Genomic DNA, 55,438 nt, shown 5'->3' with positions numbered 1-55,438 from the left:
AAACAGATCTGAGGGAATGCCAGTGCCAGTGGCCGCGCTCGTAGCCGAGCTTGCAACCCCGGCGTTTGGCATCGAGGCTTTGCCAGCGAGCGTTTGTGCACCCGCCTTTGCTCGCGAATACATGGCGGCACCACCGAGTCCGGCCATGATTCCGCCAGCAGTCTTTGCTGCTCGCGACCCCAGCAGCATCCAGAGGGTGGCAACCAGCGCGGCCAGCTGCGTCACGAATGTGACGGCGGCGAATGCGAGTGTGCCAGCCACCTCAGCGAACCCCCCGATTGCGACGGCGTTCTCGACGAAACCCATCGTTCCCGTGGCGACGTAGGTTCCCGAGCCCAAGACGAGCGCTGCCGGGAGTGGGAAGAACGCAGCGCGGATGAAGATGTCCCAGCCCTTCTGTCCGAACTGGCCAATCGTTCGTAGGACGCCGCCGGTGTCGAACAGCATGAGTGCCGAGAACACCGGGAGGAACACCATGAACGTGAGACAGAGCACGTACGCCAGCAGCGTCGTGATGAGGAGAATGGTCACGATGGCAGCGGTAGCGACCCACAGCAACCCGGCGAGTAGACCGGTCCCGAGGAGCGTTCCAATGCCGGACTGCGGGCCCATCACGAGCTGGTCGCCACGTGGAGCGACGGCAAGGATGAGGCCGTTCGCGAGGTGGAGAATGAACGCACCGACCCACCACGACCCGAGGGTGAGCAAGAGGTTTCGACCGAGCTTCTGCTCGATCTGGAAGCCCTGCGTGGCGAATGATGCGTCGGGACGGAATCGACTGGCGAGGGCGATTCCGACGCCGAGTATCCACGTGAGGAACCCGAGTGGTAGCCCGACCGATGTCCAGCCATCATATGCGCCAGCCAAGGGTTGGTTCGTTGGGGGCCGGAAGACGACGATTTCGTCGCCTTGCTTGGGTGCTGGACGTCGGAGTATTAGCTCGAGTGTGCTCCGAGCGATGTCCTGCGTTGCGTCGAGTGCACCACCGAGGACGCTTCGCTTGGTGTGCTCGATGACGTTGCAGATGGCACCTCTGATGGGTCCCTTTCCGGCACACGCGGTGTACGAAGTTGCGTTCTCGGACGCGTTATCCGAATTTGGCGTGGATGTGGACGGGCTCTGGAATAGCCCCGTAGCACTCGACGTCGACGATGTGGACGCGTTCGCGGTCGGGGTACTGTTTGAACCATTCGGAGAGGCGGTCGCTGGTGAGGCGAGAATCGGTGTGACGAAACCCGTCGTGATGAGTGCAACCGCGATGAGGACGAGCGTGCACCGTCGCACCCGCACGTCGAAGCCGGCGTCAGCATCTGTAGTCGGTGGCATGAGATTGAGTTGTGAAAATGTGGGTCGTGGCGCGGCTGAAGGCATCCAGAGGGCTGTCTGGCCGGGTCAGAACCACGGTGTGAGTTGCGCACACTGGGCGACGTTGAACCCAGCAGCCCCAGCGGCCTGCTCACCGAGGACGATGATGAGGCCGAAGATGGGACCGGAAATCATCGCCATGGTGCCTGTCTGCCGGTGTTCGCTTGACCGCTCAGGGTTGCGCGACATCCCGGCGCGGGCGTGCTTGAAACCGCCGTAGAGAAGGCCACCGAGGAACAGAACGCCGGCTCCAGTCTGGGCTGCCCACTCGAACAAGTCGATAGCTGGGGTCCCACACAATCCACCGTCGCCTTGGGCAGCGGCCACGCTAGTCATCGCGACAAGTCCAAGCATGACCGTCAGGGTGGGCGTCAAGATTCGGGTCTCTGGGGTAAGCCGACGAATTGTGTACTTCCAGCCGCGGTGAAAGGCAGCCACCCAGCGAGTGCTCATGGACAGCCTCCATTGAGCTGCTGTGACACCGGTTCAGTGCTCTGGGTTGTTGTCGCTGGAACAGTCTGCTGTGTGAGGCCGGCCAGTTCAGGACATAGATTCCTATCCATCATGATTTCTACTACGAATCATAGTACGAATCATAGTAACTTATATCCCCTGTATCGTTTTACGGTTTTTCCTAGACAGAGGAGTTTGGATTTTGACCACGATGGTCTCGAAGCATGTAGAATGATATGGGAGGCGTACTCAGACACAAAAGAATGGAACTCACGGCCCTCGACGAAGCGATTCTGGATGAGCTACGCGAGGGGGCACGTACCCAGGGCTTTCTCGTCGATGCGACAGAGGAACCGCGATACAAGGTTCACGAGCGGCTGAAACTCCTCACTGCGGTCGGCTACATCGAGAATATTCATGAGAACACGGCGCTCTACGAGCTACGAACTGATCCACGGAACTGAGAAAGGGAGCCCCTTTAACAGAGGTTGAGGGAACAGCGTCACGATTCGACCAACCCTGTCTTGACCAGGACGTTCTTCTACACGAGCCCATAATGCATGAGCAATCAAGACCCTTGCAATCAGGTCGACGTTGAGACAAAGAAAATAAACCTAATAGAGGACAAGCGAATTCGTTCCCGTTGAAATTCTCGGCGCTCTTGAAACGCTTAAACGATGATAGATTTGAGAGCCCGTGCAAGATACAGAGGCTAAGTTCAGCACGGACTCATGGTGTGATACTCGTTCAGATTTCGGTATCTACGTATGGCGTAGTGACCAAACTAGACGACACACGTCCGTTACTACTCGATTGCTGCGGCAGTCTCGTACAGGTCTCGCAAGGCGTTTGGTGTATCCGTGGGGAGTTCGACTGGGCTCCAGTCGATTTCGTAGACCGCTGTAGGGACGTACTCATTTTCGACGCGGATGTCCATCCCGCGGTGGCGGGCGAGCACGAGATACGCGCTCGTGTAGTGGTCCAGCACGTCCTCGGACGCATAGGGGTCGTCGGGAACCTGAACACGATGAGACTGGTCGAGCGCGTCGAGTCCACGTTGAGCGGCTGTCGCGTTATCGGCGAGAAGCCCGTCGAGGATGTCAGAAAGTGCTTCCCCGAGTGGGTCTACGGAGACCTCTTCGGACTCGGAAGCGAACGTCTCGCTGACAGTCTCCAGCGCCGCGTGGGCGTGTTCCGTATCTCCGAGGAGGAACGCGGCGAGGCCGGTGAGCCGCCAGTAGCGCGTCATCTCGTGTGGATACTGGTCGAGGTACGACTCCTCAAGCGCGAGGATTTCGGTGGCGGTCGCGCCCACGACGCGAGGGTCGGCAGCGAGCAACGCCGTCCGAATCGCCTCTTCGAACATACCGGAGAGGGCACCTAAATAGCCTCCATCAGTTATCTCGTGTTGTCGGATGAGCGAACAGCTCATCGTTCTTCCCAACGCCCCCTCCGCGAACCACTGTTGTGCAGTTTTTGTGTTGCCGAGCAGTAGTTCGGTAGTGCCCAAATCTCGCCCAGTGAGATAGAATTTATTAAATGCAGACACCGGAACACGGCCCTCTTCGGTCATCCGATTGACCGCGAAGAAGCCAACCTGTCTGCTATCGAGCAGCCGCCCACGGCGTTCCTGGAGCTCGTTCTCGTTGAGCCTCATTAGTGAGATGTCATCGTATTCATCTATATACATTTCTGTCATGCACGGTCCTCTCGTGAAGATGTCGTGTTGAATAGATGCACTGTATCAATCGACTCGGTTGGGACCATCGCTGGTGACCGATGCGCGCCGTGAGTTCAGCACGACTGCTGGAACCTGTCACAAGTGAAGGATACCCATCGGATTTGTTCGATAATGATAGCGCTGTCGCTCAGGACGACAAGCAAACATCGTTGATATTGCACCTACCTTGGCGGTGGTCCCTCCTGGAACGCCGCCAACGACACCGCGCGTAGCGTAGCCGGCTTGTCACCACGCCGAGTAGGAGTGACCTGTGGCAACTCGACGTCTGTAATCGCGAACGACCAGGTACTAGAGTCCCATACGGGACTGTTAGCGATATCTTCCGGCGTCAAGTCAACCACACCACTTGACGCTCCATCTCCAGCACGAAACACGTCAGCACCATGCGCTCCAACGCCCTGCTGGCAGGTTACGAGGCCGTCGTCGAGGTATCGCGACAGTGTCTTCGCCACGTGTCGCTTTGAAGCGCCGGTCTCTTCGGCCAGCTCACGAGCGGTTGCAGACTGTCGGTTGCGAAGCGTCTCGATGATGGTGCGTTGAACGTCCGTGGCGACCCACTGAACGCCAGCGACTTTGCAATCGGCGAATCCAGTCGGAACAGCACTCGTGTGGACGAATACGGTTGCCTGGTTCGTTGGGTCATCTGCGTTCCGCGCGTACCGACCAGCGGCTTGGGCGACGTGATTCTCACGAACCGATGCCAGTATCTCGCTGGCGACGTCTGCATCCGGGCCGACGAACCCGCGTCCATGGGCACGCCGTTCGCCCCCATCGTCTGTCTCGACAGTCTCAGGTTGCGCGTGGAGTCCGCACTCGGCCAGAAGATCGAGGACGTAATCGTCACCCGGGTCGATCGACCCGTGGACCAGGCCGACGTCACGCGTGGCGAAGTCGTTACGGGAGCGTTCTTCTCCGTAGTGCATCGTTTCGGGATTCGAGATGCCGACCTCGCGCATTAGGAGTTGGACGTCGCGTTCGACACTCGAAGCAGTGATGCAGGTGTCGAATCGGCCCTTATAGTGCTGATGGAGGTGTTCAAGGAGAACGCGGGTTGCGTCTTCGTTAAAGTACTCGCCACTCGCGAGCGGCCGGACTGCGTCACCGACCTGAACGACTCTAAGGCCGCGTTCGTAGCGCCGCCAGAGGCGGCGTTCGTCGACATCGAGCACGCGGTCAGGGAGGATGTCGGTGGTTGTGTTGCGTTGCCAGAGGGGGAGACTCGGATGAGCATCAAGCCCAACCACTGCGCGTGCACCAGAGAGGTCGGGGACGCTACGGATGGTGCAGACGCGATTGTTCGAATCGACGACGACTGACACCCAGGTGCGCGACCAGTTGTCGTCGTCACGGGCGCTGGCATCGAGTCGCGGTGGCGTGTGGGAGACGGTGCCGACGCTGCGGCCGTTCGCGTCGAAGCCGCTGGTGAGGGCGGCCCAGACGGCCTTCGCGAGCGCGGGGGCGAGCGTGTGGGCGTCAGGGTGTTCGAGATACCACTCGCGGCTCGGTTCGTGGTCGAATCTCGCACTGGTTGCGTGTGCTTCACGGAGCACGTCGCCTTGAACGGGTCTTCCGTAGGCGGTACGGGCGAGTGTGACGAACGACTCCCACGTCGTGACCGGCGCACCGGCTTCCTGGAGGAACGCGGTGACGGCCCGTTGGATGCGGTCGTTGGTGAGGAAGTCGCCGTCGACGGCGAAGTCGGGGCGCTCGTCGAAGATGACGTTACACGACTGGGTGAGGCCGGGGACGTACGCGAACTGGTGGGTGGCGTGAATCACGTCGACTGCGGGATCGCCATCCTGGGTTCGCGGGAGGTCATCCCATTGGCTAACGGCGGGGCAGGGGTCGTCGCCGTGTTCGCAGGGGAGCTCGATGTCCTGGTCGTTGTGTTCGGCGAGGTACGCGTGGGCGGTGGAGAATGGAACGCCGCGGCCATCGCAGACGGCGTCAAACCACTGGGAGACTGGCGTTCCGTTCATGGTCATGTTTGCGGTGTCGTCGTCTTTCTCCGATGGGTCGTGGGTGCCGTGGGCGACTGGGCAGGCTTCTTTGCGTCCGCGGAGCACGCGGTAGGTCACGCCACTCGCTTGCCGGCTGTGTTCGACAGCGCTCTTTCGTGAGTCGCGCGTAGGGCTGAGGTGAATGACGGGCTGGTTGCCGGTGGCGTCTGCGTGATTCAGCCAGGGTTCAGTCGAGACGGCGTAGCTCTTTCCGAGACCTGTTGGCGCGTCGATGACGACTTCTTCCTGGTGGCGAACGGCGTCAAGGAGGCGATTTCGGAGGCGGTCGCGTGCTTCGCCTGTTGAGGGCCACTCGATATCGCGAGAGGCTGCCGCGCGTTCGCGCTGGTCGCCGTCGAGAGCGTCGAGCTTGCCGAGTGGGAGGGCACTCACTTCTTCATTCGCGTTGGATTCGTACTTCGGGATGTGTGCGCCGCGTTCGCGGAGCGCGTCGACGGCCTTCCAGAAGGATTCGCCACTGGGATAGTCGGTGACGGCGGTGATGAGGTGTTCTTCGAGCGCGACGACTTGGAGTGCATCCAAGCCCTGCATGCCTTTGCGGTACACCCAACCATCACTAACCTCAGCAAGGCGAGTTCCGCTCTTCGATTGCGCCCAGCTTGGGTCGAGGTCTTTGCTGCCATCGCATCGTTCGCGGGTGACGGTGGACCGGAGATGGATGTCTCCGGGGCCGGTGTGTTGGATGGCATCGAAGACGTCCTGAATGTCGGAGGTGGTCTCGATGTCGGCGAGCGCTTCCTTGGACGTGGACGGTTCTGTGGTGAATTGGTCTGGGCGGCCAGCGGGTGGTGCTGCGCGTGCGGCCTCGAGAGCGCCGGGGTTGGTCGCGAGGAGTTCTTCGACGATACCGTGGATGTCTCTGGTGCTCGTTGCGGTGCCAGGGATGTGGTTTCCGGTGATGGTGGTGTAGCGGCGGCCGGGATAGATTTCGAGTTCCGCGTCTGGCCATTCGGGTGTGGAGAGGTCGATGGTGAGGGCGTTCACGCCATCTGGGAGGCAGAAGCCGCCGAGGGCGTGTGCGCCGGTACCTGAGGGTGACCACTCACAGAAGGTGCCGGCGAGTTTCTCGAGGAGGTTTGCTGCGGCAGGGGCGACGTCTCCCGTGTCTGGATTGCGGATATCGTCGAAGTCGAGAAGCCCGACGTGGGGCTCTTCGGGAACATCTTCAGCTGGGTTGATGTGGGCGTATTTGTCGTCGCCTTCCCAGTCGTTGCGGTCGGGGCTGGTGAGGTAGTAGGCGAGTCCAAGGTCGTCGTCGTGATCGACCCAGTTTGCTGCGTCGTCAAAATCGAACCATGCGTCGGGGTTTTTCGCTCCGACGAAGGCGTAGCCGCTCCCGTGGCTTGAGTAGCCCCACACAGGATTGCGTGGGACTTTCCTGTCGTCGCTGTACTGCCAGAGCAGCCAGCGGGAACCGTTTTCGACGAGGTCAGTTGGGTAGGTATCAGTTTCGGCCCCGCTGAGGTCGATATCCGATGGTTTGCTCTCGTCGGGCTTCTGGGCGCTCGTTTCTGGTTTAGTGGTGGGTTTTGTCTGGTTGCTGACGGGGGTGTCGTCGGTGTGTTGTGTGGTGGTTTTGAGTTGGTGGTGGTGGGTTTCGCAGAGGCTGGCGGCGTGCGTGGTGTCGAGAGCGGGGTTTGTGCACGCGGGGAGTGTGCACTCCTGTTTGGAGGGGAGTCCGCTCATGCCCGGTCACCTCGGTTGTGGGCGTCGTTATATGAATGTGAGAGGAGGAGAGACCCGTTGGTAGGGGGGTTTATTACTTGGCTTGTCAGGAAATTGGTAGAAGCCAAAGGAGGGATTTGAACCCCCGACCTAATCCTTACGAAGGATTCGCTCTGCCAGCTGAGCTACTTTGGCGCGTTCTACGCATTCTAATGTGGTCGGATAACCGCAATAAGGGTTGCGAATCAGTCCGCCCCACGCTCCGTCGTATCACGCTCTCGTCAGGCGAACGTCGAGGCAGACGTTGAGTTCGTGAGGGGCGTACGAGCGCACCGTATGGAGGGTTTCGACGGTGACGTCGTACTCGGGTGTAGCAGCGTCCCGAATTGCTCGTTCGCCCGGTCCGAAGGGGTCCTCATCCGACTGGAAGTCGTAGTAGTGGAGGACGCACTCGTCTCCGGCGAGCGAGACGGCGGTGTCCAGAAATTCGTTCGCCGTGTGCGGGAGGTTCATCACGATGCGGTCGGCCCAGCCCTCGTAGTCAGCCGCCACGTCGCGAACGTCACCGTGAATCGCGGTCACGCGGTCTTCGACCCCGTTCTGGCGAGCGTTTTCACGCATGTATTTGACCGCGATTTCGTTCAGGTCACAGCCGACCACGTCACAGCCGCGTTTTGCGAAGGGAATCACGAACGGGCCGACGCCGGCGAACATATCGAACACTCGCTCGCCGGGGGCGGCCTGCTCGGTGACGCGGTGGCGTTCGGTGGCGAGTCGCGGCGAGAAGTACACTTTCGAGAGGTCGAGGTGAAACTCACAGCCATACTCTCGGTGAACCGCTTCGGTGCTCTCGCCGACGAGGATGTCCCAGTCACGCACACGGAGTTCGCCCTGAATCTTCGAGGCGCGATTGATGACTGTGTCGAGTGGGAGGTCCGAGGCCGCGATGGCGTCTGCGATTTTCTGGGCTCGGTCTGCGTCGTCCTCGTCGATGATGGCGATGGTGCCGATGCGTTCGTAGGCGGGTTCGAAGCCGAGGATGTCGCCCGGCATGGTGAGCGTCTCCCGTGCTGGGACGTCGTGGCTCACCAGGTCGTAGCCGTCTACCTTTTCCGTGACGGGGATGAAGAGGAATCCCGCTTCGACGGTAATCTCGTAGTCGTCGTCGATGACCCCGGCGTCGGCGAGGGCTCGTCGAGTCGCCTCGCCGTCTGCCACGGGCACGCGAACACACGTCACCTCCATGGATATTCGACCTCACCCGCCTGCGGGCGTAAGGGCTTCGGTCCCCGGGAGACGAGGGCAGTGCGGTTCGCTTAACTCGGCGCGTGGCCGAGAGGGCGTATGCTCACCTTCATCGGCCTCGGTCTCTACGACGAACGCTCGATTACCGTCGAAGGGAAGGAGGCGCTCGGCGAGGTAGACCGCGCGTTCGCCGAGTTCTACACCAGCAAACTCGTCGGGACGACCATCGAAGCCGTCTCCGACTACCACGGCATCGACATCGAAGTTCGCGACCGGGAGGGCGTAGAGCAACACCCCGAACCGATTCTCGACGCCGCAGAAGAGGAGTCCGTGGCCTTCCTCACCGCGGGTGACACGATGATTTCGACGACGCACGTCGACCTCCGCCTTCGGGCGGCAGAACGTGGCATCGAGACGCGAATCATCCACGGGACGACAGCCGAAGCGGCTGCCAGTTCGCTCACCGGCCTCCAGAACTATCGTTTCGGGAAGGCGACCACCCTGCCGTTTCCCTACACCGAGTCGATGGGCGTCCCCCAGAGCGTCATCGACACCATCGAGGACAACCGCGAGCGCGGCCTCCACACACTCTGCTATCTCGACATCAAAGTCGGGGAAACCCCGACAGGCAATCGGAATTTCGTAAATTCCGCCGACAAATCCGACCGCGGCGACTACATGACCGCCGACGTCGCCGCCTCGTTGCTGGCCGAAGATTGGAACCCAGATATGCTCGCCGTCGTCGTTGCTCGGGCGGGGAGTCAGAATCCAGTCGTCGCCGCAGACCGCCTCGCGGCGCTCGCGAAACGAGACTTCGGCGAGCCGCTCCACCTGCTCGTCATTCCGGGCGACCTCCACCACATGGAGGGCGAGGCACTCGCCGAGCTGGCTGGTGCGCCACGCGACGCTGTCTCCGAACTGAGTCCGAACTGAATCGCTGTTGACCGCGTTTTCTACCTGCCGTCGCCGTCCGCTCGCACCGGCTGGTCCAGATTGAACGCCGCCCGGAGGTCGTACTCGTCGCCCGTCACGAGGAAGATGAGGTCCTCGATGACGACGAGTACCTCGGGGAGTTCACGCACAACGAACCAGGTGATGAACACGAGCGCCACGACCGCGAGGCTCTGGCTGATGATGCGGTCTGCGATGATGTAAGACACCCGATATGGGTCCGAAAGCGCGAACGCTGACATGACGAGGTCCGGGGCAATGTGGAACTTCTGTTTCCCAAAGCCGATACCGATGAAGATGTTGCGCACGAGATTGAGCGCGTAGATAATCGGAATCGATACCGCGAGCGCCCGGAGTTTGTTCCGAAGCGGTGCCCGAACCGCCCCAATCAAGCCGACGAAGATGGCCATGCTCCCGATGCCCGTACACGCGATGAGAATAGTGTACGTGAGCGAGTGGTTCGGGTCGTCGGCCGCGGTGAAGTAGAACGTAGAGCGAAACGGCGCGTGGCCGTACTCCGCACCAGAGACGACAGTCGGGTCCACGCCGAGCAACGTCATCAGGAACTCCGTCTGGCGGGTGACCGTCTCGATGAGCACCCGCTTCAGTGGCGTAATCGTCTCGAACGGCATGAAGACGAGGCCCATGAGCGCGACGGCACGCGTCAACACGAACAGCGAATCGCGCCCCTTCCAGAGCAAGTAGCCCACGTAGAGGCTTAGCGGCACGGCGGCGGCGCTCCCGATGCCCTCGATGATGCTCTTTGCCTCGAACGCGAAGTGGTGGACGAGCGAGAGCCAGAACGCGGCGAACAGCACCCACGCCGCGACGGTTATCGGGCGTGCGAGTTCGCGGTCGCGCAGCTCGACGAGCGCACCCGCCGCGAACGACGCGACGACCAGCCACGCCAGTGGGTCAGAAAATTGCGATACCCACGCCAGCGCCGCCAGTAGCTCTCCGAGCATTTCCAGTGGGAGAGAGTAAGCGAATCTGAACTAAATGCTTTGTCCTTGGTCGGGTTTGTGCGGTGAAAGTACCAGACTGCTCGCCCATGGTTGAGCACACGAGAGCTGTCGCTCATCGGGTGAGCGCGAAAGAAAAGTGGAAATTAAAGTCGGGACGAAGTCCCGGAGTTACGCTTAGTTGCTGCGGCGCACTGCGAGGAGTGCGGCTGCAATGAGCGCGATGACGGCTGCGAGTGCACCGAAGCCAGGACCGGTTTCCTCGGTCGTGGTTGGCTCGTCGGTGGAGTCAGACGTCGTGGTTGGCGACGACGTTGCCGTGCCGGTCTCGGTTGCCGTGGCCGTGCCCGTTGCCGTGCCAGTTGCCGTACCGGTCGTGGTCGTACCGTCGCCGATAGTGATCTGAGCGGAGTCAGTCACTGCGGACCCGTCGTCACCAGCGTACGGACCGTCGTCCTCGCCTTCGGAGGTGACGAAGTCGTACTCCTGGTTACCGTTGGTGTCCATGTGAGGCATGGCGATGAGCTCCTGGTCCTCTTCGAGGGTTGCGTTGAGGGAGACCTCAACGTCGGAGTGCTCGCCTGCTTCGAGGTATTCGGAGGTGCCAACGACGCTACCGAGTGCGTCGCCGTCGAGGAGCGTGGAGTCGTGAATGGTCACGAAGCCGCCCTCGGACATGTTGACGGAGGAGACGACGACCGAGTCACCAGAGGTGGACTGGTCGTCGAAGGTGACGGAGGCCGTTGGGCCTGCGCCGACCGTCCCGTCAACGCTCTCGAGCTCCATGCCGCCCTTGCGGATGGAAGCGTCGAATTCGGCACCGGATGCAACGTTGGACATGTCGAACTCAGCAGACCACGTACCGTCGGTCTGGACTTCAACGGTGTCCGACTTCAGGAATGGCGAGTCACTGTTCGAAGAGCGGAGACGGATGGTCAGCTCCGTACCTGGTGCGAGGTTGCTCGTACCGGTGACGGATGCTGCGGAGCTCTTCGGGATGACGAGGTCGCCGTCCTGAAGGTTGTCGAATTCAGCAGTTGCGTCTTCGACGGAGAATTCCGTGGAGACGGACTGCTCTTCTTCTTCTTCAACGTACGGGTTGAAGTTACCGAGGTCGTCAGCGAGTTCGCTGTCTTCGCCAGCGACGCTGAAGGATGCCTCGTAGTTCTGGCCGTCCTCGAGCTGCGAGAACGCGCCGGTGTCAATCACGACGAAGAACGTGTTGTTGTCCTCGTCGGTGTAAAGCTGTGCGGCGGATGCGCCCTCTGCGTCGAGTTGGTCAGCCGTCAGCGTGACTGGCTGCTGGTTTGCCTTCTCGTTGGTCTGTTCGAGCTGGAACTCGAGACCGTTGCCGGAGAGGGTGCTGAGGTCTTCGTCCTCAACGTAGCCGTAGAGGCCGGATGCTTCGACCTGGACGACCAGGCGGTCGCCCTTCACGACGGTGTCGCTCTCGCTGACCTCACCGAGGAGGTCTTCGAGGTCGTCTGCGTTAGCTGCTGCGTCGGTTGCGACCCACGTCTGGATGGAGTCGGTGGAACGGTCGCGGAGTGCGAGCGTACCGACGTCCTTCTCGTCCTCGACATCGCCGTCTGAGTCGATGTCGCCGGAGGAGGCAACGCGGAGGTCGTAGTCACCAGCTGCGAGTGGTTCGCTGAGGCTGGATGAAATTTCGAGGTCATCGAAGTCGGAGCTGTCGTACCGGGTGACACCGTCGTCACCGAGCACGTCGTCGCCTTCAACGTCGTAGGCGTCGGTCGAGGCGCCGCTGCCCTGACCGGCGAGGAACGTGTTCATCGAGATGGTGACCTCACCGTCCTCGTCGTCGTCGACGACGTGGACGCTCTCGAGGTAGTTGACGTCTTCACCACCGATGAAGACCCACGCCTCGGTGGAGTCTTCCATGTTGAGGGTGATCTGTGCGTTGTCACCGACTTCCTCGGTCGTGACGGACTGAGCGAAGGCGATGTCCGTGTCCATCTCGTTGACGGTCACGGATGCAGAGTCGGACGCCGTGGTGTCGTTGACTTGGAAGTCGAACGTGTAGTCACCAGTGGTGTCGAACTCGGAGAAGTTCGCGAAGATCTCGTCGTCTCCAGAGACCTGGAGCGTGACTTCGTCGTCATCTTCGTTCTCGGAGACGAAGTCGTTGTCTCCCTGGTTGAAGATTTCTTCGAGGTCGTCGCTGTCGAGACCATCTGCGGTAACATCGAGCTGGAACGAGCCACGGTTGGACGTGACGTCGATCTGTGCGTTGCTACCCTGGAGGACTTCCGTGTCGTCCTCGTCGGTCTCGGTCGTCAGCGACTGCACTGCGACTTCCCACGAAGCGGAGTCGACCTGTGCTTCGGACGGGCTGGACGTACCAGTCTGGAGCTGACCGTCGCTGTTGACCTGGTGGATGGTGTTACTGTTCGAGGTGATGACGTACTCGCCGTCGAGGTTGTCAGTGTCAACGAGCGCTGCCTGGTCCTCGTCGAGCGTGAATTCGGTGACGAGGCCACCGATTTCGCCGTCATCGTTCTCGCGGATCTGGAGGGTCGTTCCCTCGGAGAGTCCTAAGTCGCTACCACTTACGAACAACTCCTGACCCTGCCAATACGTCTGGGCAGAGGTGAGAGTTTCATCGGCGTCGTCCTGGTTCACTGCAGCCGCAGAGCCTGCAAAGGCTACTGTGCCAGCAAACACGGACAGGACCATAAGGCCTGCCAGGAACAAACTCCGAATCTTGGTGTTTGTGTCTGTCATGGTTGATTTATGTGTTGTACACACCGGCAACAGCACTTTCACGTCGTCCGCGTTTGGGAGTCGCAATACCCGGGAGAGCCCGGGCCCGGAGAGCGTTACTCCGTACTGTCACCATGGGTAGGGGTACACCACAAAAGATAGCCTGTCATTATAAATGCTTTGTGGTACTCTGCAAATAATGATAACTCGTATCATCCAACGATTCGCCTGTCACCCCGGGGTTTTACAGGCCCCATAATCTGCGTCTGACGAAAGTCAGACAATAGTTCAATTCATTCACAGAATGTGGTTTCTCAGACACAGTGACAGGTCTCTGGTCTGGCGTTCACGCACGAGGGCGGGCGTAAACAAGATGTATTAGCGAGAGAATGTCGAGTTCCTAGACACTCAACCGGAATCGACTATTTTCACGACAAAATCGCAAAAAACAACTATTACCGGCAGTATTGGTCGGTTTTCTGGTTCAGAGGTCGGCTGCCGTTTCAGGATTCAGAATCTCGACTTCGTGGCCGTTCGCCGTGTGCGTGAACGCATAGCGGAAGTCACAGCTCTCTGGATCGCGGTACTCCTCTACGTCGCGGGTCACGAGCGTCTCCCAGTACGATTCTAAGTCGTCCGTCCGGACGGCGATGTGGCCCCACGCGTCGCCTGTGTCGTAGCTGCGCCCGTCGTAGTTGTAGGTCAGTTCGACGGACATCTCCTCTTTGGCGGCCCCGCGCGGCTTCATGAAGTAGAGCGCGAAGCTGTCGTGTTCGGAGCGCCGGAACAGCTCGTAGTCGAGTTTGTGCGTGTACCAGCCAATCGCCTTCTCTATGTCCTCGACGCGGACCATCGTGTGGTCGAGCGACCAGCGCGCGCCGTGGTCGCGTTCGACGATTTCGATTTCGTGGCCGTCGGGGTCTTTGACGAAGGCGTAGGAGCCACCGCAGGAGTCCGGGTCGCGGTAGTCCTCGACGCCCGCGTCCATGAGTTCGTCGTACGCTTCGTACACGTCTTCGACGCGGACGGCGATGTGGCCCCACGCGTCGCCGAAGTCGTAGCTTCGTCCGTCGTGGTTGTAGGTGAGTTCGATGGTTGCGCCGTCCTCGTGCATGTCCTCCGGCCCGAGGTAGACGTTCGTGAAGGTGTCCGCCTCCCAGCGGCCTTTCTCCTCGTAGTTGAGGTGCGTCTTGTACCAGTCGAGCGATTCGTCTAAATCTTCGACGCGCATCATCACGTGGTCGAGTGTCCCTTCCATACCCCCGAATGCGGACTGCGGCCCAAAAAGAACACCGGAGCCCTACGTTTCGTGCCGGAAGATGTGACGTAAATCCGGCCCGTAGAACCACCACGCGACGGTCCAGAGGGCGACCATGCCGAGCGGAAAGACGCGGTTGCCAAGCGAAGCGATGAGGCCGATGGTGAGGTAGAACTGCGCCCCGCCCGCGAACACGAGCAGGCCACCGGTGAGACGGCGGTCCTCACGGCCGAGGAAGCCGGTCGCGGCACTCACCAGCGCGCCGAGGTAAAGCAGGGTGCTCGCGGGCCACGCCTGCAACGACCGGGGTAGCCCGAGGGTAAATCGCGTGAGGTAATCGTAGAGATTCGTGAGGTGCAACGGGTTCGTGTTCACGAGACCAAAGGAGAACACGAGCGTGAACTGCCCGTTCAGCAGGATGACGGTCCAGGGCAACAGGCCAACTGCGAGAAGGGCAAGCAGGCGACCGATTGTGGCGCGATTCGAAGGGGCGTCTGCACCCATCTACTTGCGGGCGATGATTCGCAGAATGTCTTCGTCTTCGAGTTTGTGGTCCAGCCCGACCTGTTGTTCGTCGTGTTTCGCACTCGGGCCCGTCACGCGGGCGAAGCGAAACCGGTCGAGCAGGTTCGCGCCGAGTTTCTTACACGCGTCTTCGATGGTGTCCCCGCGCTGGATGATGAGCGGCTCCTCGAAGTCCGTCCCTCGACCGGGCTTGTCCATGTAGACGCGGATGAGACCGAGGCGCTCCCAGATTTCCTCTTTGAGTGCGTCGAGTCCTCGTTCGGCTTCGGCGCTGATGAACACGACGTCGTCGGGGTCGAGCCCCTGCTCGCGGAGGTCCTCGTGGACCGTCTCCAGGTAGTCGCGGTCGATGAGGTCTGCCTTGTTGGCGATGACCATCGACGGCAGGTACACCCGATTTTTCATCAGGCCGTCGATGAGGCGGTCGACGGTGATGTTCTCGCGGATGACCACGTCTGCATTCACGAACCCTTTCTCGCGGAGGATTTCTTTGATGACCTCCTCAGAGAGGTCGAGGTCCACGCTCGACGTGATGTTGATGCCGCCTTTCCCTTTCTTGGTAATCTTGATGGAGGGCGGTTCGGTGTCGAGACGGACCTTGTTGTTATACAGTTCCTCGCGTAGGCGAGCGTAACGGTCGATTTCGAACACCGACAGCATGAAGATGATGAGGTCCGCCGTCCGGACGACGGAGAGTACTTCTCGACCACCACCACGGCCCCCCGCTGCACCCTCGATGAGCCCGGGCACGTCGAGCAGCTGGATGTTCGCACCGTTGTACTGCAACATGCCGGGGTGGACGTTGAGCGTCGTGAACTCGTACGACCCCACTTCGCTTTCTGCGTTCGTGAGGGCGTTGAGGAGCGTGGATTTGCCAACGCTCGGGAACCCCACGAGCGCAACCGTCGCATCGCCGGTCTTCTCGACGGCGTATCCTTCGCCACCGCCCGCGGAGGCTTGCGACTCCAGTTTCTCTTTTTTGTCCGCGAGCTTTGCCTTCAGCCGCCCGATGTGTGCCTCGGTTGACTTGTTGTAGGGCGTGTTGGCAATCTCCTCGCGGATAGATTCAATCTCCTCTTCGAGCCCCATTACATGGCTATCGGCGGTGCCCGTCGAAAAACCCTTTCCATTGGGACGGTTGTCAAGTCGATACGTTAATACGGGGGTGCCGAGTGGGCCTACCTAGTTGATGTCCGATTCAGCTCGCTTCCGCGATAGCACGCAAATCGTGCTTCCGGCAGACGTGTACGCAAACGTCCGCGACTCGCTGGAGGCAGAGTTTACGCTAACCGCCACCGAGGAGCGACCGGGTTCGGTTCGCCTCATCGGGAGTCCAATCGACATTAAAGCCGCGAGCGACTACCTCGTACGGCAGGGCATCCCGGTTCGCTGAGTGCCCGGCGCTGTGGTCAAAAGACAATTCTTAAAACCAACCGAGCGGTTGTGTCGGATATGGCTGGAACTATCGAAGCACTCGTACCCGGCGGTAAGGCCAACCCTGGCCCACCGCTCGGTCCCGAGCTCGGTCCGACCCCCGTCGACGTGCAGGCGGTCGTTAACGAGATTAACGACCTGACCGCCGCCTTCGACGGCATGGAAGTGCCCGTCACCATCACGTACGAAGACGACGGTTCGTTTGACATCGACGTCGGTGTGCCGCCAACGGCAGCACTTATCAAAGACGAGGTCGGATTCGAGACCGGCAGCGGCCGCCCACAGGCCGACTTCGTCGCCGACATCACGGTCGAACAGGTAAAGAAAATCGCAAAGCAGAAACAGACCGACCTCCTCGCCTACGACGTGAAGAACGCGGCGAAGGAAGTCGGCGGCACCTGCGCCTCGCTCGGCGTCACCATCGACGGTGAGGACGCCCGAACCTTCAAACAGCGCGTCGACTCGGGCAAGTACGACGACATCCTCGTCGAATAAACCGACACAACTGTTCTCACGGTCACGCGCCGTTCGACGCTTTTAAGTTAGTCTTGGGCGTGAAATCGGGTGAGGCAGGCACGCAGCCTGTTTCATCCCGTAGAAGCTACGAAAGCGTACTACGGAGGTGAATGATGGCAGAATATGATATAGTGCAAGCAGTCTCTCGCGCACTCGAGGAGGCACCTGAGCGGAAGTTCCGCGAAACGGTGGACCTCGCGATTAACCTGCGCGACCTCGACTTAAACGAACCGTCGAAACGTGTTGATGAGAGTGTCGTCCTCCCAGCGGGGACCGGTCAGGAGACCCAGATTGTGGTCTTCGCCGATGGTGAAACCGCACTCCGAGCAGAAGACGTCGCTACCGTCATGGGTAAGGACGATATCGAAGACCTCGGAGATGACACGAACGCAGCCAAGGACCTGGCAGACGAGACCGACTTCTTCGTTGCAGAAGTCTCGAAGATGCAGGACATCGGTCGCCACCTTGGTACCGTTCTCGGACCACGCGGTAAGATGCCAACACCACTCCAACCCGACGACGACGTCGTCGAGGTAGTGAATCGTATGAAGAACACCGTCCAGCTCCGGAGCCGTGACCGGCGGACCTTCCACACCCGCGTTGGTGCAGAAGACATGTCCCCAGAGGACATCGCCGAGAACGTCGACGTTATCCTCCGGCGTCTGGAAGCGAACCTGGAAAAAGGGCCGCTCAACATCGACAGCGTCTACGTCAAGACGACGATGGGCCCGAGTGTGAGGGTGGCATAATGTCTGCAGAATCCGAGCGCAAAACAGAGGTCATTCCCCAGTGGAAGCGTGAGGAAGTCGACGCACTCGTCGACATCTTCGATGACTACCAGAGTGTCGGTGTCGTCCGTATCTCCGGCATCCCATCGAAGCAACTGCAGGCGATGCGCAGCGAACTCCACGGCAGCGCAGAACTGCGCGTCAGCCGTAACACGCTGATGACGCGTGCGCTGGAAGAAATCAACGACGGGCTCGAGCAGCTCGTAGAGCACGTAGACGGGCAGGTCGGCCTTATCGGCACCAACGACAACCCGTTCGGCCTCTTCAAGAAGCTCGAAGCCTCGAAAACGCCAGCCCCAATCAACGCTGGCGAAGTCGCACCCAACGACATCGTCATCCCAGCAGGTGACACCGGCGCGGACCCCGGTCCGTTCGTGGGTGAACTCCAGCAAGTTGGCGCAAACGCCCGCATCCAGGATGGCTCCATCCACGTCTTGGAGGACTCGAAGGTTCTCGAAGAGGGTGAGGAAGTCACCCAGCAGCTCGCGTCCGTCCTCGCGGAACTCGGCATCGAGCCGAAAGAGGTCGGTCTCGACCTGCGCAGTGTGTACTCCGAGGGCGTGCTGTTCGACCCAGCCGACCTCGCAATCGACGTGGACGAGTACCGCAGCGATATCGAGCGTGCCGTGGCCCAGGCCCGGAACCTCTCTATCAACTCGGTCTACCCGACGGCCCAGACGGCCCCCGACCTCATCGCCAAGGCATCCGCCGAGGCAAAGAGTGTGGGTCTCCAGGCCGCCATCGCGAGCCCGGACCTCGCCGACGATCTCATCAGCCGTGCCGACGCGCAGATGCGCGCACTCGCGGCCCTGATCGACGACGAGGAGGCCCTGCCCGAGGAGCTTCGCGGCATCGAAGCCGCCGCTCCCGCGCAGTCGGCTGAAGCTGAAGAAGACGCAGCAGACGAATCGACCGACGACCAAGCCGCTGAGACCGACGCCGCGGACGACGACGACGATGACGACGAAGACGACGCAGGTGAGGGTCTCGGCAACCTATTCGGATAAGCAACAATGGAATACATCTACGCAGCGCTCATCCTGAACGAGACGGACGCAGAGATCAACGAAGAAAACCTCACCGCAGTGCTCGACGCAGCAGGCGTCGACGTCGAAGAGTCCCGTGTGAAGGCGCTCGTCGCCGCACTCGAGGACGTCGACATCGAGGACGCAATCGAGCAGGCCGCAGCAGTTCCTGCCGCCGGCGCCGCCGCAGCCCCAGCAGAGGGTAGCAGTGACGACGGAGACGACGACGAAGCCGACGAAGCCGATGCTGCAGCCGAAGCGGACGACGACGACGAGGAAGACGAAGAGGCCAGCGGCGAAGGTCTCGGCTCCCTCTTCGGTTAAACGTCGATTCGACCAACCTTCTCCATTTTTTTAGTTCCCCGAGCGACAGCGCCCGTCGCCGGCCGACGAGTTACGCAATCGGCACACCCGCGAGTTTATACCAGAAGCCGGGACCAGTCCGTCTTGAATGTCGCTCCCGAGCGTGAGTGTCCCCGTCGCCCCCGAAGCCACCTTGACCACCCTCGGGTTCGTCGCCGGCGGGATTTACCTCGGGACGATAAGCGGCCCCATCCCCGGCCTCCACGCGAACAACTTCGCCCTTTTACTCGCGGCTGGCGTGTCGTTCGTCCCCGGCCCGCCGGCCCTAGTTGGCGTCGCGATGCTCGCCGCCATCGCAATCGCTGCCGCCGTCGCCTTCGTGCTCGTGAGGGTGGTCGGCGACTGGTATCTCGAAGCGGGTCGCTCGACTACGCGACACTCTCCGTCGTCGTCCTTTGCCTGCTCTGCCTGCTGGCGTGGTTGTTCGCCGGGGGAGTCGGCGTCGTGGTGCTCTGCGTCGCCACGCTGGTCGGACTCGTCCCCGTCCGCCTCGGCACGCGACGTGTCCATCTCATGGGCGTGTTGCTTGGCCCGATAATTCTCGGTGACGTGTGTGCGAAATTCCTCCTCTTCTGCCAGTTGTGAGGCATCCACATGCGGATACACCGATGTGTTTAAAAGCATTCCATACAGGATTGTGGATAGATGTTCGAGTTGGCAAAACCGTGGCAGGAGGGCACCGATGGCAGATAACGAGCCGCCGCAAGAGGCCGGGTTCGTCGAGTACGGAATCGAGGACAAACCGCCGCTCGGTGAATCGGCACTCCTCGGTATGCAACACTACCTCACGATGGTCGGAGCGAACATCGCAGTGCCACTCATCCTGGCCGGAGCAATGGGTATGCCCCCGGAGATTACCGCCAGACTCGTCGGGACGTTCTTCGTCGTTTCCGGGATTGCAACGCTCGCCCAGACCACGTTCGGCAACCGCTATCCAATCGTCCAGGGTGCGCCGTTCTCGATGCTCGCACCAGCGCTCGCCATCATCGGCGTCGTCGGCAGCTTCCCCGGGGACCCCGGCTGGGAAGTGATGATCGTCCACTTACAGGGCGCTATCATCGCGGCCGCGCTCGCAGAGGTGGCAATCGGTTACTTCGGCGTCGTTGGCAAACTCAAGCAGTTCCTCTCGCCTGTCGTGGTCGCGCCGACCATCGCACTCATTGGCCTTTCACTCTTCTCCGTCCCACAGGTTACCCGAGCAGACCAGAACTGGTGGCTTCTTGGACTGACGTTGTTCCTTATCGTCCTGTTCAGCCAGTACATGAAAGACAATAACAAAGTGTTCAAACTGTTCCCCGTTCTGCTGGCAATCGTTGTCGCATATCTCGTTGCGGTCGTTCTCTCGGTGACGGGCGTCTACACGTCGAGTACGCTTGGATACGTGGACCTTGCCACCGTGACCGAGGCTCCCCCACTGCTCCCAATCTACCCACTCCAGTTCGGCATGCCCGTCTTCGAAACGTCGTTCATCGTCGGCATGTTCGCGGGCGTCGTCGCTTCCATCGTCGAATCCTTTGGCGACTATCACGCCGTTGCTCGCCTCTCAGGCGTCGGTGCGCCGAGTGAAAAGCGCATCAACCACGGCATCGGGATGGAGGGGCTGATGAACGTCTTCGCGGGCATCATGGGTGCTGGCGGTTCGACCTCCTACTCCGAGAATATCGGCGCAATCGGCCTCACGGGTGTGGCCTCCCGCTACGTCGTGCAGGTTGGCGCGGCTGTCATGCTGGTGATGGGCTTCATCGGCTACTTCGGACAGCTCATCGCCACCATCCCCGACCCGATTATCGGCGGCCTGTTCATCGCCATGTTCGGGCAAATCGTCGCCGTTGGTCTCTCGAACCTGAAGTACGTCGATTTGGATTCCTCGCGCAACATCTTCGTCCTCGGGACGGCGATGTTCGCGGGCCTCGCGATTCCGGCCTACATGAGCAATGTCGCCGCAGTAGACCCGAACACCTCCGGGCCGGAGATGCTGCGCATGGGTCTCGAAGGAATCCCACTCCTCGGTGCGGTTCTCGGCAACCAAATCGTCGCGGACACGCTGTTCGTCTTCGGCGGCACGGGCATGGCAGTCGGCGGCCTCGTCGCGCTCGTCCTCGACAACACCATTCCCGGGTCTGACGACGAACGCGGCCTCACCGTCTGGCAGGCAATCGCCGAGGACGACGAGGACTTCCAGACCTTCTTCGAGCGCCGCGGAAGCGACAACGGGTCGCCCGAAAGCGCAGACTGACTCGCGGACACGGCGGTTCGTCGTACCTTCTCGCCCGCTGTTTGTTTCAACTCTCCTACGTCAATCGTAAATCATTATATACGGGGCGTCGCATGGTAACACGGTTCAGTCGAAACTCGCAGATAAACGCGTTGGCCGGTGTGACGAGGAGGGCCGGAGGAATCCGATGCCAGACGACGAATCAGACACACAACACGGGACGGATGCCGAGTCTGTCGGTGATGTCGACCACGACATCTACACGACCGAAGACGTCGGCAAACAGTATCGAGAGACAGTCTATCGCGACCTCGACTACGAATCGCTCGATGTCGCACCCGCGACGGCCGACTATCCAGACAGCAGCGAAGGGGGTTACCGATTGGCCGACCTCCCGAAGGTGCCGAAGGTGCGCCACATCGTCGGACCGAGCGCCATCATGCTCGGGGCGTCGCTCGGCAGCGGCGAGACGATGTTCTGGCCGACTATCGTCGCCGATTACGGTTGGGCGCTCTACTGGGCGTTCTGGATCGGTGTCATCACGCAGTTTTTCATCAACACCGAACTCCAGCGGTGGACGATGGCCACCGGGGAGAGCATCTTCCGCGCATTCGAGCGGTTGAACGGCATCTGGCCGTGGTTCTTCCTCGCCGCCGGCTTCTTCCACCTCGGGTGGCCGGGGTGGGCCGCAGGTGGTGCTGAAGTGCTCGCGGCGTGGACCGGCATCGTCCCTCGCGGGGATTGGTGGATGATTGGCGTCGTCACGATGTTGCTCATCTGGGCGTCCTACATGGCTGGACCAGTCATGTACAATGTCATCGAGAACATTCAGCTCGCTCTGATGGCTGTCGCCATCTTCGGTGCGGTCGTCCTCGTGTTCGCCGTCGGGACGGTCGGACAACTGGCGAACGTGCCAGCGGGTGCGGTCAACTTCGGCGCACTTCCCCCGCAAAACGAGATGAACATCGCCGTGTTCCTCGGCGGCCTCGCCTACGCCGGGGCGGGCGGCTACATCAACCTCTCACAGGGCGTGTGGGCTCGCGAGAAGGGGTACGGGATGGGGACCTACCAGGGCCGAATCAAGAATCCGCTTCGGGGCGCGACCCCGGAGACCGTCCACGACGGCTTCGCATTCGAACCGACCGACAAGAACCTCAAACGCTGGCGCGGATGGTGGAAGGTCACCCAGCGCGAACACTTCCTCACCTTCGTGATTGGGCTACTCGTCGTCGCGACGGTCGCGATGACCATCGCAGCCGAGTTCGCCACCTCGGTTCCAGGCGGCGATGGTATCGCCATGTGGGTGGACGTCGTCATTCCGAACCTGCCGGGCGGCGCGCTCGTCGGGAACCTGATGTACGCCGTCATCTTCATTGCGCTATTCAGCACGCAGTACGCCATCGTCGAATCGTTCGTCCGCAACAGTGTCGACATCCTCTACGAGGGCTACGGGCGAGATGCGGGCTGGGACCTCTCACGGACGTTCCTCGGCCTCCTTACCCTGTTCACGGCGTGGGGTATCCTCATCATCGTCGGGACCGGCCTCCTCAACTGGGGTCAACCGTGGATTCTCCTCGTCATCGGCGCGGCCATCGCGGGCGTGATGATGTGGCCGTACAACGCACTGACCATCATCCTCAACACGACGCGACTGCCGGAACACACCCAACCGGGATGGGGCCGCGTCGTCGCGATGTGGTGGGCAACCGGCTTCTTCGGCTACTTCAGCGTCCTGCTCATCGGGAGCCAACTCGTGTCCGTCACCGGGAGCGCGACGTTCGAAACGACACTCGGCGTCGTCGGCAGCGGCGTCGGCGGCTACGCCCTCTGGGCGATTGCCCTCATCGTGCAGGTGTACACGATGTATCGCAGCGCCACGGCGAAACTCGAAGCCAGTGGCACCGTTGAGGACGCAGAGAAGGCGAGCAGCCTCCTCTCCTGACTCCACATCATCTTTCAGATGACCAGTACACAGACCGCACCTCTCTCGAAGTCGATGTTCGCCCTGTTCGTGAGATACCGGTACGCGATTTACGCGGCGGGACTCGTCGCCATCGCCCTGCCCGCGGTCCTCGCACGAGGCGTCGGCTACACCGTCGCCCCTACGATTCGGACGGCGCTCGTCGTCGGCAGTCTCACGGCAATGGCCGTCACCTACCTCGCAGAGCGGAGTGCAGGCGACGAACGCGACGCAGTCGGAACCGAATCCACAGGCTATTCGCTGCGCCGTCGCGCGAGCGCCGCGGGTGCGGTCGCCGGCATCGCTCTCGGCGCGTATCTCGCCGTCACCGGCGAACTCGTCGTCGGCCTGCTGTTCATCGGTGGTGCGCTGCTGTTCGGACAACTGGCGTTCGGCGGAGGACGACGCGATGAGTGACGCACCACCAGCGTCGGCGAACCCGGACGACGACCTGCCAAGCACAAACGTCACCGTCGAGTGCCACGTCCACTTCGGGATGACCGGGTCGTTCCCGCTTCGACTCGCGGAACTGTTCTTCGCGGACGACGGCCTCTACGTCGCCGAATACGCCTACATCACGCCGATGTTCGGCCTCGGCACGAAGAAACACCACCGCGAGGCGGGCGCGATGCAGGCCATCTACGACCATCACGGCTTAGACGAGGTACTGTTGCAGGCGGACGCGGTGACGTGGCACAACTACGAGAACGTCGTCTCGATAACCGTCTACGACGGCGGGCGCGTCGGGCGACCAAAACTCACGATCGAAACCGCGAGCGGAAAGGGACACGCCTACCGCCTTCACGACGTGTCGAACCTGCCGAGCCTCGTCGCCGACCTCCAGTCAGTGGGCGACCATCACGGCTTTACGGTCACAGAAAAAGACGGCGTGGGCTACTCGCTGCGCGAGAGCGTCTCGCGCGTCTTCGAGTGAACGTCTCGACCCAGCGCGCCCGCTCCTCGCCAATTCTCGCTCGCCTCGATGAACGCGTGCCCAAAGAGCGCGACAAGCATCCCAATCGCGTACAGCACCGTGAGCGTCACTGCGAGGCCGCGCCGAACGGCCGGACTGTTCGCCGTCGTTCGTCTGCATTCGAGATTCGCACACCGGAAGACGAGCCTTCGGACTGCCCGCGCGGTGGGTGAGTCTGGATGTGCCGCAAGCGTCGCTGCGACTGGGGGACTGGTACGGTAGTAGAATCCGACGAGCGTGCGACCCACTCGATTCTCCGCGAGCACCTCGTCTCTGAACTGCCGGAGTGCATCGAGCGTCTCGCCCTCCCCTGCGACGGCGGTGGTGAGAAAGCACGACGAATGGTGTTGGATTACGTCGAGGCGGCGGATGTCGTCTTTCTCGTAGCGCCTGGCCTGCTCGCCCTCGAAGTCCCACTCTGGCGAGACGACGAATCCGTCGTCGGTGTGGCGAAGATAGACGTCAGCATGCTCGATTTCCTCGCCGTCGTGCGTGACGACAGTGACGTGCTTTCGCCGTCCGTCACCGACGCCGACCGGGGAGGACTCCTCATCGGACATTAGGACGGTGGTTCGCGGAGGACCGTGAAAAACGTTCGCCGGGTCAGGATTCAGTTGCGCCACTTAATCGAACAGCCACGCGACGGCAGGAATCCCTTGTCTACCTCTTCGCCCGCGCGGACGCCCTCGATTGCCTCGCGCATGTCGTGCTGGGTCGGTTCCTGGTCCGGCGAGAGGGCGTCGTCTAAGCGACCCTGCCACGCGAGTTCGAACGACCCATTCTGTCGACGGAACAGGAACGGGTCGGGCGTGCACACCGCACCGTAGTCTCGCGCCACGTCCTGGGATTCGTCGAACAGGTAGGCGTCGTACTTGACCGTGCCGTCGGCGACGAGTTCTTGCATTCGCTCGAAGGAATCGTCCGGGTACTGCGCCGGGTCGTTCGGGTTGATGCCGACCACAGCCACGTCGTCGTACTCGGCGGCGAGGGCGTTCAGCACGCCGATTTTCGCCTTCGCGTAGGGGCAGTGATTGCACGTGAACACGACGAGCAGGGCCTCGTTGTCGGCGAACGAGTCGAGCGAGTAGGTTTCGCCGTCGGTTCCCGGCAGCGAGAACGCGGGTGCGTCGTCGCCAATCGAGAGTTTTGCTTCGGATTCGAGCGCCATGTGCTGAGAATGGCGCTCCGAGAAAAAGTGTGTTCTGTCAGGTACAGTATTCTTCTTCTCGCGCCCGGACATAGCGAAGTGAAGATTCAGCGTTCCGTTACAGGTCAGGTACACGGCCACGACCGAAGAGAAGCGTCGAGACGTGGTTCCACACCCTCAAGAGGGCCACCGCACCAAAGAATGGGACGAATACCAGCAGCATGTTCCCGGTGAATCCCGCCGGTGAGGAGGTGGAGGCCGCCGTCACGAAGGTCCACAGCCAATAGAACGCGACCACGCCGACCAGAAACAGGGTCAGTCGAATCGCGGATTCGAGAACCATGTTGAGCGAGGAATTCTCCGTGAAGGATGGTGGCGGGCGGTTCCACGTCGAAAAGAGGACGGCACCGCCAGCGAGGGAGAGGACGAGGGCGTACGGACCGCCCGTGCCTGCGTCGTGGGACATCCCCACGGACGCGGCGAGGTTCGCCCACACGAGGAAGGTGAAGATGGCACCGACCACGAGCTGGAAGCCCCGCTTGAACGAGAGGAAGGTAAAGTCCTCGGAGTACACCTCCGCGTAATGTGAGTCCATTGCTCAAACTGCGCTGTACCGTGACAAAAGCGTTCTGCCGCTACTCGACGGTCACGAGGTAGACGGCGACGCCCGCGAGTACGATGCCGAGGGCCTTCCGCGCGGTCAGCGACTCGCCGAGGAAGGCGATGCCGACGACGGAACTCGTGACGAGGAACATCCCGAAGATGGGGACGACGACGCTCACCGGGCCGAGGGCGAGCGCGCGGTAGTAGGCGATGATGCCGACGGTGAGGCAGATGCCCGCCCCGAGCAGGTAGGGTGCGTTCGCGGGCGTGACCGCGTCGATGACCGATTCGTCGTTGTAGACGACGAGGCCGAGCGCGACAACGACGAGCATCCCGTTCGTAATCGTCGCGACCACGTCGCTCGAAAGGTCTTGCGTCGCAACCTTCGTGAGGGGGGCGACGAGGGTGTAGGAACCGAGCGCGAGAAGGGCGTACCAGACGTAGTTCATCGTCACTCTCTCAGAACTGGTCGTTTAGATGTGTGTCTACTCGCTCGTGGTTGGGGCCGTGGTGTCGTGTGCCGCACTCACAGAGCGGATGGCGAGCGCGAGTGCGACGGCGACGGCGGCGAGCGCGGCAACGAGGTAGAAAGCGAGGCCGACACCCGCCACGTCGATGACGTACCCGAACACGGGTGGGCCGATGGCCCCGCCTGCCGAGATGCCGATGGTCATGAGCGCGAAGTTCTTGCCCACGTCTTTCCGGGCCGAGGCGCGGTCGGTCAGCTTCGCCCGGGCGGGACGACTTACGTCGATGGTACTCGCGAGGACGAGGACCAGTGCGAGCGCGAGCAGAACGGGAACCGACCCGGAGGCGAGCACCGCCGCGAGCACGGCAAGCGCACCGTACCCGGCGAGCAGGACGTTATCCGCGAGGGTGCGGTCTGTGACCCACCCGCCGAGCAGGATGAAGCCGGCCCCGACGGCGAGCATGGCCGAGGAGGCGAGGCTGGCGTCTGCGGGGGCGAAGCCGTACCCGGCGGCGAGAAGCGTCTGGGAGTAGGTCCGAACCCCCCACGCCGCGAGCGAACTCACGAACCAGAGCGTCGTGAGCAGGAGGATGATCGGCGTCGTGATGAGCGTCCGCAGTTCGCTCGCGAAACTCGGGGCGATGGCGTCGGGTTTCGACGCCTCAGCCGGCGGATGGGTCACGTCGCGCCCGACGTACCGGGCGAACGCGCCGAGGCAGACGACGGCATAGAGGCCGCCGAACAGAGCGATGGCGAGGAACGCCTCGCGCCAGCCAAACCCAAGCACCAGCGCGAGCGGGACGAGAGCGAACGGCGCGGCGAGGCCGAGCGCGCCGGTGAAGCCGTGGACGCTGTACGCCCGGCCGCGTTTGCCCTCTGTCGTCGCAGCGGCGAGCAGCGGGTAGTGGGCAGGGTGGTGGCCCGCGACGCCGATGCCGAGGACCACCTGCGAGACGAGCAACCACTCGTAGGTCGGGGCGATCGCGGCGAGAAACGCGCCAAGTGCGCCAAAGCCGAGCGACAGCGAGAGGACGAGTGTCCGACTGTGCGCGTCAGAGAGGTAGCCGTAGGGCAGTTGCAACAGGGTGACAACGGCCCCGAGGACGCCCACGGCGAGTCCTAACTGGGCCGTGGAGACGGAAAAGACAGGCCCGAGCAGCGCGAAGGCTGGCGGCAAGAGCATGAGATACATGTGATTCACGAAGTGTGAACCGCCGACGAGTGAGACGACGAGCGACGACTCGTCTGTGCCGAGGGGTGCGCGAGGAGGTGACACGAGTAGGTGGATACAGGTCGTAGTTCAGGGGGCTTAGCCCTCTCGACTGTGACAAACCCACTCGTGAAGGCTAGTGATTTTACGCTCCGCTGCGAACCTCCGAATATGAGTCAGTTCACCGTCGCCGCCTGCCAGCTCGACTCCCGAGACGACAAGGAGGACAACGTCCGCCGGGCGCTCTCGTTCGTCGACGAAGCCGCGAGCAAAGACGCAGACATCGTCGCGTTTCCCGAGATGTTCCCGTACATCGGGCCGAAAGACGCCTTCTCCGACGTCGCAGAGGAGATTCCCGGGTCGCTCACCGAACGCCTCGCCGCTCGCGCCGAGGACTACGGGATGTACATCCACGCCGGGAGTATGTTCGAACCAGCGGACGACGGGCGAGTGTACAACACCACGGCCCTCATCAACCCCGACGGCGACATCGCCGCGACCTACCGCAAGGTCCACCTGTTCGACATCGACGTGCCCGGGGGCGTCACCTACCAGGAATCAGAGCGCGTCGCCGCCGGGAACGAGGCCGTCGTCGCGGAGACCGCCCTTGCGAACTTCGGGCTCTCTATCTGCTACGACCTGCGCTTCCCCGAACTGTTCACCACGCTCGCGCGAAACGGCGCAGAAGTCATCTTCCTCCCGGCCGCGTTCACGCTCTTTACCGGGAAAGACCACTGGGAACCGCTGCTTCGCGCACGCGCCATCGAGAGCCAATGCTACGTCGTCGCGCCAGCACAGATTGGTGAGAAACCAAAATCCGCCCAGACGTACGGCAAGACGATGGTCATCGACCCGTGGGGCAACGTGATTCGCCAGGCAAGCGACCGGGAGGAACTCATCACCGCGCCGATAGACCTCGATTACGTCGCAGACGTTCGCCGGGATTTACCGTCGCTTCAGCACAAACGCGACGACGTGTACTTCTGAGTCAGGTCGTCTGCGCCTCGTAGGCAGCCGGGTCGAGGAGCGCTTCGAGTTCTGCGTCGTCCGCGAGGTCGAGGGTGACGAACCAGCCGTCGCCGTACGGGTCGTCGTTTACGAGTTCTGGTGCGTCGGTCAGGTCGTCGTTTACCGCCTCGACCGTGCCCGAAACCGGCGCGTACACGTCGGAGACGGCTTTGATGGACTCGACCACGCCGAACTCGGTCGTCCGGGCGTCTCGCTCGGCGTGTCGCTCTCGGAGTGGTGGTTCGCGAAGAGTCATCACTCGAGTGCTGTTTCGTACTCGAACACGCCGTCGAAGGCGCGTTCGAGGATGCCTTCTAAGTCCTCGCACGTCGTGACGCGCGGGTTGCCGGTGAGACTCCCGTCTTCGAGGGCTTGCTCTGCGAGTTCGGGAATCGCCTCACGCTCTGCGTCCGTCTCGGAAAGCGTTCGAGGAATGCGAACGTCGTCGCCGAGTTGCCGCGTGGCGCGGACGGCCTTGTACCCCTCATGGCGAGCTGGGGCCTCCTCGTCGACTGATTCTCCGAGTGCAGCCGCGATGTCGGTCAGTTTCTCTGGGACCTGCGGGAGGTTGAACTCCATCACGTAGGGCAGGATAATCGCGTTCGCGAGACCGTGTGGGACGCCGAATTTTCCGCCGACCTGGTGAGAGAGGGCGTGGACCGCGCCGAGGCCAGCACCGTTGAACGCCATTCCCGCCTGCGTACTCGCACGGGCCAGTTTCGCGAGCGCCTCGTCGTCACCGCCGCGGTACTCGACGGCCCTCGTCAAGTGGGTTCCGACCTTCTCGATAGAATCGAGAGCGAGCGCCGAGGTCTGACTCTGGGCGTTGATGGAAACGTAGGCTTCGACGGCGTGCGTGAGCACGTCCATCCCCGTCGCGGCTTTCACCAGCGGCGGGGCGCTCTTGGTCAACTCGGGATCGACGAGCGCGAGGTCCGCGAGGAGCGTCACGTCGCCGATTTCTTCTTTGACGCTAGTCTCCGCGTCCTTGACGATACACCAGTGGCCGACTTCGCTTCCGGTCCCCGAGGTGGTGGGAATGTAAATGCTCGGCGGCGTGGGGTTCGGCACGTTGCCAGAGCCCTTGAAGTCGAGAATGTGGCCGTCATTAGTCGTGAGGATGCTCGCGGCTTTCGCGGTGTCCATCGACGACCCGCCGCCGATACCGAGCATGAGGTCCGCGTCTGCGTCCTCGTAGGCGTCCGCCGCGGCGTGGACGACCGTATCGGTTGGGTCGGGTTCGACGCCGTCGAACACCGCGTAGTCTACCCCCGCCTCGGAAATCGATTCGAGCACCGGTTCTAACACCCCAGCCTCTCGCACGCCGCTGTCGGTGACGACGAGGACGGTATCTGCACCGAACTGTTTTGCGTACGTGCCAGTCTGGGATGCCGTTCCGGCACCGAACAGCACCCGGTTCGGGACGTTCCACATGTGAGATTGCTGTGTCATGATAGGCTTCGTTGTCGTGTCGTGCGTCGCAAGCTACCCCGCCGGAAGGAGTGTCTCCCGAAAGCGGCGGGAACTGGCAGATACGCACTGGACGCGCGTCCTGTGTGTTGCTCTCTAGCGTGCAAGGTGATTCTGCCACATACCTGCGGACATATAAATATTCACCACCGACCAGCCTAAGTGTCCTGCAGGTGATATAGCGGTGGAGAATGGCAGAAATCACCGCACAAGATGACTTCGAAGTCCGTTTCATCCGCACTCCGGAGCAGTACGCCATCGGCGTTCGCGTGAGGGCCGAGGACGGAACGTGGTCAGCGCAGGCGATGCTCACGGCGGGACAGATCGACCAGTTCATCGACGAACTGGCGACCGCACGCGACAAATCTCGCCGCGCGTCGATGCGCGAACTCGCCCAGGCAGCGGGCGCAGACGATGAGGAACTCGAAGAACTCTTAGACGAAGCACTGCCACTCGACGAAGACGAACCCTGAATTATTCGTCTTCGTCGAGCGGGTACAGCGGCCGCGAGAGATGTTCGAAGGTGAACTGGCTGAGGTCCGGGTCTGCTATGCCCGGGGTCGTGAGAAAAAGGCGGCCCGCGGTCAGTTCATCCGTTCGACTTCGTACCCTGCACCCTCGATTGCACCACGAATCGACTCTGCGTGTTCGGTCCCGCTCGTGACCACCTGGAAGACCAGATAGGCTTCGCCGACTCGCAGGTCGTCGACCGCCCGGTCGTGGCGCACGTCGCGGATGTTCGCCCCCTGTTCTGCGATAATGCCGGAAATTTCGGTCATCTTGCCCGGCTGGTCCTCGATCTTCACGCGCAGGCGCAGGAGCTGGCAACGTTCGGTGAGCGCGTGGGTCAACACGGTCTGGAGCATGGACATGTCGATGTTCCCGCCACAGAGCAGTGGAACGACGGTTTCTCCCTCCACGTCGAGTTTGTCGCTCAGAAGAGCGGCGATGGAAACCGCACCCGCACCCTCGACCAGTTGCTTTGCGCGTTCCAGAAGAATGAGAATCCCGTTCGAAATCTCGTCGTCAGAAACGGTGATGACCTCGTCTACGTGCGCCTCGATGAGTTCGTACGTTAGCTGGGAGATGCCACCGGTGGCGATGCCGTCGGCGATGGTGTTCGGGTGGTCGATTGAGTGTGGCCCACCCTTGTCCAGACTTTCGGGAACTGTAGACGCCGAATCCGCCTGCACCCCGACGACGCGGATATCCGAATCGAGCGCCTTGAGTGCGGTCGAGATGCCACCGATGAGGCCCCCGCCGCCGATGGGAACGATGACCGTGTCCACGTCGGGGAGGTCCTCGTAGATTTCGAGGCCGATGGTTCCCTGCCCGGCCGCGATGTCCGGGTCGTCGTATGCGTGGACGAAGATGGTGTCGTCAGCCTGCGTGAGCGTCCGGGCGTAGGTCATCGCCTCGGGGAAGTTGCTGCCGTGTAACTCTACGTCTCCGCCGTAGTCGCGGGTCGCGTCGATTTTCGCCTGCGGTGCGTTCTTCGGCATGACGATCGTCGAGTCGATGCCGACTTTCGTCGCGGCGAGGGCGACCCCCTGGGCGTGATTCCCCGCGCTCGCGGCGACGACTCGGGTCACGCCACCGGCTGCTGCAACTTGCTTGAGTTTGTTGTACGCCCCGCGGGTCTTGAACGACCCCGTCCGTTGGAGGTGTTCCATCTTGAGGTGAACGTCCGCGCCGGACATTCGACTGAGCGAGCGACTCGTCTCTACGGGCGTGTGGCGCACGACGGCCTCGTCGTCGAACCGTTCGCGGGCCGCCTGAATGTCGCTGAGTTCGATACTGACCATCGTTGCATAATACCGAATAAGGAGGTATAAACAGTTTCGCGTTATCTGCCGGGAACCTAAAAACGGGTCGTTGAATTCGCGGCGGAGACCAGTGTGTTCAGATCCACTTCTCGCCCGCCGTGATGACCACGTCGAGCCAGTTTTCGCGTGGCGGAAGCGGGCAGGTGAAGGCGTCTGAGTAGGCGCAAAACGGGTTGAACGCGAGGTTGAAGTCGAGCGTCAGTTCGTCGCCGTCTTCGAGGCCATCCTCGGTTTCGAACTCCATGTAGCGACCGTACTGGAACGTCTGCTGTCCCGTGGTTTTGTCGCGGAAGGGGACGAAGTACGGGCCGTCTCCCTGTCGATACGCGGCGAGGGTGTACTCTCCTTCGCCGAGATTGAACGTAAGCGTGAGCGAGCGTTCGTACTCGACTTCCGGGCCGGCCGTGGTTTCGAGCGAGACGGTTTCCGGATCCTCGTGGACCGTGGCCGTGGCTTCGACCCGGTAGTCAGGGTCCGGCGCGAAGTACTGGAGGCCGTCGAACTCGTCGCGGTTTTCCGGAGCGACCGGTGACTGGCGGTGGTCGCTGAAAAATTGGTCTTTCTCCTCACGGTGGGCTTCCAGTTCCTCGGCCCACGTGGCTGCATCGAACGTGGCGTCCGTCATTAGCGGCGTTATCAGATGCGCACGGGTAACGCTTACGTCATCGGAGAAGGGGGACCACAGGATACGAGACTTACTGCGTCTCGGTGATGGTGAGGGTGTAACTGCCGCTGCCGCTGTAGGAATCGACGAGGATGTGGAGGTCTGTCGAGTCGTCCGGCGCGGAGATGGTGATGTTCTCCTCGCTGTTCGCGCTGTAGGAGCGGTAGTCGTAGGAGTACGTGGTCGGGCACGTTCCGGTGCCGTCGTTCACGTACAGGTCGAAGTCCGCAGAGGTGGGACCAGCGAGGTCCACCTCGACCTGACTTGGATTGGAGTACGTCCACGCGTACGACCAGCAATCGGAGTCAGAGGAACTCGAGAGCGAGTCGTTGACCGTCGTCGAGTCCGTTTCGCCGCCGCCACCGCCACCGGAGTTCGCCGGGTCGGTGTTGACTGCGTTCGCGGCGTCCACGCGGCCGTTGCCCTGTTCGTTCGAGCTGTGACCCATGTCCACGGCTGTGGCGTTCAGGTGGTCGCGCAGTTCCGTGTTCGAGATGTCCCACTGGGCGAGCGTGAGTCCGGCGACTCCTGCGACGACGGGCGTCGCCATCGAGGTTCCGGAAATCTTGTTGTAGCCGTCGTCGGTCCACGTAGAGAGGACGTCCGTACCGGGTGCACAGAGTTCGACTTTGCTGCCGGTGTTCGCGTAAGCCGCCATCGACCCGTCGGGGTCGAGCGCGGAGACGGCGACACACTCGCTGTAGGCAGCCGGATAGCTGACCGAGGTGCCGTAGTCGTTCCCCGTCGCGGCAGCGATATAGACGCCCTGGGTGTTGTAGGCGTACGAGACGGCGTCTTTCATCGTCTGCGTGTAGCCGCCACCACCGAGGGACATGTTGATGACATCGGCACCGTTGTCGGCAGCCCACGTCACGGCGTCTGCGATGTCGGAGGTCGAACCGCTCCCCTCCTCGCTCAGGGCGCGAGCCGAGAGAATCGAGGAGTTTCCAATGCCGGTGATACCCTCACCGTTGTCGATTTCACCCGCTGCGATACCGGCGACGTGGGTCCCGTGGTACTCGTCTGCGAGCACGTCCGGGTACGGGTCCGAGTCGTCGTCGACGAAGTCGTAGCCGTAATTGGCCACGCTACCGTCCATGTTCCCATCGAGGTCAGGGTGGTCGTACTTGACACCCTGGTCGACGACGGCGATGGTCACGCTCGAACTGCCGAGCGTCGTGTCCCACGCAGCGGCAGCGTTGACCATCTGGTCTGCGTATTGGTCGCCATAGCGGGTGTCGTCCGGTGTGTAAAATGCCGTGTGAGTTGTGTTGTCCTCTGCGTACTTGATGTACTCCTCCTTCCGAACGCGCTCTTTGAAATTCTCCTTCGCGTTCTCGTCTGCGTTCTCGTTGAATCGAACCGCGACGTACCGAAGCCGATCATTGTCGTGAACCGCTTTCGCGTTTTCCGGAACGTGTTTCTCCACCTCCGCCCGGTGGTCACCTGCGCCCTGTGAAACACCGACGAGTACCTCGTCCTCTTTCGATCCTCGTCGTCGGCCGTTGTTCGGCCCCTGTGCCGCCGCCTGTCCCATCGAAGCGAGCAGTGCAGCGGACCCGGTTGCTTTCAGAAATTTACGCCGTCCAAGTGGGAGTTTGTCACCCATGGTGCGACTTAACAACAGACACTACATTATTTAAATTTTATTATATCTATTAATGAAAATAAAACAGTTCTAGCTTGACACGATTTCTGCACCGAGTAGCGGCTTTTTTTAATGGCAGTGGCATACTTCACAGAATGGCACCCCCGGCAATCGTTGCAATTTCGGGCAGCAGACGGACGCAGAGCTACACCAAACGCAGTCTCCAGCACGCGCTCCGCGCCGCCGAGGCGGCAGGCGCGACGACGGAGCTCATCGACCTGGGCGCAGTGGAGTTGCCCCTCTATCACCCGGGTCACGAGGAATCCGCCGAACTCGAAGCGCTCCTTCGCACTGTGCGAGAGGCGGACGGCGTCATGGTCGGGTCGCCCGTCTACCATGGATCGTACTCCTCTACGTTCAAGAATTTCCATGACTACTGCGGGTTCGACGAATTTTCCGACACCGCAGTTGGCCTCCTTGCCGTTGCGGGCGGGAGTTCCTACGGAAGCACCTTAGACCACATGCGAATCACCGTTCGAGGCGTCCACGGCTGGGTGATGCCCCACCAGGTCGGTATTCCGAACGTCCGCAAACAGTTCGACGAAGCAGGCTACGTCGACCCGGCGCTCGAAGCGCGCGTGGAGAAACTTGGGACGCAGATCGTCGAGTACGCACAGCGCCTCCGCCGGCCGATAGACGAGGCACACTGACCAGTAATACTGGCCCGTAATACTGGCCAGTATTTCTGACCGGTACGATTCAGGCATGAGTCAAACACCGATTACCCTCGCCGACTACGACCCGGACTGGCCTGCGGCCTTCGACGCGGAGGCGAGTCACATCGAGTCGGTAATCGGCGAGCACATAGAGCGAATCGAACACATCGGTAGTACGGCGGTTCCCGGCCTGCCCGCCAAACCAATCATCGACATCATGGTCGGCCTCGACGCGCTCGCGGACGCGGCCAGGTGCCTCGGACCACTCGAAGCACTCGGGTACGAGTACGTCTCTACGTTCGAGGATGTGATGCCTGAACGCCGATACTTAAGGAAGAGCGAGGGCGACACCCGCACCCATCACCTCCACATGGTCGAGACAGCGAGCGACTTCTGGGAGCGCCACCTCGCCTTCCGCGACTACCTCCGCACCCATCCGGAGGTTGCCGCCGATTACGCCGACCTGAAACGGGACTTGGCCGCAGCACATCCACACGACATCGGCGCGTACACCGACGGTAAAGACGACTTCATCAGACGGGTCGAACGACAAGCGCTCACAGACCAGTAATCAGTCGAGACGGGTGACGATTGCGAGCAGTGCATGATGGTTGTACTTGCTCGGGTCGGTGGACTCGAACGTCGATTCGCGAATCTCCTCGATTCGCCACCCTTCACCGAATGCCTGACCAATGAGGTCCTCGTTCGTGCTCGGACCCATTCGCCCATCCCGCTCGCTGAAGCCGAGCATGATGTAAGTGCCACCGGGGACGAGCGCCGACCGGAGGCTCTCGCCGTAGGCTTCCACCTCGTCAGGACCGAACACGTGAAACAGCCCACAGTCGGTGACGGTGTCGAACTGCTGGCCGAGGTCGCCAAGCGCGAACGCGTCGTGAACCTCGAACTGGGCGCGGTCTGTCAGGCCGCGGTCAGCTGCTTTCGCTCGTGCCTTTACAATCGCATTTTCCGCCGCATCCACGCCGAGAACGGTGTGTCCCTGTTCAGCGTAGAACAGCGCGTTTTCACCCGTTCCACAGCCAACGTCGAGGATACTGCCGTCGATAACGCCTGCATCGACGAGTTCGACGAGTGTGGGTTGGGGACGGCCGATGTCCCACGGTGGCGTTCCGGCGGCGTACGACTCGTTGAAGTCGAGTTTTCCGGGCGACTTTTCGTTCTGTTCGTCCGTCATCGGCTCCCTCCCAGTCGCTGCATATTTGAACGAACAACGAGTGAGTGGATAAGTCACCCGTCGGTTGCACTGGCGCACGCTGCCAGTAACCCTGCCTCCCACCCGGACGGGTACCGTCGCGGATACCGGTTCTATATCCCAGTATACAGTTTATTGCACCGGTAGCAAGTCTTTTTGTGGGCGGTCGTTTCTCACCGGGTATGAGCACGCGAGATGAGCTTTTGGCGCTCCTCCTCGAGAATGCCCGCTACTCGACTGAAGACCTGGCCCGGCAGATGGGCGCAGACGAAGCGGAGGTAACGGCGGCAATCGAGGAACTGGAGGCCTCGGGCCTCATTCGCGGCTATCAGGCGGTCGTCGATTGGGACCGTGCAGACCGCGAACGAATCCGGGCGCTCGTCGAGTTGAACGTCACGCTCGACCGCGAGACCGGCTACGACGACATCGCCGACCGACTGGTGAAATTCCCGCCGGTCAAATCGCTCCGGCTGGTGAGTGGCGATTACGACTTCGCACTCGAAGTCGAGGGAGACTCCCTGCGCGAAGTATCGAAGTTCATCAGCGAAAAAGTGGCTCCCGTCCCCGAAATCACGCAGACGGTGACCCACTACATCATGGAGACGTACAAGGACCGCGGCTTCGAGATGGGCGACGGCCACGACGATGGTCGGCTCTCGTTTTCGCCATGAAAATTGCAGACCGCGTCCAGCAGATTCCGCCGTCAGGAATCCGCAAGTTCTTCGAAATCGCAGAGGAGATGGACGACGTCATCTCTCTCGGCGTCGGCGAACCCGACTTCACCGCGCCGTGGGCGGCCCGCGAAGCGGCCATCGAGTCGCTCAAGGACGGCAAAACGTCCTACACGGCCAATCGCGGGATGCGAGAACTCCGCGAGGCGATCGCAAAGCGAGTTTCAGTGCAATACGACTTCACGTACGACCCAGACACGGAAGTTCTCGTCACCGCGGGCGCGAGTGAAGCCCTCGACGTGGCGTTTCGGGCGCTCGTCGACCCCGGCGACGTAGTAGCCATTGCACAACCGTCGTACATCTCGTACGTGCCGGGAGTCACATTCGCCGGTGGGGAGCCGCTTCCCGTTCCAACGCATGAGGAAGACGACTTCAAACTCACGCGCGAGGTGCTCGAGGCAAACGGCGTCGCCGACGCGGACCTGCTGGTGCTTTGTTACCCGAACAACCCGACGGGAGCCATCATGACCGAGTCAGAGCTCGCTGAGGTCGCCGCGTTCGTGCGCGAACACGACCTGACGGTCCTCTCGGACGAAATCTACGCCGACCTCACCTACGGCGAGGAGCATACCTCGATTGCGACGTTCGAGGGGCTTAGAGAGCGAACCGTGGTGTTCAACGGGTTCTCGAAGGCCTACGCCATGACGGGCCTGCGCCTCGGTTACGCGCTCGCACCGGCGAAGACCATCGGGGCGATGAATCGTGTCCACCAGTACTCGATGCTTTCCGCACCGACGACCGCCCAGTACGCTGCACTGGAGGCACTCGAGTCGTGCGACGGCGACGTAATCGAGATGCGAGACCAGTACAATCGTCGCCGGCAGTTCGTCCTTTCGCGGTTCGAAGAGATGGGTATCGACTGCTTCGAGGCCAAGGGGGCGTTCTACGTCTTCCCCGAGTGTCCGTGGGAAGACACGGACGCGTTCGCAGAACAGTTACTTCAAGAACAGGGCGTTGCCCTCGTCCCCGGCCACGTCTTCGGTGAGAGTGGTACGGGTCACCTTCGCGTCTCATACGCGACCGGGCTCGACGACCTGCGCGAAGCGATGGCCAGAATCGAAGCGTTCCTCGACTAGCGTCAATCTTCTCCCGCTTTTCGGTTTTATAGCGTGAGCGACGGCAAGATGTGATAAATCGTATGACACGATACGAAACGATACGGATAGCTGGAACGTTGACCGCGAGCAATGCAGTCGTCTTCCTTACACGAAGGCGGAATCGAATGCATTAGTTTTCCATCAACAGACCCCTATGTTTCCGAGAATCGTAACACGGAAATTGACTATTAATCCAGAGCGTCACGAAATTTGAATCATTTCGCTCTTCATAATCAAACAGTGTAAGAATTCATACAAATAAGCGCAACACTTTTTCTCTCATACGGAGTATTAAAACAGGAAATGGGGAAGAATAACGCCGACGATGCTGGCTTCGACCAGTCCGGCGACGGGGGGGATACCGTCACGGAAACGACCGAGGAAACCTCTGTCGGTGCAGTAATGGGTGCTTACAACTGGGAAGATTTCAAACGAGAAGTCTATCTCGACGCGGACGGGCAACACCCGAAAGACCTTCTTGGAGAGGTCATCGAGTTCGACCCGAGTGAATATCTCGGGTTCGACCCTGCAGAGACAGCAGAACGAATTACCAACGGTGCCACCCGAGCGAAGAGGCTCGACGCGTACTTCGACTCGTTCCTCGACGTAGAGCACGTCGAAGTCGCACTCGGAGAGTACTACTGGGAACACTTCAAACTGGAGTACTACTACGATGAAAACGGCCTCCCGCCGGTAGACAAGAAGACGGGAACCGTCCGCGAATTCCACCCGGAGGAGTTCCTCGGACTCGACCCGGCCGCGCTGCCGAACGTCGTCAGCTACGGGAACAAGGTCGCACAATCACTTGCAGAAACCGTCGACGAGCGCACTGTCACCGTCCTCGAGGACCTAGACGAAGACGCGTTCTTCACGAACCACGATGGGACGAAGACTGTCGTGAGCCGGTACGATCTCGAAAAGGCCGTGCCGCTCTCGAAGAAATCTCACTTCCGCGAGGTTGACCGCTACTGGGTCAACAAGCCATTTGCGTTCGTGAGCATCTTCCTCTCGACGAAGGAAAACGAACACAAGTACTACCTCATCGAACCGTACCTCACGCCGATCGAGCATGAGCTGAAGGAGTTCCTCACCGGGAAACTCCGCACGGCAATTAAGTACTCTGACGAGGAAATCATCGTCGAAGGAGACGAGGCCGACCGAGGGGCAGTCATCGCCCGTGAGACCGAACAGCTTCTCGAACGGTACGACCTGTTCGCGCGGCCGGCGGAAGGCAAGCCGAGCCTCAAAGACCAGTTCATGGGCCTCATCGGCAAAGCGCCAGAGCGTGAAGTCGATACCACCGTCCGCGACCTGAACGGCATACAGACCCGTCCCGAACCCGCGATACTCGAAGAGGACGCGAAGACCGTCACCGAGTACCAGGTCGAGAAGTTGCTCTACATGCTGAAACGCGACTTCGTCGGCTTCGAACGCATCGACGGCGTCAAACACGACATCAACGTAGAGGACGTTTCGTGTGACGGATACAACTCGCCCGTTTTCGTCTATCACTCGGACTACGAGCAAATTATCTCGAACATCTTCCACGGTGAGAAAGACCTCGATGACTTCGTCGTCAAGATGGCCCAGCGGTCGGGCAAGGGTATCTCGAAGCGCCAGCCACAGGTCGGCGCGACCCTGCCCGATGGCTCGCGTGCCCAGCTCACGCTCGGCCGCGAAGTGTCCGACCACGGGACGAACTACACCATCCGTCAGTTCAAGGAAGTGCCGTTCACGCCAGTCGACCTCATCAACTGGCACACCTTCTCGCTCGACGAGATGGCCTACCTCTGGCTGTGCATCGAGAACAACAAGTCGCTCATCTTCGCCGGTGGGACGGCATCCGGGAAGACGACCAGCCTGAACGCGGTGTCGCTGTTCATCCCGTCGAAGTCGAAGATCGTGTCCATCGAAGACACGCGCGAAGTCGAGTTGCCACAGCGCAACTGGATTGCGTCCACAACCCGTCCGTCCTTTACGGCCGACGACAAGGGTGACGTAGACGAGTTCGACCTGCTCGCGGCCGCACTGCGTCAGCGCCCTGAGTACATCGTCATGGGTGAGATTCGCGGTGAAGAAGGCCGGACGCTGTTCCAGGTCATGTCCACGGGTCACACCACCCTGACGACCTTCCACGCCGACTCCGTCGGTGAGGTCATCAAACGCTTCACGACCGAACCAATCAACGTCTCGAAGACGATGTTCACGGCGCTCGACCTCGTGAGCATTCAGACCTCGACGCGTGTCCACGGCAGTAAGGTTCGCCGGAGCAAGTCCATCACCGAAATCAACCACTACGACCCAGAGAACGACGAGATCAACGTCCAGGACGTGTTCCAGTGGCAAGCGGAGAGCGACGAGTTCCTGCGCATGGGCGAGTCGAACACGCTAGACGAGATTCGCTTCGACCGCGGGTGGTCCTACGACCAACTCGACGAGGCAATCTACCTGCGCAAGATTGTCCTCGCCTACCTCATCAACCGCGGGCTGAAGAGCTACCCACAGGTCGCCGCGACCATGCAGGCATTCATGAACGACAACGACACTATCATGACCCTCATCGCGAACGACGATCTCGAAGCACGCTTAGAGGAACTCCGGCAGATGGAGTCGGTCATGATCGACATCGACCCGGAGAAGGAAGCGATGATTCCGCGCCCGGACCCGTACGCAGAGCTGCGCGCATACACGGACGAACTACTCGCAGAAGCAGAAGAAGAACTGTTCCCGCGCTACCGCACGGCTGAATCACCGGCTCTCGCCCTGGCCCTCGGAATGGGTGTGGACGAAGCGGGTGCGGCGACCGACGGCGGCGACGACGAGGGCGACGCAGAGCCCTTCGAGGAGTTCGATTTCGGCGGCTTCGAACCGCTCAAGGAGGAAGACGAGTAAATGGCTCCGGAAACGATGAGCGGTAGCAGCAGCTTCGAAGGAAAGTCCATCAGCGACTCCTTCTACCCGCTGTACCGCCGTCTCTTTAGCGAGGACAGTGAATTCGTCGCCGACGTAGAGGAGAAACTCGCAGCTGCGCGAATGCCACACACGGTGGAGTTCTTCCTCTCGTGGGCACTCGCGATTGGAGTGCTCCTCGGGCTCATGCTCTGGCTCGGTGGCATCGCCATCGGCTACGTCATCTTCGTGCTTTTCATCGAGGAGTCGCCAACGCTCCTCGGTCTCAAGCTTTCACCCCAGCTGTTCGCCATCGTTGAGGCGTTAAAGATACCCGCGCTGGTCCTTGTGACTGGCATTATTTTTGGGCTGGTCGGCTTCGGCATCGGATTCGGTGCGATCGTCTCCGTGCCGTACTACCGCGCTGGTGAGCGAAAGCGGGAGATCAACATGCTCTTGCCTGACTCCATCTCGTTCATGTACGCCCTCTCGGTGGGTGGCATGAACCAGATCGAGATCCTCCAGGCCATGGCGAAAGCAGAGGACACCTACGGTGAGGTGGCAAAGGAGTTCCAGAGTATCGTCCTCGAAACCGAATACTTCGACACCGACTACCGCTCTGCAATTCGCAATCAGGCGATGCAATCGCCAAGTGACGAGCTCGGGCAATTCCTCACGGACATGCTCTCTATCGTCAACTCCGGTGGTGATATGACACGGTTCCTTGACGACAAGAAGGAAAAGCACATGCGCACCGCAAAGCAGGAACAGGAACTCCAGCTCGAAACCTTAGAGCTGTTCGGCGAGATGTACATGACGCTCTCGCTGTTCCCGCTGCTGCTCATCATCATCCTCGTCATCATGAGTATGCTCGGTGAAGCACAGGACTTCATGCTCTACGGGACGGTCTACGGCCTCATCCCGATGACGGGAATTGGCTTCCTCGTGCTCGTCGCGACGGTCAAGTCTGGCGAACCAGGTGACGGTTACCTACACGAAGATGACCCGGACATCCAGCGGCGCGAACGCGGGATGCTCGGCCTCGGCCTCATCGAGCGCTACGCGGGCACCTACGCGGTCTTCGACCGCATCAAAAGCAAGGAAGGCACCTTCGTCACGATGGAGCTACTGCGAAAGCCACACCACTTCTTCCGTGACTACCCGCTCGCGACGCTCGCACTGACCGTGCCAGCAGCAATCGTGTTGCTCGGATTCTGCATCATGGCGGGGCTCGCGCCTGCGTCGTTCGAGGAGCTTCAGTCGAACCCCGTCGGTGGGACGTTCTTCTGGGTGTACATGCCCATGTACGTCACGCTGCTTCCACTCGCGGTGTTCAACGAGTGGAACCTGCGCTCGCGATGGAAGATCATCAAGAACCTCTCTGATGACCTTCGCAAACTGTCGAGTGCCAACGACACGGGATTGACCCTGCTCGAATCGCTGAAAGTGGTCGCTGACACGTCGCGTGGGAAACTGGCAGAAGAATTCGAAGCCATTCACGCGAAAGTGAACTACGGCATGAGCCTCAAGGAGGCCCTTATCGAGTTCAACAACCACTACCACATTCCGCGCCTCGCACGCACGGTCAAACTCGTGAGTAAGGCACAGGAGACATCCAGCAACATCACGGACGTTCTCTCGACGGCCGCACAGGCCTCCGAGAACCAGGACGACATCGACCGCGAGCGGGTCGGCCGCACCCGCATGCAGATCGTCATCATCATCATGACTTACCTGGTGTTGCTCGGCGTCATGGCCATCCTCAAGGTGAAATTCCTCGACACGATGGCTGGCCTCTCTGCGCAAGCGAGTGGTGACTCTGGGGCCTTCGGTGGCGGGCTCAACATCGACATGCTGACGATGTTGTTCTTCCACGCCGTGACCCTGCAGGCGCTCATGTCTGGATTCATCGCCGGCTACATGCGCGATGCAAGTCTCCTGAGCGGAGTGAAGTACGCAGTCATCCTGCCAACCTTCGCCCTGCTCGTCTTCATGCTAATATGAACGGACGCGCACAAACTTCGATGGACTTCCTGGTGGGGATGAGCATGTTCCTCATCATTGTCATCTTCGTACTCTCGTTCGTGCCCGGCATGATCGAGCCGTTCAACGACAGCGTCCAAGAGGACACGGTGGCGGTGGACCGAGTTGCCACACAACTATCGAAGAATATGCTCGGTTCGACCGGCGAACCTTACCTATTGGACGGTCAATGTACAGGAGCATTCTTCGGTGGAACTGACCCTGGGAATTGTAACTTCGAACCTGCCGACAGTGTTTATGACAGAGTAGGAATCAATGAAACGTTCCAGAAACTCAACATCACCATCGAGCGCGACACGGATGGGGACGGCGACCGAGAAATCCTCAGGCTGGACAGCAACGGGGAGATTGTCCCAACTGGTGGGACTCTCCTCAGAGAGGGCAGCGTCCCGCCCACTTCGAGTGGATCGGTGGTCGTCGCCCGACGCGTCGTCTACCTCGACGGACAGGACGTGTCACTCATCGTGAGGATGTGGTAATCATGCGAGCACAAGCACACACACTCGAAGGCATCGTCGCGTCGTTCCTGCTCATCACTGGGCTGGTCTTCGCGCTTCAGGCAACGGCGGTCACGCCGCTGTCTGCGAGTACGTCGAGCCAGCACATCGAGAATCAGGAGCGCGCAATCGCAGAGGGCGTCCTCGCCGCGGCGCTGGAGAACGGCACGCTGGAAGTTGCCCCAGTGTTCTGGGACAATCGAACCGATTACCTTCGGTTCCATAACACCTCTTCCAGACAGTACTACGTCGATAATCTTCAGCCAAATTTGACTTTCACTAATATGCTCGAACGGAACTTCGGGGATGCGGGTATCGCGTACAACGTGAATATCGTTCACATGACTGAAACGGGGGCTGAGCGGGAACGCCGCCTCGTCTACCGTGGGGTGCCGAGCGATAACGCGGTCACCGCGTCTCGCATTGTGACACTCTATGACGACGATGTGCTCTACGACCACGAAGGCAACCCAACCACCTACACAGTGAGCAAGGGTGCCGACGAAGACAAATTCTACATGAGCGACGCGAGGCCCGGAAGCGCGGTGTTCAACGTGGTCAAAATCGAGGTGGTCGTATGGCGAATGTAGACGACCGTGGCCAGATCATCCTGGTCATCGGGCTCGTCCTCGCCGTGATGTTCGTCGCACTCGCGTTAGTGCTGAACACGGCCATCTTCACGGAGAACTTGGCCACGCGGAGCAACGACGGCGCGTCCGCAGACGCGTTCGAGTTCCAGGACGACGCCGTGTCGAGCGTCGAGGGTGCGATTGCCTATGCGAACGCACACGACAACGGAAGTTCCACAACGCTCTCTGACAGCATCGGTGATAGCGTCGATGATTATAATACGCTCAGTTCGAGCCACAACGCGAAAAGCGGCAAATTTGTGTCGACTTCCGTGACGTCAATGACGGACGGCAAGCGCATCTTCCAGACCTCTTCGTCTGCGCTTGACAGCGCAGCAGGCAGTCCTGACTGGACGCTCGCGACGGGCGTTTCAAACACGCGAGACTTCAGCATGAAGGTCAACCCGTCTATCACCTGCGTGACGTTGACGGATTGCTTCTACGTCGAATTCGCAGACGCGAGCGGCAACACGTGGCATATTTATGTGGAAGATCCGGACCTCGATTCGAGCGATACGAGAATTACGGTTAAAAACGCGGGCGGAACGCAAAAGTCGTGTACTGTAGGAGTAGAAACGGCCAAGGTCAACGTAACCGAAGGGACCATCAGTGGCGAGTCATGTGAGGCTTTGTCGCTCCTCTCCGATCTGCCGAGCTCCTACGACATCCACTTCCGGAACGGCGGCGACGGTTCAATATCTGGCACCTACGACGTTATCCTCGAGACGACGTCCGATACCGGCAACTTCGGCTCTGCACCGGATGAACCACGCATCGCGAACGCCATCTATTCGGCGACCATCGAAATCGACTACCATCACCCAGAGGTCTCGTACTCGAACACCGTTCGCGTAACCTCTGACGGAGACGAGCTATGATGGACAACAGAGGTGTCTCCTCGACGCTCAACTACGTCCTCGGTCTCGGGGTCGCGACGGTGCTCGTGATGGGCCTACTCATCGCGGGCGGCAATCTCATCGAGGATCAGCGCGAGCAAGTCACTCGAAACGAATTGTCCGTTCTCGGCCAGCAGGTCGTGAGCGACCTCGCTGCGGCCGACCGATTCACGCAAGAGGGCGGGGAGGTCACGCTGAATCGCGACCTGCCGAAATCGGTGGCAGGACAGACCTACAGAATCACGGTTACACACAACACTGGCCAGCAGTACTACCTGACACTCACCAGCGCTCGGACCGACACGTTGGTCCGAATCGAGTTCGTTTCGAAGACGACGATATCGCCGTCGTCGGTCGATGGTGGTCCAATCAAAATCGTGGGTGATGGTGCAGTGGTGGAGGTACAAAATGGATAATCGAGCGGTGAGCGAAGTACTTGGGTTCATCCTCATCTTCTCGCTCATCTCATTGACTATCGGCGTCATCTACGTCACGGGACTGGGTGGACTTGCCGATACGCGAGATGCAGAGCGCGTGAACAACGCAGAGCGAGCCTTCGACGTGTTAGCGCACAATATGGAGGATATCTCCGAACACGGCGCGCCGAGTCGAGCGACGGAGGTTCGTCTCGCTGACGCCCAGCTCTCGGTCAACGAGGAGGTAGAGATTCAATACACCTTCATCGACCAGAGTGGGGTGACGGAACCGACGTCGCTGCCGGTGGTCATCAAGCCCATCGTCTACGACTCACAGACGGGAACTGACATCGTCTACGAAGCTGGGGCGGTCATTCGTGAGCAACCGGACACCGCGCGAATGGTGCGAGAACCAGGATTCGTCTTCGACGAAGACAACCCAACGAACCGAAATCCGCTGTTCATGATCGTCCAGACGACTTCGACGACCAATCAGGACATTGGCGGATCGAAGACGGTTCGCGTCAGAGCGATTCACGAATCGACCGTCGTCGAATCGACGGGGTCGAATGGCCCGTACACGATGAAGGTGTCCGTGACCAGTCCGCGCTTCGAGGCCTGGGAATCGTACTTCGAAGGGAAGTGCAACGACGTTACGACGTCAGGAACGACGGTAACGTGTACGCTCGAAAACGTGGACAAGGGTTACGTGACGAAAGTGCAGACGACCATCGAAATCGAATGAACCTCGCTAGCGAAGTCGCACCGTAATCTCATTTTCCGTGATGTGGAGGAACGTAATGTATCGAGAATCATCGGTAACTTCGTAGTCGAGATAGCCCGACGATTCACTGGCGTCCACGCGGCCTGCATTATTCTCGTTGCCCTTCCCGGGTCCTTCGTGGACGGTGAGTTCGAACGTCGGCCCCATCAGCGAGAAGTAATGGTTTACGAGAAAGTCGACTGATTCGGCATCGGCGTCTTCGGTGTACGTTGGATCCGTTTCAGCGGGGTCGCTACAGACCCCGTCGCCGTTGGTATCGCAGTCTGCTTCGTGCTGGTCGATCGTGGTCGAAGACGGTGCGTCGTTGCCGACGATTTCGGGGCCGTAGTTCCACTTGTTGTCGCTTCCCTGGGTATCAATGTCGCCGTACGTGAGGGACGTGTCACTTGTGAAGTCGATGGTAAGTACCTTCTCGTCGCAGTCGATATCGATGTTCGGGTCGGTATACGGGTCGATGGCTTCGTTTTGCCACTCTTCGTGAACCCCTGTCGTCGAGTTGTAGTAGTAGATACTCATGTCGAGTGTGCCCGGATTAGCTCCGCACAGGTTCTGGGTTGATGCGACGTGAAGCTCGAATTCGGTGTTGGGTCTGTCTTTCGTGTAGAGCGACCAGTGGAGTTGATTGAACCCGTTTTTGTCCCCGTGAAGCTCGACTTGAAACTCGTTCACTTTGTGATTCGTCGCCATCGACGGAACGTCCACAGAGCCGTCCGGCTCCGGTATCTGGAAGTCCCGTAGCGGGTTGCCGGTCGATTTCAGCTGTAAGGTGACGGTTTCGTTATCGTGGTCTGCGTACACAGCACCCGTCGTCCGCGTTCTGAAGTACTCCGCCCAACCTTCGGAGTAGGGGCCTTTCACGGTGATGTTGATCGTGCCTTTGTTGAGTGGATTCCTGTATAGAGCCTGTGTAACGTTGTACGGTGCACCCTGTTCGGTTCCGTCTGCGGCACGCGCCGCTGCGGTAGTGTTCGGGAAAACGTGGCGTTCGCGCTGTGTCGGGTCGATGGTAACGGTGGTTGCCCCGGAGATGTATCCCGAGCCGGTCGTGCGAATCAGCGGGAGGGTGAGCGTCGCATCACGATAGTGAAATTCCGGTGGAGAGATCATTCGCGCTGGCCCGTCGCCGTCTTTTCGCCAAACGCCTCCGCCCTGATAGGCGATTTCCGAATCGTCGGTTGTGAAGACGAGGGCTCCGAGACTCTGATTGTAGATTGTCTCGGTGTCCCCGTTTCCGGTGTAGTTGTTGTGGGTGACGCGAATCCATCCCGTACGTTCGCGGATTTCGTAATTTCCGTTTGCGTTCGGGAAATCGAGGGTTTGTTGGCTCGATGCGCCTAGCGCGACCATCGCGGCACGTGAGTCGAACAGTGTGAGCGTCTGTTCTGCACGTTCGAGTTCGGATTGCTGACGGGTATCTTCGATAACGACCGCACCGAAAGCGGCCACTGCGGTCGTTCCCATCACCACGAGCGCCATGATGAGAATTGTGCCAACTGGTTCCATCTGTCCACGAGTGTCGCCCGTGAGAGAGAACGAAGTACACACTCGCGGCCCGGAGGACCCGGTCATAGATACTCCCTGGCAGTGTCAGACTATAAAACATTCTGTCACTCAGTGAAATTATCTCTCGTTGAAGTGTTCCCGGATGTGACCCCCGCCCGGAAGACTATATCTTTGCGATGCGACAGTATCAATACACGAGATGTACGACAACATATTGTTCCCAACCGACGGGAGTCTTGGGATGTCGAAGGTGCTTACGCAGTGTCTCTATCAGGCGAGACAGAGCGGGGCGACCGTCCACGTCGTGTACGTCGTGGACGTGCGGTCGTACATCATCCTGCCTGAAGAAACTCAGGAACGTATCGTCGAACTCCTCGTGGAGGAGGGACAGCGCGCACTCACCGAGGTAGAAACGCGGGTGAAAGACAAGCCGGACTTTGAGGACGTATCGTTCGTGTACGAAATTCTGCAGGGAATTCCGCACGAAGCCATCCTCGAATACGCTCGCGAAGCGGACATCGACCTCATCGTAATGGGAACGCACGGGCGAACCGGGGAGCGAAAGCGCGTGCTCGGAAGCATCGCAGAGGAAGTCGTGAGAGAGGCGAGTTCACCCGTCCTAACGGTTCGTATCCGCGACGAGGACGTCGCGAAGATACGAGAGGAGATTATGGGTGAGGTAGCGGTGGACGAACCTGAGGAATCTCCGCGCTATATCGAGTGAGGACGTGCTGATTTTCGACCCGTAAGTTCGACGGTATCGAGCACGTACATCGAGAAGACGAGGTCCTCTGTCGGCGTCTCGAAGATGTCGAGCAGGGGCAAGTCGGCCTGCCTCAGTGCCCGGACGACTTCGAGATTCAGTTCGTCGTCCGCAATCTCACGGAGGCGACCCGCCGCGATGACGCTTCGCCACTCACCGTCCACCTCATCGTAAACGACGAGACGCGCCGTCTCGGTGTCTTCTACGTAGGCTCGTTTCTGGCTCTCGGGACCGTAACCGAGCCGGAAGTAAAACCGCGTCGTGGCCGGGTCGAAGCCGTAGGAGATGGGAATCGCGTAGCTGTCGGCGTCGCGAGCCAGCGCCAGTACGCCGGATCCGCCGCGGTCGAGAAACGCCTCGATCTCCGCGTCGCCCATCACCGACGAGTGGGTGTCACTCATAAGTGAATTGACGTGAGCAGCGTGCAAAAAGCTAGGTCTAGGTGGCTGTCAGTGCTGGTGGGTGAACAACAGCACGTCGTCGTCGTGCATCGAGACGCAGAGGTCGAGCAACCGGCTCAGTTCGAGGCTGTTGTACTCGTCTTCGCACACCACGAGGTCGTCGAATGGTTTCTCGCAGGCAGGACACGCGATGCTCACCGTGTTCCGGTAGGTCGTCACGCCACCTGCGCTTTCGTGGGGCGTGAGCGACTGCACCAGGTCGTCGTAGGTGTCTGAATCCATCGCTAGAGTGGTCGTCGTCGCTCCGTGATAACTCTAGGTACGGGGACGTCAGAAGTACCCGCTCATCCCAGGCATAAGGAGGGTGAGCACAAGCACGATGATGAAACTGAGAGCAATGAAGCTGATAATTCCGAACACACCGCCGAGAACAACCGCACTCGACGCGAGGAACCCGCTCATACGATGACGGTTCTGGAGCCCCTTCGCTTGCATCGAGAATCCATAGACGATGGCGATGAGGTTGAGAACTGGAATCCAGCCGACAGAGAGCAGCAAGGCGGTGGGGTACGCCAGCGCTTCGACGGTGCGCTTTAACCCCCGTTCCCCGAACGCGCTCACCACCGCGTGCGTACACACGACGTGACAGAGGAAACTCGTGTAGCCGAACAGACTGGCCAGGATGACGACAAGCGAGACGCTCGAAAAGACCGAGGAGAGCCCGGTCAAATCGACCACCGCACTCACCCCTCCGAGTAGCATTCCCCCTACCACTGCCGAGGCAGCGGCGTAAACGAGGGGGAATCGAACGTCCCTACTCGATTCATAGAACGCTTCTGAAGATAGGATGACTGAACGGGCACCATTGGCCCCTGTCTGTCGGCTTTTCATGACATCTGGTTTACGGGTATGCCGGTGTTAGTTATACTACGGATAGCAATTTTCCGCTAGCGTACCTGTCCACTACTGTGAAATAACAGTCTTTTAATCAGACCCTTTAACGCGAGGTGCTGTGCCGACAGAAACTCGAACCAGAGAGTGCCTTCAACATTGTCATACTCATTGAAATCGACGCGTACTGCGGACAATCGAAGTACTAATCTGGGGAGAGTCGTTCATCAATGTACGTTCGTCGGATATAATTCAGACGGTGCGTGACTCGCTTCGCTCGTCGTGTTGTATCGCGAAAATAATAGTGGACTTGCCGGGATTTGAACCCGGGGCCTCTCCCATGCCAAGGGAGTGATCTACCCCTGATCTACAAGCCCGCGTCAGCAATATTCGCTTTCCGGCGGTTGTTCATAAACCCATCGAACCACCTTCGGGAGGGCGAAAATGCGCATAGAAACCGTTTAGTGGCTCAGGGGGTGAACTACCCGTGGGAACAACACGGCCGCAAATCTGACATCGCCGTGCACTTGCACGGCTCTGGGATTGCGGTAGTGACCGGCGCGTCCCGCGCCGAAACGTCTAGAGCGGTCTGTGCGGTTCCTATCCTCAACTATGGCACGAATGCACACTCGACGCCGCGGCTCGTCCAAATCGGACCGACCCGTGGCTGACGAACCACCGGAGTGGAGCGACGTCGACGCAGACGCAGTCGAAGAGCGCGTCGTCGAACTGGCAGAACAGGGTCACACCCCAGCCGTCATCGGACTCAAACTCCGTGACGAAGGTGTTCAGGGCACGCCTGTCCCGAACGTCAAGCTGGCGACGGGCAAGAAGGTCACCCAGATTCTCGAAGAGAATGACGCGAAGGACGACCTTCCAGCAGACCTCCGTAACCTCATGACGCGCGCCGTGCGTCTCCGAGACCACATGGAGGAGAACCCGAAGGACCACCAGAACAAGCGCGCACTCCAGAACACGGAGTCGAAAGTGCGCCGGCTGGTCTCGTACTACCGCGGCGACGAGCTCCCCGCGAACTTCAAGTACGAGTACGAAGAGGCCAAAGAAATCCTCGGTCTCCAGTAATCGATGTCCGCAACCGGTCGCACAGGAGGAGACGCCCCCGACGCGAGTGAACTCGCCGCGACGTGCCGCGACGCCGACTTCGTTCGGTTCGTCGCCCACGCAGACGGCGATGCACTCGCCGCAACGGGGCTCATCGCCCGCGCCCTGAGCGGTGCTGGCGTCCCCTTCCAGGCGAGCGTGGCTCGCTCGGGGAACCTCTCGCGACCGGCCAACACGGACGACGTCACCACACTCCTCGTCGGCGGGACCGACCCGTCGTACGACGGTGCCATCGACGCCAGCGCACGACCGGCGAGCGTGACGGCGGAAACCGTCGCACGCGAACTCGCTGCGGACCCCGACCCGGTGTGCGCCCTCGCGGGCGTCGTCGCCGCGGAAGGGCATCCGAGCGAGTACGCGGAGCTTCTCGAACGCGCAACGGAGCGTGACCTCGTGAATCAGCGACCCGGCGTCGGAATCCCGACGGCGGACCTCGCGAACGGGCTCGCCCATACGACCCTCGCTCACGCGCCCTTCTCAGGGAATGAGGGGGCCGCGACCGCGGCGCTGGCAGACATAGAGTTACCTGTCGACCTCGACACCCGCGCACAGCGACGCCTTGCTTCGTTGCTCGCCCTCGCTACTGTCTCTGCAGACGGGGCGACACCGCGAGCAGCCGAGGCGGTCGAGCGCGCCCTGCACCCCCATGCGACCGACGGCCCGTTCGCCACGGTCGAAGGGTTCGCAGACGTACTTGACACCGTCGCACGCGAGCAGCCGGGCACGGCGCTCGCACTCGCGCTCGGACACGATGCGAAGACCCCAGCACTCGACGCCTGGCGTGCCCATTCGAAGCGGACGCACGCGGCACTCCGCGAAGCGGCGACCGGCCGATACGACGGCCTGTTCGTCGCCCGCATCGACGACGACGCGAACCCGCCAGTTCGAACGACGGCCCGCCTGCTCCGGGATTTCCGCTCGCCGGAGCCCGTGGCGCTGGTCGTCGCGGACGGCCGGGCCGCAGTTTGCGCGACCGAGCAACAGGGGCTTCTTGGCGAAAAGATGGCAGCGGCCGCGGCTACCGTCTCTGGAACCGGCGGTGGGCGCGACAGACAGGGCTACGCCGAATTTGGGGCCGACGTGTCGGCTCCGGATTTCGTCACGGCGTTCAGGGAGGCGCTATGAAACGCGCGACCATCCGGACCACACACGAGCACGCCGCGGAGATTGCGGCGGCGCTCGAACCGGACAACACGCCAGAGATGCGCATGACGGTCACCGACGACGAAATCGAGATGATCATCGAGCGCGAGACGACCGGCGGCCTGCAATCGACCGTCGACGACTACGTGGTGAACCTCACGGTGGCAGCACAGCTTACGAACAACCCGAAAACAGAATCCAACAATGAGTGAACGATCAGTCTCTCGGCGTAAACAGCAGAAGCGTTGGTACAAGGTGCTCGCACCTGAACAATTCGACCGCGCAGAACTCGGTCAGACGCCTGCTGACGAAGCCGAGAAGGTCTACGACCGAACCATCGAAACGACGCTTGGCGAACTGACGAACGACGCCAGCAAGAACAACACCAAACTCACCTTCAAGGTGAACGACGTCGGCAGCGACGCCGCGTACACCGAGTTCGTAAAGCACGAACTCACCCGCGACTACCTTCGCAGCCTCGTCCGGCGCGGAGCCTCGAAAATCGACGCGAACATTACGGCCATCACGAAAGACGGCTACCGCGTCGAGATTCAGCCGCTCGCCCTGACGACCAAGCGTGCGAACCACAGCCAGGAACACGCAATCCGCAAGCAGATGATCAACATGGTCGAGGAGACCATCGAGGACCACACCTACGAGCAGATCGTCGACAGCATCGTCGACGGTCGCATCTCCTCCGCCATCTACGCGGAAGCGAAGACCATCTACCCGCTTCGCCGTGTCGAAGTCCAGAAATTCACCCTCGAAGCCCGCCCAGAAGAGGTCGAGGCCGAGGAAGAAGCCTCCGTCAGCGTAGACGAAGAGGACATCGGCGTCGACGTCGACGAAGAACTCGAAGCAGAAGACGACGAAGAAACCGAAGCGTAATTCGGCCTTCTCGTTATCGAGATATTTTGCGGTTTGTGGATAGGTTGCGGCCTGCGGACGGGTGCGTCCCATCGCCCCCACGAGCGACGGCTATTCGGTGACGACGAACGTCGCAATCATCCCGCCGGGTTCGTGGGGGACGCAGAAATAGGTGTACTCGCCGGGAACTTCGGGCGTGTATTCGTAGGTTTCACCCGGTGCGATGGAACCGCCGAGGTTGCCCGTCCAGGCGTCTCTCGCTGCCTGTTCTGACTCGAAGCCACCGGAGGCGAAGTAGGCAGCACCGTCGGGAATGTCGGCCTCGTAGGCCGTCACGGTGTGACTGCGGCCACCTGTGTTCTTCCAGACGATGGTCGTGCCGACGGGAACCTCGTAGGGGTCGCTCGGATGGACGAAGCGGTTTGCGGACATCCCGATGTCGTACTCCGCGCTCCCGTCTGGCTGTCCAGACGACGTACAGCCAGCCACAGACAGTGTCAGGGCGGTCGCGGCGGTGGAGAGAAACGCACGCCGGTGCATAGTCGAATCTCACGGCTGGAACGATATATGCTCGCCGATTGGGTGTGCGAACGAACATAAAGAGGTAAGGCCGAACCTCTCCACCGCCACAGTATGCAGCCCCGTTTCGTCGGGCGGTTGGGACTCGCGGACGCGGTCACCGTCGCCAACGCGGCTCTCGGCTTTCTGGCCGCCGCCGTGGCGATGGTCGACCCGTCGCTCGCCGCGCGACTGATACTGCTCGCCGCCGTCGCCGACGGACTGGACGGCGTCATCGCCCGGAAGATGGGCGGGACGCCGGTCGGTGACTACCTCGACTCGCTCGCGGACGTGGCCTCGTTTGGCGTCGCCCCCGCGTTGTTCGTCGTGAGCGTCGCCAACGCGGAGTGGGGCCTCGTTCTCGGTGACCTCTCGATGCGAGGCGTCGCCGCACTTGGTCTGCCCGCGCTGTTCGTCGCCGCGGCGGTCATCAGACTGGGACTTTACACCGCCTACGACGTGGCGAAACACACGACAGAGGGCGTCCAATCGACGCTCGCGGCGACGATACTCGCCGTCGTCTTTCTCGCCGGCTTCCAGGGAGCGACGCTGCTCGTGGGACTTGCCGGGCTCTTTGCGTACCTCATGGTCACGACGATTCAGTACCCGGAACTGTACGCCCGCGACGCGATTGCCATGGGCATGATTCAGGCGCTCGCCATCCTCGCACCACTGGCGTTCGACCGCATCTTCCCAAAGGGCCTGCTGGTGGCCGCGGTAGCCTACCTCGTGTTGGCTCCGCGCTTTTACTGGCGATAAGGCCGAAGGGAAACGCTCTTAGGTTGACCTGCCGGTAGTTCACGTATATGAGCAACGGGGACGAGGAACCCGAGACCCCCGCGGAGGACGCACCCGCAGTAACACCCGAGTCGTTCGAAGAACGCCTGGCTGAGGTCGAAGAGTCCTTAGACGAGGCGGAAACCGAGTCTGACCTCGACGAAATCGAGGCGCGACTCGACGCTCTCGAGACGGACCTCGGAGCGGCCGAACTCCCAGAACCGGAGGACGACGACGAGGACGACCCCCGCGAGGAACTGGAATCGAAACTGAGCGACCTGCGAGACGCACTCGAAGACGCTCGTGGCCCGTACGCCGAGGATGTCGTGAGTGAAATCGAGGCCGCGAAAACCAAAATCGAGGAAGGCGAGTGGACCGAGAAAGGCGACGACGAAGTCGTCACGGCCGCCGGGTCCTACGCCGACCGGATGGGCGAGATTCTCGACGCCTCGTTCGTCGTCGAGAGCGATTCGCACTACGACGTGCTCAACACGCTCGACGAAATCGCAGAAGCCGTCGAAGCCGCGAATCTCGACGCAGACGAGGACGAAGAGACCATCGCGGCACTCGTCGAAGCCACCGAAGAGTTCAAACAGGACCTGGAGGACGCCCAGGAGTGGGACGACCTCACTGTCGTCGAAAAGCTCGACGCACAGGGCTTCTACGACGTGCTGACGCCGAAGAATCGCAAGGACTACCCACCGGAACTCAACGCGGTTCGCATCTACGAAAAGGAGAACAACCCGGAGATGATTCTCCTCGCACTCGACATGCTCGAGTCGAACTTCATGCAGGAACACTGCATCGAAGCCCTCGGCCGCATGGGGTCGCCTGAGGCCTACGACGCGATGATCGGTCCGGCCCAGAAGCGCAAGAAGCCACAGATCGAAGTGCTCGGCAAAATCGGCAACCCGGACGCACTGGAGACGCTGCTCGAATACGTCGAAGCCGACAACGACCCACAACTCCAGAAGGTCACGATGAAGGCACTCGGCGAAATCGGTGACGAAGAGGCCACGCAGGTCATCGCTAACAACCTCGTCGCGGAGAACGAAGGCGTTCGCAGCCAGGCGGCGCGCGCACTCGGCCTCCTCGGCGACACCCGCGCCGTCGAACCGCTCGGCGACGTGCTCGACGACGACGAGTCCGACACCGTCCGCGCGAGCGCCGCGTGGGCACTCAACCAGATTGGGACGAAGGCGGCCCTCGAAGAGGCTGCCCGCTACGACGAAGACGCGTCCTACATCCTGCAGGTCGAAGCCGAGAAGGCGTCTGCTGCGCTCAAACAGACGACCGAACCGGCGGCCTGACCGGACGAACCTTTTTACACGAAGCT

Annotated in this window: 57 protein-coding genes, 2 tRNA genes and 2 pseudogenes (1 of these 61 cut by a window edge); 31 read left to right on the top strand and 30 right to left on the bottom strand. The window is 60.8% G+C overall.

The annotated features are described in order from the left end of the window. Together P0648_RS08080 and P0648_RS08075 are read right to left on the bottom strand one after the other, a co-directional pair. A protein-coding gene (locus P0648_RS08080) for a hypothetical protein (RefSeq protein WP_277505848.1) crosses the window boundary here: on the bottom strand, positions 1–1,326 show its 5' portion. 549 nt of this gene lie to the left of the window's left edge; only the first 1,326 of its 1,875 coding nucleotides appear in the window; its start codon is at positions 1,324–1,326; its stop codon lies beyond the left edge, outside the window. Positions 1,327–1,392: 66 nt separating this feature from the next. Next, positions 1,393–1,818 carry a hypothetical protein gene (locus P0648_RS08075; protein WP_277505847.1) on the bottom strand — a complete coding sequence of 142 codons (426 nt, stop codon included), beginning with the start codon at positions 1,816–1,818 and terminating at the stop codon, positions 1,393–1,395. A 263-nt stretch (positions 1,819–2,081) separates the two neighbouring features. Here P0648_RS08075 and P0648_RS08070 point away from each other — a divergent pair, with 263 nt between their 5' ends. Beyond that, positions 2,082–2,282 carry a hypothetical protein gene (locus tag P0648_RS08070; protein ID WP_277505846.1) on the top strand — a complete coding sequence of 67 codons (201 nt, stop codon included), beginning with the start codon at positions 2,082–2,084 and terminating at the stop codon, positions 2,280–2,282. Positions 2,283–2,623: 341 nt separating this feature from the next. On the opposite strand, the gene P0648_RS08065 is transcribed toward P0648_RS08070, so the two are convergent. The 4 genes from P0648_RS08065 to P0648_RS08050 all read right to left on the bottom strand — a co-directional run bounded on the left by P0648_RS08065 (position 2,624) and on the right by P0648_RS08050 (position 8,490). Then, complete coding sequence (locus P0648_RS08065; RefSeq protein WP_277505845.1) at positions 2,624–3,475, bottom strand: Imm49 family immunity protein; 852 nt, start codon at positions 3,473–3,475, stop codon at positions 2,624–2,626. 245 nt (positions 3,476–3,720) lie between these two features. Next, positions 3,721–7,266, bottom strand: coding sequence for a hypothetical protein (locus P0648_RS08060; RefSeq protein ID WP_277505844.1), 3,546 nt, complete (start codon positions 7,264–7,266; stop codon positions 3,721–3,723). Between the two features lie 101 nt (positions 7,267–7,367). Beyond that, positions 7,368–7,440: transfer RNA gene (locus P0648_RS08055), tRNA-Thr, on the bottom strand. Between the two features lie 75 nt (positions 7,441–7,515). Then, positions 7,516–8,490: a class I SAM-dependent methyltransferase family protein gene (locus tag P0648_RS08050; protein WP_276247780.1), complete on the bottom strand. Its 975-nt coding sequence runs from the start codon at positions 8,488–8,490 to the stop codon at positions 7,516–7,518. A 99-nt stretch (positions 8,491–8,589) separates the two neighbouring features. On the opposite strand from P0648_RS08050, the gene dph5 reads away from it, so the two are divergent. Next, positions 8,590–9,423, top strand: coding sequence for a diphthine synthase (gene dph5, locus P0648_RS08045; protein WP_277505843.1), 834 nt, complete (start codon positions 8,590–8,592; stop codon positions 9,421–9,423). Between the two features lie 20 nt (positions 9,424–9,443). On the opposite strand, the gene artA is transcribed toward dph5, so the two are convergent. From artA to P0648_RS08020, 6 genes and pseudogenes are all read right to left on the bottom strand, one after another. After that, a complete protein-coding gene (gene artA / locus P0648_RS08040; protein ID WP_276247782.1) occupies positions 9,444–10,406 on the bottom strand; it encodes an archaeosortase A in 963 nt (320 codons plus the stop codon). A 174-nt stretch (positions 10,407–10,580) separates the two neighbouring features. Then, positions 10,581–13,046 (bottom strand): BGTF surface domain-containing protein, encoded by a 2,466-nt coding sequence (locus tag P0648_RS08035; protein ID WP_276247783.1) that lies wholly within the window; start codon positions 13,044–13,046, stop codon positions 10,581–10,583. Positions 13,047–13,052: 6 nt separating this feature from the next. Further along, a pseudogene (locus P0648_RS20550) lies at positions 13,053–13,148 on the bottom strand (surface glycoprotein); the annotation flags it as partial. Positions 13,149–13,611: 463 nt separating this feature from the next. Further along, positions 13,612–14,385, bottom strand: coding sequence for a VOC family protein (locus P0648_RS08030; RefSeq protein WP_276247784.1), 774 nt, complete (start codon positions 14,383–14,385; stop codon positions 13,612–13,614). A 42-nt stretch (positions 14,386–14,427) separates the two neighbouring features. After that, positions 14,428–14,889 (bottom strand): TIGR04206 family protein, encoded by a 462-nt coding sequence (locus P0648_RS08025; RefSeq protein WP_276247785.1) that lies wholly within the window; start codon positions 14,887–14,889, stop codon positions 14,428–14,430. Beyond that, positions 14,890–15,999: a GTP-binding protein gene (locus P0648_RS08020; RefSeq protein ID WP_276247786.1), complete on the bottom strand. Its 1,110-nt coding sequence runs from the start codon at positions 15,997–15,999 to the stop codon at positions 14,890–14,892. Positions 16,000–16,099: 100 nt separating this feature from the next. Between P0648_RS08020 and P0648_RS08015 the strand changes: the two genes are divergently transcribed. The 5 genes from P0648_RS08015 (at position 16,100) to rpl12p (ending at position 18,997) form a co-directional block, all read left to right on the top strand. Then, positions 16,100–16,303, top strand: a complete 204-nt coding sequence (locus P0648_RS08015; protein ID WP_276247787.1) for a hypothetical protein — start codon at positions 16,100–16,102, stop codon at positions 16,301–16,303. Positions 16,304–16,362: 59 nt separating this feature from the next. Continuing rightward, positions 16,363–16,839, top strand: a complete 477-nt coding sequence (locus tag P0648_RS08010; RefSeq protein ID WP_276247788.1) for a 50S ribosomal protein L11 — start codon at positions 16,363–16,365, stop codon at positions 16,837–16,839. A gap of 134 nt (positions 16,840–16,973) precedes the next feature. Continuing rightward, positions 16,974–17,609 (top strand): 50S ribosomal protein L1, encoded by a 636-nt coding sequence (locus tag P0648_RS08005; RefSeq protein ID WP_276248486.1) that lies wholly within the window; start codon positions 16,974–16,976, stop codon positions 17,607–17,609. Next, the gene (locus tag P0648_RS08000) at positions 17,609–18,655 is read left to right on the top strand and encodes a 50S ribosomal protein L10 (RefSeq protein ID WP_276247789.1); all 1,047 of its coding nucleotides are present in this window, start codon (positions 17,609–17,611) and stop codon (positions 18,653–18,655) included. Before P0648_RS08005 ends, P0648_RS08000 begins: the two co-directional genes overlap by 1 nt. 6 nt (positions 18,656–18,661) lie before the next feature. Then, positions 18,662–18,997, top strand: a complete 336-nt coding sequence (gene rpl12p, locus P0648_RS07995; protein WP_276247790.1) for a 50S ribosomal protein P1 — start codon at positions 18,662–18,664, stop codon at positions 18,995–18,997. A gap of 204 nt (positions 18,998–19,201) precedes the next feature. On the opposite strand, the gene P0648_RS07990 is transcribed toward rpl12p, so the two are convergent. Further along, a complete protein-coding gene (locus tag P0648_RS07990) occupies positions 19,202–19,546 on the bottom strand; it encodes a hypothetical protein (RefSeq protein WP_276247791.1) in 345 nt (114 codons plus the stop codon). Between the two features lie 172 nt (positions 19,547–19,718). On the opposite strand from P0648_RS07990, the gene P0648_RS07985 reads away from it, so the two are divergent. The 4 genes from P0648_RS07985 (at position 19,719) to P0648_RS07970 (ending at position 24,145) form a co-directional block, all read left to right on the top strand. After that, a complete protein-coding gene (locus P0648_RS07985; RefSeq protein ID WP_276247792.1) occupies positions 19,719–21,272 on the top strand; it encodes a uracil-xanthine permease family protein in 1,554 nt (517 codons plus the stop codon). 166 nt (positions 21,273–21,438) lie between these two features. After that, a complete protein-coding gene (locus P0648_RS07980; RefSeq protein WP_276247793.1) occupies positions 21,439–23,193 on the top strand; it encodes an Nramp family divalent metal transporter in 1,755 nt (584 codons plus the stop codon). A gap of 18 nt (positions 23,194–23,211) precedes the next feature. Beyond that, positions 23,212–23,628, top strand: a complete 417-nt coding sequence (locus P0648_RS07975; RefSeq protein WP_276247794.1) for a hypothetical protein — start codon at positions 23,212–23,214, stop codon at positions 23,626–23,628. After that, on the top strand, positions 23,621–24,145 hold the full coding sequence (locus P0648_RS07970) for a hypothetical protein (RefSeq protein WP_276247795.1): 525 nt from the start codon (positions 23,621–23,623) through the stop codon (positions 24,143–24,145). Before P0648_RS07975 ends, P0648_RS07970 begins: the two co-directional genes overlap by 8 nt. Here the strand turns inward: P0648_RS07970 and P0648_RS07965 are convergent. The 5 genes from P0648_RS07965 to P0648_RS07945 form a co-directional block, all read right to left on the bottom strand. Beyond that, positions 24,106–24,744: a CFI-box-CTERM domain-containing protein gene (locus P0648_RS07965; protein ID WP_276247796.1), complete on the bottom strand. Its 639-nt coding sequence runs from the start codon at positions 24,742–24,744 to the stop codon at positions 24,106–24,108. The two genes, P0648_RS07970 and P0648_RS07965, sit on opposite strands and share 40 nt — an antisense overlap. A gap of 50 nt (positions 24,745–24,794) precedes the next feature. After that, positions 24,795–25,352 (bottom strand): thioredoxin family protein, encoded by a 558-nt coding sequence (locus tag P0648_RS07960; RefSeq protein ID WP_276247797.1) that lies wholly within the window; start codon positions 25,350–25,352, stop codon positions 24,795–24,797. 97 nt (positions 25,353–25,449) lie between these two features. Further along, positions 25,450–25,926 (bottom strand): hypothetical protein, encoded by a 477-nt coding sequence (locus P0648_RS07955; RefSeq protein ID WP_276247798.1) that lies wholly within the window; start codon positions 25,924–25,926, stop codon positions 25,450–25,452. A gap of 40 nt (positions 25,927–25,966) precedes the next feature. Then, on the bottom strand, positions 25,967–26,383 hold the full coding sequence (locus tag P0648_RS07950; RefSeq protein ID WP_276247799.1) for an EamA family transporter: 417 nt from the start codon (positions 26,381–26,383) through the stop codon (positions 25,967–25,969). Positions 26,384–26,419: 36 nt separating this feature from the next. Next, entirely contained in the window at positions 26,420–27,679 is a 1,260-nt protein-coding gene (locus P0648_RS07945; protein WP_276247800.1) for an MFS transporter, read from the bottom strand. Positions 27,680–27,784: 105 nt separating this feature from the next. On the opposite strand from P0648_RS07945, the gene P0648_RS07940 reads away from it, so the two are divergent. Further along, the gene (locus tag P0648_RS07940; protein WP_277505841.1) at positions 27,785–28,600 is read left to right on the top strand and encodes a carbon-nitrogen hydrolase family protein; all 816 of its coding nucleotides are present in this window, start codon (positions 27,785–27,787) and stop codon (positions 28,598–28,600) included. 1 nt (position 28,601) lies between these two features. Here the strand turns inward: P0648_RS07940 and P0648_RS07935 are convergent. Both P0648_RS07935 and P0648_RS07930 read right to left on the bottom strand, forming a co-directional pair. Then, positions 28,602–28,817, bottom strand: a pseudogene (locus P0648_RS07935) (glycine cleavage system protein H); the annotation flags it as partial. Positions 28,818–28,876: 59 nt separating this feature from the next. Further along, the gene (locus P0648_RS07930; RefSeq protein ID WP_277505840.1) at positions 28,877–30,073 is read right to left on the bottom strand and encodes an iron-containing alcohol dehydrogenase family protein; all 1,197 of its coding nucleotides are present in this window, start codon (positions 30,071–30,073) and stop codon (positions 28,877–28,879) included. A 209-nt stretch (positions 30,074–30,282) separates the two neighbouring features. Here P0648_RS07930 and P0648_RS07925 point away from each other — a divergent pair, with 209 nt between their 5' ends. Beyond that, entirely contained in the window at positions 30,283–30,564 is a 282-nt protein-coding gene (locus P0648_RS07925; RefSeq protein ID WP_277505839.1) for a hypothetical protein, read from the top strand. Positions 30,565–30,675: 111 nt separating this feature from the next. Here P0648_RS07925 and ilvA read toward each other — a convergent pair whose 3' ends face one another. The 3 genes from ilvA to P0648_RS07910 all read right to left on the bottom strand — a co-directional run bounded on the left by ilvA (position 30,676) and on the right by P0648_RS07910 (position 34,118). After that, complete coding sequence (gene ilvA / locus P0648_RS07920) at positions 30,676–31,896, bottom strand: threonine ammonia-lyase (protein ID WP_277505838.1); 1,221 nt, start codon at positions 31,894–31,896, stop codon at positions 30,676–30,678. 97 nt (positions 31,897–31,993) lie between these two features. Continuing rightward, positions 31,994–32,542 carry a DUF1684 domain-containing protein gene (locus P0648_RS07915; protein WP_276247805.1) on the bottom strand — a complete coding sequence of 183 codons (549 nt, stop codon included), beginning with the start codon at positions 32,540–32,542 and terminating at the stop codon, positions 31,994–31,996. Positions 32,543–32,612: 70 nt separating this feature from the next. Then, complete coding sequence (locus P0648_RS07910; protein ID WP_369685126.1) at positions 32,613–34,118, bottom strand: S8 family serine peptidase; 1,506 nt, start codon at positions 34,116–34,118, stop codon at positions 32,613–32,615. Positions 34,119–34,324: 206 nt separating this feature from the next. Here P0648_RS07910 and P0648_RS07905 point away from each other — a divergent pair, with 206 nt between their 5' ends. Beyond that, positions 34,325–34,879 (top strand): NADPH-dependent FMN reductase, encoded by a 555-nt coding sequence (locus P0648_RS07905; RefSeq protein ID WP_276247807.1) that lies wholly within the window; start codon positions 34,325–34,327, stop codon positions 34,877–34,879. A 55-nt stretch (positions 34,880–34,934) separates the two neighbouring features. Beyond that, on the top strand, positions 34,935–35,456 hold the full coding sequence (locus P0648_RS07900; protein WP_276247808.1) for a GrpB family protein: 522 nt from the start codon (positions 34,935–34,937) through the stop codon (positions 35,454–35,456). Here P0648_RS07900 and P0648_RS07895 read toward each other — a convergent pair whose 3' ends face one another. After that, entirely contained in the window at positions 35,457–36,077 is a 621-nt protein-coding gene (locus P0648_RS07895; protein ID WP_277505837.1) for a cyclopropane-fatty-acyl-phospholipid synthase family protein, read from the bottom strand. It lies immediately after the preceding gene. Between the two features lie 200 nt (positions 36,078–36,277). Here P0648_RS07895 and P0648_RS07890 point away from each other — a divergent pair, with 200 nt between their 5' ends. From P0648_RS07890 to P0648_RS07850, 9 genes are all read left to right on the top strand, one after another. Beyond that, entirely contained in the window at positions 36,278–36,766 is a 489-nt protein-coding gene (locus P0648_RS07890) for an Lrp/AsnC family transcriptional regulator (RefSeq protein WP_276247811.1), read from the top strand. Beyond that, the gene (locus P0648_RS07885; protein ID WP_277505836.1) at positions 36,763–37,902 is read left to right on the top strand and encodes a pyridoxal phosphate-dependent aminotransferase; all 1,140 of its coding nucleotides are present in this window, start codon (positions 36,763–36,765) and stop codon (positions 37,900–37,902) included. The genes P0648_RS07890 and P0648_RS07885 overlap by 4 nt, the downstream gene beginning before the upstream one ends. A 423-nt stretch (positions 37,903–38,325) precedes the next feature. After that, positions 38,326–40,815, top strand: a complete 2,490-nt coding sequence (locus tag P0648_RS07880) for a type II/IV secretion system ATPase subunit (RefSeq protein ID WP_277505866.1) — start codon at positions 38,326–38,328, stop codon at positions 40,813–40,815. Then, positions 40,816–42,816, top strand: coding sequence for a type II secretion system F family protein (locus P0648_RS07875; protein WP_369685672.1), 2,001 nt, complete (start codon positions 40,816–40,818; stop codon positions 42,814–42,816). It begins immediately after the preceding gene. 20 nt (positions 42,817–42,836) lie between these two features. Beyond that, positions 42,837–43,334 carry a hypothetical protein gene (locus P0648_RS07870; RefSeq protein WP_276247814.1) on the top strand — a complete coding sequence of 166 codons (498 nt, stop codon included), beginning with the start codon at positions 42,837–42,839 and terminating at the stop codon, positions 43,332–43,334. A 2-nt stretch (positions 43,335–43,336) separates the two neighbouring features. Further along, the gene (locus P0648_RS07865; protein WP_277505834.1) at positions 43,337–43,942 is read left to right on the top strand and encodes a hypothetical protein; all 606 of its coding nucleotides are present in this window, start codon (positions 43,337–43,339) and stop codon (positions 43,940–43,942) included. Next, positions 43,930–44,859, top strand: coding sequence for a hypothetical protein (locus P0648_RS07860; RefSeq protein WP_277505833.1), 930 nt, complete (start codon positions 43,930–43,932; stop codon positions 44,857–44,859). Before P0648_RS07865 ends, P0648_RS07860 begins: the two co-directional genes overlap by 13 nt. Beyond that, positions 44,856–45,293, top strand: coding sequence for a hypothetical protein (locus P0648_RS07855; RefSeq protein ID WP_276247817.1), 438 nt, complete (start codon positions 44,856–44,858; stop codon positions 45,291–45,293). Before P0648_RS07860 ends, P0648_RS07855 begins: the two co-directional genes overlap by 4 nt. Next, positions 45,286–46,038 carry a hypothetical protein gene (locus P0648_RS07850; protein WP_277505832.1) on the top strand — a complete coding sequence of 251 codons (753 nt, stop codon included), beginning with the start codon at positions 45,286–45,288 and terminating at the stop codon, positions 46,036–46,038. Before P0648_RS07855 ends, P0648_RS07850 begins: the two co-directional genes overlap by 8 nt. A gap of 6 nt (positions 46,039–46,044) precedes the next feature. On the opposite strand, the gene P0648_RS07845 is transcribed toward P0648_RS07850, so the two are convergent. Further along, positions 46,045–47,580: a hypothetical protein gene (locus P0648_RS07845; RefSeq protein ID WP_277505831.1), complete on the bottom strand. Its 1,536-nt coding sequence runs from the start codon at positions 47,578–47,580 to the stop codon at positions 46,045–46,047. Between the two features lie 199 nt (positions 47,581–47,779). Here P0648_RS07845 and P0648_RS07840 point away from each other — a divergent pair, with 199 nt between their 5' ends. Then, on the top strand, positions 47,780–48,304 hold the full coding sequence (locus P0648_RS07840; RefSeq protein ID WP_276247820.1) for a universal stress protein: 525 nt from the start codon (positions 47,780–47,782) through the stop codon (positions 48,302–48,304). On the opposite strand, the gene P0648_RS07835 is transcribed toward P0648_RS07840, so the two are convergent. The 4 genes from P0648_RS07835 to P0648_RS07820 all read right to left on the bottom strand — a co-directional run bounded on the left by P0648_RS07835 (position 48,292) and on the right by P0648_RS07820 (position 50,012). Beyond that, complete coding sequence (locus P0648_RS07835; protein WP_277505830.1) at positions 48,292–48,744, bottom strand: pyridoxamine 5'-phosphate oxidase family protein; 453 nt, start codon at positions 48,742–48,744, stop codon at positions 48,292–48,294. The two genes, P0648_RS07840 and P0648_RS07835, sit on opposite strands and share 13 nt — an antisense overlap. Positions 48,745–48,792: 48 nt before the next feature. After that, positions 48,793–49,026, bottom strand: coding sequence for a hypothetical protein (locus tag P0648_RS07830; protein ID WP_276247822.1), 234 nt, complete (start codon positions 49,024–49,026; stop codon positions 48,793–48,795). 48 nt (positions 49,027–49,074) lie between these two features. After that, positions 49,075–49,482, bottom strand: coding sequence for a hypothetical protein (locus P0648_RS07825; RefSeq protein WP_277505829.1), 408 nt, complete (start codon positions 49,480–49,482; stop codon positions 49,075–49,077). Between the two features lie 458 nt (positions 49,483–49,940). Further along, a tRNA-Ala gene (locus tag P0648_RS07820) sits at positions 49,941–50,012 on the bottom strand. Positions 50,013–50,247: 235 nt separating this feature from the next. On the opposite strand from P0648_RS07820, the gene P0648_RS07815 reads away from it, so the two are divergent. The 4 genes from P0648_RS07815 to P0648_RS07800 are packed head-to-tail and all read left to right on the top strand — an operon-like array spanning position 50,248 to position 52,788. Then, on the top strand, positions 50,248–50,718 hold the full coding sequence (locus P0648_RS07815) for a 30S ribosomal protein S15 (RefSeq protein ID WP_276247824.1): 471 nt from the start codon (positions 50,248–50,250) through the stop codon (positions 50,716–50,718). Between the two features lie 3 nt (positions 50,719–50,721). After that, complete coding sequence (locus tag P0648_RS07810; RefSeq protein ID WP_277505827.1) at positions 50,722–51,882, top strand: exonuclease RecJ; 1,161 nt, start codon at positions 50,722–50,724, stop codon at positions 51,880–51,882. After that, a complete protein-coding gene (locus P0648_RS07805) occupies positions 51,879–52,112 on the top strand; it encodes a KEOPS complex subunit Pcc1 (protein WP_277505826.1) in 234 nt (77 codons plus the stop codon). The genes P0648_RS07810 and P0648_RS07805 overlap by 4 nt, the downstream gene beginning before the upstream one ends. Further along, positions 52,105–52,788: a 30S ribosomal protein S3ae gene (locus P0648_RS07800; RefSeq protein ID WP_276247827.1), complete on the top strand. Its 684-nt coding sequence runs from the start codon at positions 52,105–52,107 to the stop codon at positions 52,786–52,788. The genes P0648_RS07805 and P0648_RS07800 overlap by 8 nt, the downstream gene beginning before the upstream one ends. 90 nt (positions 52,789–52,878) lie before the next feature. Here the strand turns inward: P0648_RS07800 and P0648_RS07795 are convergent, their stop codons facing one another. After that, the gene (locus P0648_RS07795; protein WP_277505825.1) at positions 52,879–53,307 is read right to left on the bottom strand and encodes a plastocyanin/azurin family copper-binding protein; all 429 of its coding nucleotides are present in this window, start codon (positions 53,305–53,307) and stop codon (positions 52,879–52,881) included. A 93-nt stretch (positions 53,308–53,400) separates the two neighbouring features. On the opposite strand from P0648_RS07795, the gene P0648_RS07790 reads away from it, so the two are divergent. Beyond that, the gene (locus P0648_RS07790; RefSeq protein WP_276247829.1) at positions 53,401–54,084 is read left to right on the top strand and encodes a protein sorting system archaetidylserine synthase; all 684 of its coding nucleotides are present in this window, start codon (positions 53,401–53,403) and stop codon (positions 54,082–54,084) included. A gap of 47 nt (positions 54,085–54,131) precedes the next feature. Beyond that, on the top strand, positions 54,132–55,412 hold the full coding sequence (locus tag P0648_RS07785) for a HEAT repeat domain-containing protein (protein ID WP_277505824.1): 1,281 nt from the start codon (positions 54,132–54,134) through the stop codon (positions 55,410–55,412). Positions 55,413–55,438: the final 26 nt, after the last annotated feature.

The sequence above is a fragment of the Haladaptatus sp. DYSN1 genome, assembly GCF_029489995.1.
Classification (GTDB): Archaea; Halobacteriota; Halobacteria; order Halobacteriales; family Halococcaceae; genus QDMS2.
The sequence above is the reverse complement of the archived record's forward strand: the minus strand, read 5'-3'. Positions and strand labels throughout refer to the sequence as shown.

Bases quoted from the DNA above. Each gene is read 5' to 3' on its own strand.
- P0648_RS08075 (WP_277505847.1), bottom strand. From the start codon at position 1,818: ATGAGCACTCGCTGGGTGGCTGCCTTTCACCGCGGCTGGAAGTACACA.
- P0648_RS08070 (WP_277505846.1), top strand. From the start codon at position 2,082: ATGGAACTCACGGCCCTCGACGAAGCGATTCTGGATGAGCTACGCGAG.
- P0648_RS08065 (WP_277505845.1), bottom strand. From the start codon at position 3,475: ATGAGGCTCAACGAGAACGAGCTCCAGGAACGCCGTGGGCGGCTGCTC.
- P0648_RS08060 (WP_277505844.1), bottom strand. From the start codon at position 7,266: ATGAGCGGACTCCCCTCCAAACAGGAGTGCACACTCCCCGCGTGCACA.
- P0648_RS08050 (WP_276247780.1), bottom strand. From the start codon at position 8,490: ATGGAGGTGACGTGTGTTCGCGTGCCCGTGGCAGACGGCGAGGCGACT.
- dph5 (WP_277505843.1), top strand. From the start codon at position 8,590: ATGCTCACCTTCATCGGCCTCGGTCTCTACGACGAACGCTCGATTACC.
- artA (WP_276247782.1), bottom strand. From the start codon at position 10,406: ATGCTCGGAGAGCTACTGGCGGCGCTGGCGTGGGTATCGCAATTTTCT.
- P0648_RS08030 (WP_276247784.1), bottom strand. From the start codon at position 14,385: ATGGAAGGGACACTCGACCACGTGATGATGCGCGTCGAAGATTTAGAC.
- P0648_RS08025 (WP_276247785.1), bottom strand. From the start codon at position 14,889: ATGGGTGCAGACGCCCCTTCGAATCGCGCCACAATCGGTCGCCTGCTT.
- P0648_RS08020 (WP_276247786.1), bottom strand. From the start codon at position 15,999: ATGGGGCTCGAAGAGGAGATTGAATCTATCCGCGAGGAGATTGCCAAC.
- P0648_RS08015 (WP_276247787.1), top strand. From the start codon at position 16,100: ATGTCCGATTCAGCTCGCTTCCGCGATAGCACGCAAATCGTGCTTCCG.
- P0648_RS08010 (WP_276247788.1), top strand. From the start codon at position 16,363: ATGGCTGGAACTATCGAAGCACTCGTACCCGGCGGTAAGGCCAACCCT.
- P0648_RS08005 (WP_276248486.1), top strand. From the start codon at position 16,974: ATGGCAGAATATGATATAGTGCAAGCAGTCTCTCGCGCACTCGAGGAG.
- P0648_RS08000 (WP_276247789.1), top strand. From the start codon at position 17,609: ATGTCTGCAGAATCCGAGCGCAAAACAGAGGTCATTCCCCAGTGGAAG.
- rpl12p (WP_276247790.1), top strand. From the start codon at position 18,662: ATGGAATACATCTACGCAGCGCTCATCCTGAACGAGACGGACGCAGAG.
- P0648_RS07990 (WP_276247791.1), bottom strand. From the start codon at position 19,546: ATGGACACGTCGCGTGCCGAGGCGGACGGGGACGAGTCCGACCAGCGT.
- P0648_RS07985 (WP_276247792.1), top strand. From the start codon at position 19,719: ATGGCAGATAACGAGCCGCCGCAAGAGGCCGGGTTCGTCGAGTACGGA.
- P0648_RS07980 (WP_276247793.1), top strand. From the start codon at position 21,439: ATGCCAGACGACGAATCAGACACACAACACGGGACGGATGCCGAGTCT.
- P0648_RS07975 (WP_276247794.1), top strand. From the start codon at position 23,212: ATGACCAGTACACAGACCGCACCTCTCTCGAAGTCGATGTTCGCCCTG.
- P0648_RS07970 (WP_276247795.1), top strand. From the start codon at position 23,621: ATGAGTGACGCACCACCAGCGTCGGCGAACCCGGACGACGACCTGCCA.
- P0648_RS07965 (WP_276247796.1), bottom strand. From the start codon at position 24,744: ATGTCCGATGAGGAGTCCTCCCCGGTCGGCGTCGGTGACGGACGGCGA.
- P0648_RS07960 (WP_276247797.1), bottom strand. From the start codon at position 25,352: ATGGCGCTCGAATCCGAAGCAAAACTCTCGATTGGCGACGACGCACCC.
- P0648_RS07955 (WP_276247798.1), bottom strand. From the start codon at position 25,926: ATGGACTCACATTACGCGGAGGTGTACTCCGAGGACTTTACCTTCCTC.
- P0648_RS07950 (WP_276247799.1), bottom strand. From the start codon at position 26,383: ATGAACTACGTCTGGTACGCCCTTCTCGCGCTCGGTTCCTACACCCTC.
- P0648_RS07940 (WP_277505841.1), top strand. From the start codon at position 27,785: ATGAGTCAGTTCACCGTCGCCGCCTGCCAGCTCGACTCCCGAGACGAC.
- P0648_RS07930 (WP_277505840.1), bottom strand. From the start codon at position 30,073: ATGACACAGCAATCTCACATGTGGAACGTCCCGAACCGGGTGCTGTTC.
- P0648_RS07925 (WP_277505839.1), top strand. From the start codon at position 30,283: ATGGCAGAAATCACCGCACAAGATGACTTCGAAGTCCGTTTCATCCGC.
- ilvA (WP_277505838.1), bottom strand. From the start codon at position 31,896: ATGGTCAGTATCGAACTCAGCGACATTCAGGCGGCCCGCGAACGGTTC.
- P0648_RS07915 (WP_276247805.1), bottom strand. From the start codon at position 32,542: ATGACGGACGCCACGTTCGATGCAGCCACGTGGGCCGAGGAACTGGAA.
- P0648_RS07910 (WP_369685126.1), bottom strand. From the start codon at position 34,118: ATGGGACAGGCGGCGGCACAGGGGCCGAACAACGGCCGACGACGAGGA.
- P0648_RS07905 (WP_276247807.1), top strand. From the start codon at position 34,325: ATGGCACCCCCGGCAATCGTTGCAATTTCGGGCAGCAGACGGACGCAG.
- P0648_RS07900 (WP_276247808.1), top strand. From the start codon at position 34,935: ATGAGTCAAACACCGATTACCCTCGCCGACTACGACCCGGACTGGCCT.
- P0648_RS07895 (WP_277505837.1), bottom strand. From the start codon at position 36,077: ATGACGGACGAACAGAACGAAAAGTCGCCCGGAAAACTCGACTTCAAC.
- P0648_RS07890 (WP_276247811.1), top strand. From the start codon at position 36,278: ATGAGCACGCGAGATGAGCTTTTGGCGCTCCTCCTCGAGAATGCCCGC.
- P0648_RS07885 (WP_277505836.1), top strand. From the start codon at position 36,763: ATGAAAATTGCAGACCGCGTCCAGCAGATTCCGCCGTCAGGAATCCGC.
- P0648_RS07880 (WP_277505866.1), top strand. From the start codon at position 38,326: ATGGGTGCTTACAACTGGGAAGATTTCAAACGAGAAGTCTATCTCGAC.
- P0648_RS07875 (WP_369685672.1), top strand. From the start codon at position 40,816: ATGGCTCCGGAAACGATGAGCGGTAGCAGCAGCTTCGAAGGAAAGTCC.
- P0648_RS07870 (WP_276247814.1), top strand. From the start codon at position 42,837: ATGGACTTCCTGGTGGGGATGAGCATGTTCCTCATCATTGTCATCTTC.
- P0648_RS07865 (WP_277505834.1), top strand. From the start codon at position 43,337: ATGCGAGCACAAGCACACACACTCGAAGGCATCGTCGCGTCGTTCCTG.
- P0648_RS07860 (WP_277505833.1), top strand. From the start codon at position 43,930: ATGGCGAATGTAGACGACCGTGGCCAGATCATCCTGGTCATCGGGCTC.
- P0648_RS07855 (WP_276247817.1), top strand. From the start codon at position 44,856: ATGATGGACAACAGAGGTGTCTCCTCGACGCTCAACTACGTCCTCGGT.
- P0648_RS07850 (WP_277505832.1), top strand. From the start codon at position 45,286: ATGGATAATCGAGCGGTGAGCGAAGTACTTGGGTTCATCCTCATCTTC.
- P0648_RS07845 (WP_277505831.1), bottom strand. From the start codon at position 47,580: ATGGAACCAGTTGGCACAATTCTCATCATGGCGCTCGTGGTGATGGGA.
- P0648_RS07840 (WP_276247820.1), top strand. From the start codon at position 47,780: ATGTACGACAACATATTGTTCCCAACCGACGGGAGTCTTGGGATGTCG.
- P0648_RS07835 (WP_277505830.1), bottom strand. From the start codon at position 48,744: ATGAGTGACACCCACTCGTCGGTGATGGGCGACGCGGAGATCGAGGCG.
- P0648_RS07830 (WP_276247822.1), bottom strand. From the start codon at position 49,026: ATGGATTCAGACACCTACGACGACCTGGTGCAGTCGCTCACGCCCCAC.
- P0648_RS07815 (WP_276247824.1), top strand. From the start codon at position 50,248: ATGGCACGAATGCACACTCGACGCCGCGGCTCGTCCAAATCGGACCGA.
- P0648_RS07810 (WP_277505827.1), top strand. From the start codon at position 50,722: ATGTCCGCAACCGGTCGCACAGGAGGAGACGCCCCCGACGCGAGTGAA.
- P0648_RS07805 (WP_277505826.1), top strand. From the start codon at position 51,879: ATGAAACGCGCGACCATCCGGACCACACACGAGCACGCCGCGGAGATT.
- P0648_RS07800 (WP_276247827.1), top strand. From the start codon at position 52,105: ATGAGTGAACGATCAGTCTCTCGGCGTAAACAGCAGAAGCGTTGGTAC.
- P0648_RS07795 (WP_277505825.1), bottom strand. From the start codon at position 53,307: ATGCACCGGCGTGCGTTTCTCTCCACCGCCGCGACCGCCCTGACACTG.
- P0648_RS07790 (WP_276247829.1), top strand. From the start codon at position 53,401: ATGCAGCCCCGTTTCGTCGGGCGGTTGGGACTCGCGGACGCGGTCACC.
- P0648_RS07785 (WP_277505824.1), top strand. From the start codon at position 54,132: ATGAGCAACGGGGACGAGGAACCCGAGACCCCCGCGGAGGACGCACCC.